Source organism: Nitrosomonas sp. Nm33 (assembly GCF_900107265.1).
GTDB lineage: Bacteria > Pseudomonadota > Gammaproteobacteria > Burkholderiales > Nitrosomonadaceae > Nitrosomonas.
Window position 1 is genome coordinate 1 of record NZ_FNPJ01000007.1, and the last position, 57,671, is coordinate 57,671.

A 57,671-nucleotide genomic window follows, 5' to 3' on the forward strand; every position below is an offset into this window, starting at 1 on the left:
AGTGATCTTGTGTTTTCTCCGATGGCGCACTTGAATGCCTGCTTCTCTCATGAGTTTACGGATTTTGTAACGGCCGATTGGGTGGCCTCGCACAGCTATTAAACCATGTCATGCTGGTATTCCGGATGCCGTTCCACGAGAGGTCTAATCTCTTCGGCTCGCTCAGTCAGCTGTTGCAGAAAGTCGATATCCCTCTGTGACAATAGCTCTCCGCGGTCAACTCTTTCCTTGATTTCAAGGGCTCTTGGAAGCGTCATTTTCGTGAATCTCTCTAAAAGTGCCATCGCGACGCCAAGGTCTTTCTCATTATCGGTCATGTTCTCCTCCTAATAATGGATTTAAAAAGATCACCCTGGTAGTCCTAGCTGGATAACCGTTGCGCCTGAATCATATGAGGCTTTGTTCCAGCCAGTACCCTCACACGAGAGGTACAACACACCTCTTCCATTTTTTACAGTGGAAATGCACACCCTTATGATCAACTGTCATAGCACGCAGCGTCATGCTTACAGGTAGCGCAGCGCTTCTCGCCAGACACTCGCTGGTTCGGGTATATCCGTTCGTGCAATATGTCCCAACAGTACGATCCCCCGTTCCCCCGTTCCTGAAAAAATCTCAGTTAAAACAATTTCCTTTGACGGTACCGTTGATGAATCTTGAATCTTGATTCCCATGGAATCAAGGCGCAGCCGGATCTCACGAGATGCAAACCAGGCTGCAGGATGACTCAAAGTATCGATCACGCTTGCAAGACTCTCTTCCAGACCAAGATTATCGGTATGAAACTGTCCAAGTTCCCTCTCGATTACCTCAATCTCCGCTTCCAAGGCAGCCAAGTCAGGATGCTGCTGCTCATGATCTGTCAGCATGGGATCGAGTCCCCAATTTCCTGCCTTCATGGTATTGAGCTTTTGTTGCAGGAGATACCATTGACGATCTAACTCCCTCCGTTTGCTCCGTTCGCCCGCGATACGCTCCAGAGCCTTTTCGATCAGGAAATCGAAGGCGCGTTTCTTAAGTTCTCGGCGGGTATCCAGCTCATTGCTGGTGGGTCCAAGATAACGATGATTCGAAAAATTAACGGTGACTTGCATCACCTCCCGGCGCAGAGTTTCACCCACAAGTTCTACCCCGAATACTTTATGCTCCTCCATCACCATACTCAGCAGACCGAAAATCTGCTCGGGAAAAGGTCCGGTCAAATCCGTCAGATAATTGCGTACAGTCTTGAAGTTGCCGAAAACTTCGCGCAGGTGGTCGGTCGAAACGAAGAACGCGCGTAAACACGAATCCTGACCAAATGCTCGCGGACTGATTTCTATCGGCGCAGGCAAGGCATCAACAGTAGAAATTACATGATCGATGGTCAGTTCAACGGGTTGATGAAGCCGTTTCCGATATTGCCCGATGGCACGGATACGTCGATCCGTACCATCTACCGCGCGCTCGATAGCTTTCTCGATCAAATCTTCAGGCAAACCTTTGTTCTGCTCGGATGTGCCTGTGAAAAGCGAACTCAGAAAACGCAACATACGTCGCCTGATTATAAAATTGTTGCTGTTTATAGGAAGATTAAACGCCCATTTTTAATAAGTCCTGCTATTCAAATAGATTATTAGAATATGTAAGCTAAAAAAATACGTGCTAACACGTAAGAATAAAAACGTTCCTTTGCTGGGTGAAATACGTTATTCGATTTGTAAATATATTCATGTTATTTAGCGCGGCCTGGATCAAATATTCTAGCTTTTGAGATTGAATTTATGAGGAGATCTTTTTGAAGTGTCGATAGCGACGAATCAGTTGATTGGTTGAACTGTCATGCCCGAGTGCAGGTTCTACCTTACTTTCAAGCTCCGGGATGATGCGCTGAGCCAGCACCTTGCCAAGTTCCACTCCCCACTGGTCGAATGGATTGATTCCCCAAATCGCGCCCTGGGTAAAAACTGAGTGTTCGTAGAGAGCGATAAGCTTGCCAAGTGCCTCCGGTGTGAGTCGCTGGGTAAGAATGGTATTGGACGGACGATTGCCCTCAAAGATCCGGTGTGGTACAAGCCAATCGGGTGTGCCTTCGGCCTTCACTTGTTCAATGGTCTTGCCGAAAGCCAAGGCTTCTGATTGAGCAAAGACGTTCGACAGCAGCATATCGTGATGCCGTCCAAGCGGGTTGAGTGTTTCAATGAAGGCGATGAAATCACAAGGGATAAGATTGGTTCCTTGATGAAGCAATTGGTAAAACGAATGCTGACCGTTGGTTCCCGGTTCGCCCCAATAGATTGGACTCGTGTTATAGGTAACCCGGGATCCATTAAGCGTAATCTGCTTGCCGTTGCTTTCCATCACCAATTGCTGCAGATAGGCAGGGAATCGCTTCAAGTACTGCTCATAGGGCAACACGGCAACAGCCTGGGTACCAAAGAAATCGGTGTACCACAATGTGAGCAAGCCCATCAGTACCGGGAGGTTGTTTTCAAACGGAGCCGTTCGAAAATGCTCGTCCATCTGATGAAAACCATTCAGCATGGCCCGAAAGTTAGCCGGTCCGATGGCCAGCATGGTGGAAAGACCGATTGCTGAAGTCATGGAATAACGTCCACCAACCCAGTCCCAAAATCCGAACATCTGCGCAGTATCGATGCCGAATTTAGCTACTTCCGCTGCGTTCGTCGAGACGGCGACAAAGTGTTTGGCGATAGACTTGGTGTCCCCACCGAAAGCGGCGAGCAGCCACTCTCGAGCCGTATGTGCATTCGTCATCGTCTCAAGCGTCGTAAAAGTCTTGGAAGAAACAATGAAAAGCGTTTCCGCTGGATCGAGATCGTGGACTGCTTCCACAAAATCAGTGCCGTCGATATTCGATACGAAACGGAATGTCATAGCCCGCTCGCTGTAATACTTCAATGCCTCATAGGCCATTACCGGTCCCAGGTCTGAGCCGCCGATACCAATGTTGACGACGTTACGAATACGTTTGCCAGTGTGTCCCTTCCAAACACCGCTCCGCACGCGATCGGAAAAATCAGCCATCTTGTCGAGTACGGCATGTACTTGGGGCACCACGTTCTCACTGTCCACCACGATGGAAGCCTCCTTCGGAGCACGCAGGGCGACGTGCAATACAGCGCGATTCTCAGTGATGTTGATCTTTTCACCGTTGAACATGGCGTCGATCCGTGGACGAAGTCCACTTTCTTCGGCCAGCTGCATGAGTAACTTGAGTGTTTCGTCGGTGACGAGATTCTTCGAGTAATCAAGGAAAAGACCCACCGCCTCAGCCGTCATGTGCTCGCCACGCTGGGGATCATCTGCAAAGAGCGTTCGTAAATGGAGGTGACGAACTTGTTCATAATGAGCTGTCAGCGCTTTCCATGCATTACGTTCGGGGAGGGGTGGAATATTTCCTGTCATATTTGTCATAATGAGAATCTCCTCTAATTTACTTTCTGTATAACGACGCAAATCAAAATGATCGGGTCTATTCGCTCATCCAGGATACGACGGACTCCTTTTGTTCCTTCTTCCAAGAGTTTGGTAGTTCAAGCATCAAATTCACGGGGTGGACAAGCGGTAGAAACACTCGTGCCATTACGCAGTTTTGCTCATCCGTTCTTTGGTAGACTTTGCAGGATGTTCAGCCTGAATGCTCTGCATTAAAGAATTACAATGCGGTACTGACTGCATCGCTCACGATCTGCTGAGCCTCGTTCACAATTGCGTTGAGATGATCTTCACTCTTAAAGCTCTCTGCGTAGATTTTGTAAATGTTCTCAGTGCCGGAAGGACGAGCTGCGAACCAACCATTGTCGGTCACAACCTTAAGACCACCGATGGAAGCGTTATTACCAGGCGCCCTGGTCAACTTCATCCGGATGAGATCGCCCGCAAGTTCTGGGGCTGTAACCGCTTCTGGTGATAGTTTTGCAAGCTTCACCTTCTGCTCGGGTGTCGCAGGCGCGTCGATCCGCGTGTAATGCAGTGTGCCAAATTCAGACTGCAGCTCCTGGTAATGCTCGCCCGGATCCTTGCTCGTGCGAGCAGTGATCTCAGCTGCAAGCAAATCCATGATCAGACCGTCCTTGTCCGTAGTCCACACCGTTCCGTCCTGCCGCAGGAAGCTGGCTCCGGCACTTTCTTCGCCAGCGAAACAGAGCGATCCATTAAGCAAACCGGGAACAAACCACTTGAAGCCTACCGGCGTCTCGCACAGCTGGTAACCCAGCTTATTGACCACTCGATCAATCATGCTGCTACTGACCAGAGTTTTGCCAACAACCACCTGGTCAGACCATTTTCTATGAGTCAGCAAGTAGCGAATCGCTACCGCCAGGTAGTGGTTGGGATTCATCAATCCTGTAGACGGAACGACCACACCATGTCGATCGGCGTCAGGATCGTTGGCAAAGGCGATGCGATACTGATCTTTCAGGTCCAGAAGTCGGGCCATGGCATACGGACTGGAAGGATCCATCCGAATCTTACCGTCATGATCGACTGTCATGAATGAGAATGCTGGATCAATTGTCGGGTTAACGACGGTAATATCCAGCTGATAGACAGCGTTAATAGGCTCCCAATAGGGTTCAGCAGCGCCGCCGAGCGGATCGACGGCCAACTTTAAGCCAGCCGCACGGATAGCGTCCATATCGACAACATTGCGCAGATCTTCGACATAAGGCATCACGAAGTCATCCTGATGCGTCGTGGTTGCCTTGATGGCGGAGGCAAAGGATAGCCGCTTGACACCGATATTCCCTTGGCGCAATAGTTCGTTGGCTCTCTGCTCGACCCATTTTGTTACATCGACGTCAGCAGGGCCGCCATGAGGTGGGTTGTACTTGAAACCGCCATCCTCAGGCGGATTATGCGAAGGCGTGATGACAATACCGTCAGCGAGTTGCTCCTTACGCTCCCGGTTATAAACGAGGATCGCCCGCGAGATAACCGGGGTGGGCGTAACACCGTCGTCTTTCTGGATGATCGTTGTTATGCCGTTGGCTGCCAGTACCTCCAGCGCGGTACGTTGAGCTGGTCCTGACAAGGCGTGCGTATCTTTGCCCATGTAGAGCGGGCCGTTGATACCCTGACCTTGCCGATAGTCACAAATAGCCTGGGTAATCGCCAGAATGTGTGCTTCAGTGAATGATCCGTGCAGTGGTGAACCTCGATGCCCACTAGTACCGAAACTGACTAACTGTGCGCTATCCACCAGGTCAGGCCGGCGCTCGTAATACTCACGCTCAAGTCTCGCCAAATCGATGAGTATCTCTTTTGTAGCCGGTTTACCTGCAGCTGGTGAAATCGTCATAACTCGTCTCCTTTGATAATATTCCGTCTAAAAAAACTGTGCACAAATTATCTTTTATATGCCTATAACATATTTTGCAATCGTAAGGTAACTGGAAAATTTACAATGTATAAAGAAAAGTAAACGCCCTTTTCCATCAGAAATTTAATCGCATAGTATTAAAATTAATTGTCATATGTGTTAATAAATCCAAATTCCATGATTTATTTGGCATAAGATTATTGAATATCCTCCCATTTTTAAAATTTCTATAACGTAATGTTATTAAAACCATCACCTATGGGGCCAGTAAATTTCCTTCTTTCACCGATTGCTCTCCCTTTAGCTGGGGTTCCGGAGCGAGCTGCTCAGCCTCATCGACCCAGCCACCGCCTGTCGCCTTGTAAACGTTTACGAGCTCAGTGTAACGATCAGCCTTCGAGCGTACTGCGGCAAGCTCTACATCGAAGAGCAGGTTCTCTGCGAAGAGTACCTCGAGATAACTCGCGTAACCATTGTCAAATTTGGCCCGAGAGAGGCGAGCATATTCCTTAAGCGCCATGACGCGTTTCGCCTGAGCTTCGGCTTCCTCACGTTTCTTCACTGCTCCAATGAGTGCGTCATTCACTTCACGGAAAGCGTTTAGAATTGTCGCCTGATAAAAAGCAATCGCTTCGCGCTGGACTGCTTCGGCGGTTCTCACCTGCCCCGTGATGGCACCAAAAGTAAAGATCGGTCCTGCCAGCCCGGCAGCGACTGACCAGGTACTGGCTGGTCCCGTGAGGAAGTTGCCGAATGCGGTACTTGCCGAGCCAAGAAGACCCGTGAGCGTGATGGTAGGGAAGTATAACGACCTTGCCACTCCAACATTTGCGTTGGTAGCCACGAGATTCTGTTCCGCCTCCTGAATATCGGGTCGACGCTCAAGCAGCGTTGAAGGCAGATCTGGAGGAATTACCGGAGCAATGAGCTCATCAATAGTGTTGCCACGCGGGATAGAGTCGGGGTTACGGCCGAGTAGGATCGAGATAAGATTTTCCTGTGCAACGATCTGCTGCTCGATACCCGGAATTGTGGCAAGTGCGAGCTGGTATTGCGATTGTATTTGGGAGAACTCCGTCTGTGACACAACACCCCATTGGTAGCGGAGTTCAAAAATTCTCATTGTCTCTGCGTAGTTAGCTGCACTGGCGCGCGCTATCTCAAGCTGGCGATCAAGCGCGCGTAGGCCGATGTAACTTGCCGCAACACTTGTCACGACTGAAAGGATAACGCCCCTGCGGCCTTGCTCGCTCGCTAGTATTTGCGCTCGGGCTGCCTCACTCTGGCGTCGAATGCGTCCGAACAGGTCGATCTGCCATGACGCATTGAGAGCCGCCCGATAAAGCGAAAAGAAAGGGTCGCGACCTGGTGGAAGGACGGCTAACTTTTCCGTAGCGCGGTTTTGGCTAATGCTCGCGTTATAGCCGGTCTGTGGAAAGAATTGTGCACGGGTAGTATTCAACGCACCGATGAACTGATCTACCCGAGCAGCTGCAGCCTGGATATCGCGGTTTTCACTCAACGCCGTTTCGATAAGTGCGTTAAGTGCGGGATCGCCAAACTGGGTCCACCATCCGAAATTTGTAACTTCCGCTGCTTTCGGATAGTCAACTCGCCATTTCTCTGGCATCTCAATTGCCGGGCGTCGATAGTCAGGGCCCACCGCGCATGCACTCAGTAAGGTAACTATGAACAAGGGAAGAATGACGTTGCGCATATTACTTATCCTCCCGTTTTGCTGGCAATCCCTCTTCGGAAACAGGAGCACGAACCGGAGCAGACACAGTCTCAGGTGTACTCTCACTCTCGTCATCATGCCCACCGCTTGCCGCTTTCTTGCTGGCAAACTTTGCACTGAGAGATTCCAGCAACCAGAAGAACAGCGGCACAAAGAAAATTGCAATTAGGGTAGATGCGAGCATTCCGCCGATCACACCGGTACCGATCGCGCGCAGGCTGTTTGCGCCGGGTCCGGTCGCGATTGCGAGCGGCACACAGCCGAGAATAAATGCAAATGATGTCATTACAATCGCACGCAATCTAAGCCCAGCTGCCTCAATAGCTGCCTCTCGGGCTGGCATACCATGACGAACGCGTTCAATGGCAAACTCGCAGATCAGAATTGCGTTTTTTGCAGATAAACCCACCAGCGTCACCAGACCAACCTGAAAATAAACGTCATTTTCCAGCCCGAGAACCCAGGTCAGCAGCAGTGCGCCCAGTACTGCGAAAGGAACTGTGAGCACCACTGCTATGGGAAGCGTCCACTTCTCGAACTGTGCGGCGAGCAGCAAAAACACCACGATCAGGCCAAAGATAAAAGCTGATGAGGAGGTGCCGCCCGCGCCTTTCTCCTCCAGTGCCTGCCCTGCCCAGGAATAAGCAAAGTCACCGGGCAGTGTTTCGTGCGCTACTTCCTCCATCACCCGGATCGCGTCTCCCGAGCTATAGCCTGGAGCCTGGCTGCCAGTAATCTTTACTGCTGGGAAAGCGTTGAAGCGTGTCATCAGTTTCGGTGAAACAACATAGCGGGTTGTAATCAGCGCCGACAGCGGCACGTTAGCGCCACTCGATGAGCGAACGTAGACTTTGCTGAAATCCTCCGGCCTTGCCCGGTAGTCCGCGTCCGCCTGAATAATAACGAACCACACACGGCTGAACAGCGAGAACTGCCCAGCCAATTGGGAGCCGAAATAAGCCTGCATGGTGTTAAAGACATCGGCTACGTGCACACCCAGCACTTCGGCCTTGTTACGGTCGAGATCGACGAAGAGCTGCTGGCTATTTGCGCTGAACGTCGTGTTCACTGCCTGCAATTCTTTGCGCTCACGCGCTTTTGCAAGAAACGCCTTGAGGGCAGCGTCCGTCGCACGCGGATCACCTGATCCGCGGTTCTGGATGTAAAATTCAAAGCCCCCAGTGGTACCCAGGCCTGGGATCGAAGGTGGATTAACAGCGAAGGCCCTACCATCCTTGAGTGCAGCGAATTGTGCATTGAGCCGCTTCAGTGTATCGAACGACAGCAGACTTGCGTCCTTGCGCTCTTCAAAGAGCTTCAACAGACCGAACATGACCGCAGCGTTATTGTCCTGCTGACTGTCAACAAAGCTGTAGCCGTTCACCGTACCAACATCCTGTACTGCGGGATCCCGAAGAATAATCTGCTCCAGTTCCTGACTGAAGCGGCTCGTGACATTCAGACTCGCTGTATCGGAAACCTGGGTAAGCACAAAGAAATAACCCTGGTCCTCATCCGGCACAAAGCTTGCCGGCAGGATGCGAAACATCACCAGAATGCCGATCACCACAGCGCCAAATACGATGAGCGAAACCGGCCATAGTTGTATGACGCGGGCAACCCTGCCCAAAAACCCATGCTGGAGAGACTCAAATCCATTTTCAAATGCCTGAAAGAAACGGTTCTTCTTGCCATGATGCGTCTTGATAATGATTGCAGCCAACGCTGGTGACAATGTCAGCGCCATGATGCCCGAGATCACCATTGAGATGGCGATGGTGATTGCAAACTGCTTGTATAGTAGTCCGGTCATTCCACCGAGAAATGCAACCGGCAGGAACACAGCAAGCAGCACCAGCACGATCGAAATCAGCGCCCCTGCAATCTCTGTCATCGCCTCCTTTGCGGCAGCCAGTGGTGCGAGCCCTTTCTTGGTGATGTTTACCTCAACATTCTCGACCACCACGATGGCATCATCCACCACCAGACCGATTGCCAGGATCATACCGAACATAGTGAGCATGTTGACCGAAAATCCGAACAGATACATGCCGACAAAGGTACCCACGATGGACACCGGTACTGCCAGGATTGGAATCACGGTTGCTCGCAGCGATTGCAGGAAGACAAACACCACTAGAACCACCAGTACTACCGCTTCGAAGAAGGTATGCACCACCTTGTCGATCGAGTAAAGAGTGAACTGGCTGGTATCTAGTACGATCTTATAATCCAGGCCGCTGGGAAATTTCGCTTTCAGCTCCTCCATTTTCTTGCGCACACCCTTCGCGGTTTCAACTGCATTTACACCTGGCTGCTGATAGATGCCGATAGTTGTCGCAGTCTTGCCATTCATGCGGCTTGGCATAGAATAATCCCGTTGGGAAAGTTCGACTCGCCCAATGTCCTTAATGCGGACAATAGCGGCACCCTCTTTTGCAGTACGGACGATGATGTTCTCGAACTCTTCAGGCTTAGTGAGCAATCCCTGTGCTGTCACGACATACTGCTGCTCCACTGAAGGAGGCATCGGTGAAGCGCCGAGCAGGCCGATACCGAAGGTCTGGTTCTGGCTTTGAATTGCTGCACTCACCTCGCTTACTGTGATGCCAAGCTGAGCCATGCGATCAGGTCGTAACCACACACGCATCGCGATATCGGGCAGACCGAATGTCTTCGCACGATTAGCCCCAGGCACGCGCTTTAATTCGTCGAGCACATAAAGGTTGGCGTAGTTGGCAATGTAGGCGGCATCGTAGCGTTCATCCGGCGAATAAACCGATACCACCATCATGATACTAGGTGACTTCTTATCTACCGTGATTCCCTGCTCGACTACCACCTTCGGCAACTGGGACATCGCCTGGCTCAGGCGGTTCTGCACGTTGACCTGATTGATATCCGGATTGCTGCCCTGATTGAACACGACGACGATCTGAACGTTACCGCTCGAGGAACTGGTTGAATAGAAATAGAGCAGATTATCCAATCCATTCAACTGCGCCTCGATGGGTGCTGCCACATTGTTTGCGATCACCTCGGCGGTGGCACCTGGGTAGCGTGCGTCGATCGTGACCTGTGGAGGCGCCATGTCAGGATACTGCTCGATCGGTGAGACAGACATCGACACCGCACCAGCGAGTACGATCAGAATCGAGATGACTGTCGAGAGAATCGGTCGGTCAATAAAAAAGTGGGTGAACATAAAATCGCCCGCCTATTTCTGCGCAGCTGCAGCTGGTTTGGCTACTGCTTTATCATTACCCGCTGCTGGCTCCATAATTTTGACCGACTGACCGGGAACCACCTTGAGCATGCCTTCCACCACAATCCGGTCACCGGTCTGTAGTCCGGTCAAAATCACAATGTCTTTTTCTCCTTCGTAGTCACCCACCACTACCGGCCGCACTTCCGCTGTACCGTCCGGCTTGATCACGTACATGATGTGACCGTTCGAACCCTGCTGCACCGAAAGCTGCGGCACCACGATTGCGTTCGGCCGCAACCCACCCTTCACGTATGCCGTCACGAACATACCTGGACGGAGCTCTCTATTGGGATTTGGCAGCACCGCACGCACCATAAAAGAACCGGTGTCCTGGCTGAACGATGGATCGGTAAAGTTAATTTTTCCTCTTCCCGCAAACGGTTTTCCGTCAGGAAGAACAAGCTCTACGTCGTAATCTTTATTCTTGGGCAGGATAATTAATCCTTTTTGGCTTTCCTCGCGGATGCGTGCCATCTGGTTCTGGGAAACGCTGAACGTAACCCACATCGGGTCAATCGCAGCAACATAGGTGAGGTTAGCGGTTTCTGCCATCGCATTCACAAACGTACCCTCACGCTGGAGTGAGCGGCTTGCAAGACCCGTCACGGGGGAGCGTATAGTGGTATAGCCGAGATTCAGTTCAGCTTCCTTCACTTTCGCATTTGCTGCGAACACTGCCGCTCTTGCTGCGTCGAATTCTCCCTGTGCTCGATCCAGATCAGCCTGTGAAAGCGCGTTCTGTTCAGTGAGCGGTTTCACACGCTTGAGATTGGCATCCGCTGTTCTAAATCTCGCCTGCTGAGCTTGCAATACACCGCGAGCAGCTTCTAACTCAGCCTTGAATGGTTTTTGATCGAGCTGAAACAGCAGTTGCCCTTCTTTCACCAGCTCACCTTCCTGGTAAGCAATGCGGTCGAGAAAACCTGAAACGCGGGCGACGATATCAACTTGGCGCGAGCTTTCGGTTTGTGCCACGAAGTTGGGTGTGTAAGGAATATTCCGAGGAGTGACGGTCATTACAGTCACTTCGGGCGCCGGGCGCTGCTGTGGGGCAGACGTTTCCCTGGAGCAACCAGTTAGAATGGAGATAGTAGCGAAGACAAGGGTAACAGTGAGAACTTGTATGTACATAGATAAACTCCTATAAGCTCCTTGAAGTCGCCATGTGGCGCGGGGGCACTCAAAATAGTGAATGGAAAAAAATACCTCCTTCATTAAATGCTAATGCATAAATAGATTATGCAAATGCGCTAATTAAAAAAATACGTGTGAGCACGTAATATTCAATAAACCTCCGGAATCCAGCGCCGGTCGACCATGGTCGCCAGATCGTCATAAGCGTTCTTCGTGATACGCTTGGGTAGCTTGACTTTCTTGTGTGGTATAGGCTCGTAGGGGATCTGTTTTCAGAAAATGTGCAATTAAATTCAGGCGCGCACGCTTCTTGTCGTCGGAGTGCACGATGTGCCAGGGCGCAAAATCCGTGTCAGTCGCTGCCAGCATTTCATCACGCGCACGCGAATAATCGTACCAGCGCTCACGAGAGGGCAAATCCATCGATGACAGCTTCCACTGACGCACGGGATCATCGATACGCGCGTGGAAACGACGCTCCTGTTCTTCATCACTGACCTCCAGCCAGTACTTGATGAGATAGATGCCATTATCCACGATTTGCTTCTCGATAAACGGACACAGTTCCAGAAAACGGCGATGCTGAGCTTCGGTACAAAAACCCATCACATGTTCGACACCAGCGCGGTTGTACCAACTGCGGTCAAAAATGATGATCTCGCCTGCTGCAGGAAAATGCGCCATATAACGCTGCATATACATCTGCGTTTTCTCACGATCGGAAGGAGCTGGCAAGGCAACAACCCTGAACACGCGTGGACTCACACGTTCAGTGATCGCCTTGATAGTGCCCCCTTTACCAGCTGTGTCGCGCCCCTCAAACACGAGGATAATGCGCTGTCCAGTAGCGATTACCCAATTCTGCACGACGCACAATTCTGCCTGCAGATCGCGCAACAACTTCTCGTAATTCTTACGCTTGAGTTTGGATCTATCCTCATCGCGCGTATTCGTATTCTTCTCTGGAGATTCATGGGTACGCGCCTTTTTCATGATCATCACTCCTTTCATTAATAGTCATCAATTGCCATCATCCGGAACTCCGCCGTGTGCCTCCCGCTCCAGGATAGTCTCGACTGCAGAATGGACGGAAAAGAAAATATTCTCTGCACCAATCTTCTTACCCAGCCCCATTGGTTGACTGTACTTACGCATATACAGTTTCGGTCGGGCAACTACTAGATGTACGCCGCGGCTCTGCAGCTCGGTGATCAGATCATCGATAGCCTGTGTGCCGGTAATGTCCATCTGGCTGATGGATTCAGTATTGAGCACAAACCAGCGTGGTTTGGATTCAGCGTCATCCACCAGAGACAATATTCGTGCCTTGAAGTAATCGGCATTAAAAAACAGCAGCGGAGCATCAAAGCGGTAGATGATCATACCCGGGACCGGTCGTGCATCCTCTGACAAACTGAGATCATTGTAGCCTTCCATCCCTGGAACAATACCCAACAGCGTATCTGCAGGCCGGTAAATCTTAATCAGCACATGCAACAGCGCCAGCAAAATCGCGATCACTACCCCCGGCAGAACGCCAATAATCAGCACTCCTACCATTGTCAATAAGGATAAGCCAAACTCGAAATGATCAATCGTATGCAATCGCCTCATGCCCACCACATCCAGCAAGCCCCATGCAGAAAAAATCAACACCGCAGCCAATGCTGGTACTGGCAAGTGCCCCAGCGGCTGCGTCAAAAACAACACAACTCCAGCAGTGGTCAGTGCAGCAACCACGGATACTAATTGGGTCTTGCCACCACTCGCATCATTGACTGCTGTACGCGAATCAGCACCGGTAATGGCGAATCCACCGCACAGGCCCGATGCTATATTGGCTAAGCCGAATGCACGCATCTCCTGATCGGCATTGATGCCATAACCATTGCGCGCAGCAAAGCTTCGTGCTGTGAGCATGCCGCTGGTGAAGCAAACGATGACCAAACCGATCGCGCTCATAAAAATAGTCTGCACACCCTCATAGCCGAGACCGGGCAGAACAAATGACGGCAGTCCGGACGGTACCTCACCAACCAATTTAACCGCGCGTGTATCCAGTCCTATCAGGAACACTATCAGACTCGCGACCAGCAGTGCGATCAGTGCCGCTGGCGCCCGTGGGGCGTAGCGTCGTGTCAGGATTAGCAGCGCCAGAGTGGCGAGTCCCACGCCCAAGCTGTAACCATGCGTCTTGCCAAGGCGTCCAGCCAGCTCCAGCAGTGATGGTCCGAAATCCCGGTTCACCACCGCGACACCAAACAGCTTGCCCAGTTGTCCGGCGATGATGCTGAGTGCAATACCGTTGAGATAGCCGATCAGAATTGGCCGTGAGAAAAAATTTACGATGAAACCCATGCGCGCCATCCCACCGAAAACCATCAGGAGGCCCGCCATGATCGCCAGCGCAGCTGAAAGCTTCAGGTAATATTCCAGATCACCCCCTGCCATCGGCAGCAGCAGTGCAGCAATCATCGCACAGGTAGCCGCATCCGGCCCGAGCACCAATTGTCGCGATGAGCCAAGCAAGGCATAAACCAGTAATGGCAAGATACTCGCATAGAGACCGACTTCAGGCGGGAAGCCCGCGAGGTTAGCATAGGCGATCGCCGTGGGCACCTGTACCGCAGTGACCGAGAATCCAGCAACCACATCACGTGTTAACCACTCTTTGCGGTACTGGCGCAAATCACGCAGCAGAGGTATCCAGTCACTCAACTTGTCCGCCGCCCTTTCCATGGTTTATCAGCGCCAGCGTATGGCGCGCGATCATCAATTCTTCGTTGGTGGGTATAACCCAGACTGAGACCCTGCTGTCCTCCGCTGACGAGATACACGGACCACCACGCACATTGGCAGCGGCATCGATCGATACACCCAACCAGGCACAAGCTTGCAGGATACGCTCACGGATCACCGGTGAATGCTCGCCAATTCCGGCTGTGAACACTAGGCCATCCACTCCGCCAAGCACCGCTGCAAGGGCTCCGATCTGTTTGACGGTATAATGCACGAAATACTCAACCGCCAATTGCGCGCGTGACTCGTGGCTTTCCAGCAGGATACGCATATCGTTGCTGATGCCGGACAATCCAAGTAAGCCAGATTCCTGGTATAACAGCTTTTCCAGTTCAGCACTCGATAAGCCGCACTGATTGGTGAGATGCAGTAACACCCCTGGATCGAGGGCGCCTGGTCGCGTTCCCATCGGAACCCCATCAAGTGGCGAAAAACCCATGGTCGAATCTACACTCTTGCCTGCTTGCAGTGCGCACAGACTCGCCCCATTGCCGAGATGGGCCACGATCACCCGCCCATCCGCAATCTTGGGCGCGATCTTCGGCAGCATCGTTGCAATGTATTCGTAGGAGAGGCCGTGGAAACCGTAACGCCTTACCCCGGACTCATAATATTCCCAGGGTAACGCATAAAGATCAGCAATCTGCGGGTGGGCGCGGTGAAACGCGGTATCGAAACACGCAACCTGTGGTACCTGCGGTTGCTTTTCACGTATTGCACGTATCGCTGCCAGATTATGTGGCTGATGCAGAGGGGCGAGCGGAATCAATTGCTCCAGCATTGTATGAATCTCTGTATTAACCAGCACAGGACTGGAAAATTGGGTGCCACCATGCACCACGCGATGTCCAACGGCAAGTAGCGACTCATGTTGCAAGTGCTCACGCAGCCAGGTGCCGACAAGCGAAATTGCGTCCCCCACTGTGGCAACTTCCGGAATGGTAAAATCAGATTCAATGAGCATAGCACCTGTACCGTTTCTTGCTTTTAGACATGGACGAGCACCGATACCATCCATCTGTCCGCGCACAACCAGTTGCAAGTTTCCGGCATCATCCACGTGAAACACCGAAAATTTCAGACTGGATGAACCCGCATTGACGACCAGAATAATACTGCTGTTCATGTACGTGCCTCGAGCACAACCACACTGCGTGGCCTAACCGGGCAGGATTCTCCGGTTATTGGCATCTGATTCTCGCGAACAAGGATATCCGCAGGAGCAGATTGGGCAGTGTCGATTGCCAGATGCCAGCATTGGGTACGCAAGGGCGGTAAAGGCGCATCCAAGGACTGGTCCGACATATTCAGCACTACGTGCAGGTCCTCTTCGTCCTCACGCTGACCGGCAATAGTAAAAGCAAGTATTCGCGCCTGTGGATCATACCAGAGCGGCTCGTTGAGCCTTACTCCGTGCCAAGTAATATCCGCGTAATCGCGGCCGGGCATCGGTGCGCCAGTAAAGAAACGATTGCTGGTAAGACTGGGATGGCGCCGGCGCAGCGCAATCAATTCACGGGTATAACGCAGCATGTCGCGGTTACGCTCGGTAAGTCGCCAATCGAACCAGCTTAACTCATTATCCTGACAATAAGCGTTGTTGTCACCATGCTGCGTACGCAGCACTTCGTCGCCGGCTAGCAGCATAGGTACACCACGCGATAGCATGAGAATAGCCAGTAGATTTTTTGCCTGCTGCCAGCGCAGCTTGCATACTGCCGGATCGTCGCTCTCGCCCTCGACACCGCAGTTCCAGCTCATATTGTCGTTGCTGCCATCGCGATTGTCCTCCCCATTGGCCTCGTTATGCTTGCTGTTGTAGCTCACCAGATCGTAGAGGGTAAATCCATCGTGGCAGGTGATGAAATTGATACTGTTGGCCGGCTTACGCTCGTCGTGAGCATAGAGATCGGCACTGCCAGAAATGCGTGCCGCTATTTCACCAATGAGCCCGGGATCACCACGCACAAAGCGACGCATCACATCCCGGTAACGGCCATTCCATTCAGACCAGGCCATGCCAGGAAAAGCGCCAACGTGATATAAGCCAGCTGCATCCCAGGCCTCAGCAATCAACGGAACCTGGGAGAGTATGCGTGAGGACTCAATAGTCCAGGGTAGAGGTGGATTAGCCAGCGGCAAGCCATTGTCTCCGCGTGCAAAAACACTGGCAAGATCAAAGCGAAATCCGTCCACCCCCAGTACCTCCACCCAGTATTCCAGACAATGCACGATGAATGCCGTCACCACCGGATGATTGCAATTCACGGTATTGCCGCAGCCAGTAAAGTCAAGGTAACGGCGTCGGTCAATGGCATCAAGGTGGTAAAAAATATCATTGGCAAGGCCCCGGAAATGGATCACTGGTCCAGTTTCTCCACCCTCCGCCGTGTGGTTGAAAACCACATCGAGCAGTACACAGATATCAGCCGCATGCAAAGCATCGACCAAGTCGCGAAACTCCCGAGTGGCGCGCACTGGATCGATGCAATAGCCAGGATGCGGCGCCCAGAAACTGTGCGTGCTGTAACCCCAATAATTGTGCAGCTCACGAGCTGCAACGCCAGGCTGAATATCCTGTGTGTCAAAGGCCATCACCGGCAGGAGCTCGACGTGAGTCACGCCTAGCGCCTGCAGATAGGGAATCTTCTCCTTGAGCGCAGCAAAAGTGCCAGGGTAAGCTACCCCGGAGGAAGGATGGTGGGTAAAGCCACCCACGTGCAGCTCGTAGATCACCGCCCCTTGCAGGTCGGTCTGCTTGCAGCGCAACGTTGTATCGGTTGAGATCCGAGGGAGCGGTTCGGCAACAATGGCACGTAAGCTTTTCGAGTCGCTATCCTGCTCACTGCAGGCACGCTTGCGATCCCACAGCGTATCGCTCACCGCCTGCGCCCAGGGATCGAGTAATTCTTTGCCAGGGTAGAAACGCCTTCCAGTCGCGGCAGTATCGCTGGGTCCATCCATGCGCCAAGTGTAATGCGTCCCGACTGGCAGCCCCTCGATGAATACATGCCAGAAAAAAAAACTACGGTTATGTTCGGGATCGAGGAGAATTACCTGAAATGGCATTGGACTATCCGCAGCAGCATACAACAGCAGTTCTGCCCGGTCTGCATGTCGACTAAAGATGCAGAAATTCACACCTTCCGCGCTGACAGTAACACCGGATGGAAAGCGACTTCCAGGCCTAATCGTAAAAGGCGGCGAAGTCTTATGGTAAGTCGCCGAGGCCAGGTTGGTTTCGTCTACGTTATTCTCCGCTTGTATGCTCCCTTTATTTTGTGGCTGCATGGCAACCTACCCTATAATTTCACCGTCACGGCTTGTACGTTCCAGATTTCGTCACAATATTCGCGGATAGCGCGGTCAGAGGAGAATTTGCCGCTGCGTGCAGTATTGAGAATGGACATACGTGTCCAATTTTCCTTATCCTGCCATGCAGCACTTACACGCTCCTGGCACGCGACATAGGCGGCGTAATCAGCCAGTACCAGGAACGGATCAGAATAGATCAAGTTATCGACAACAGGACGAAACACTTCGGCATTCCCGTGGGAAAAGTGTCCGCTGTTGATAAGTTCCAGTACTGCGCGCAATTCAGGATTACTGGCAACATAGTCAGCCGGGCGGTACCCTTCACGCTTAATCCGCTCTACCTCCTCGGCGGTAAGGCCAAACAGGAAAAAGTTCTCCGCACCTACCTCCTCGCGTATTTCCACGTTGGCACCGTCGAGTGTACCAATGGTGAGCGCACCGTTGAGCATAAACTTCATGTTGCCGGTACCGGAAGCCTCTTTGCCGGCAGTGGAAATCTGTTCCGACAGATTGGCAGCCGGGTAGATAAGCTGAGCATTCTGGACATTAAAATTGGGTACAAAAGCCACCTTCATGCACATATTCACATCTGGATCGGTGTTGATTGTCTCGGCCACGGCATTGATGAGCTTGATGATACACTTGGCCATGAAATAACCGGGTGCAGCTTTACCACCGAAAATAAAAACGCGCGGTGGAATCTTGAGCCCTGGATTCTCTTTCAGGCGACGGTAGAGCATAACGATATGCAGCACGTTCAAATGTTGGCGCTTGTATTCGTGAATACGCTTAACTTGGATATCGAAAAGCCAACTTGGATCAAGCTCGATTCCGGTATGTGCGCGGATGTAGTCGGCCAAACACTTCTTATTGGCTTCTTTAACCGCACGCCACTCACGTCGGAATGCAACATCATTGGCCTGAGCTTCGAGTTGGCGCAACGGCCCCAGATCTGCTGGCCATTGCTCGCCAAGTGTCTCATTGAGCAAAGCGCGTAATCCTGGGTTAGCGAGTGCCAGAAACCGGCGCGGCGTGACACCGTTGGTTTTGTTGCTGAAGCGTTCTGGCCACATCTCGTAGAAATCCTTTAGCACACTTGCCTTGAGCAAATCAGAGTGCAGTGCGGCGACGCCGTTAATAGCGTGACTGCCGACGGTGGCGAGATGCGCCATGCGCACGCACTTCTCACCCTCTTCACCGATCAAGGACATCCTTGCCACACGCGCATCATCGCCCGGAAAACGTGCACGTACCTCATCAAGAAAACGACGGTTAATTTCGTAGATAATTTCCAAATGTCGCGGCAGCAACGCCTGGAACATCGACAATGGCCAAGTCTCCAAGGCCTCGGGCAACAGCGTGTGGTTAGTGTAGCCGAAGGTTTGCACGGTGATAGCCCAAGCCTTATCCCAGTCCAGTCGCCGTTCATCTACCAGCAGGCGCATCAGTTCGGCTACCCCGATGGACGGATGCGTATCGTTGAGCTGCACAGCATAGCTTTGCGCAAAATTCTCTATCGGCACGCCAGCAAGATCCAAGATGTGAAGCATATCCTGCAGTGAACAGGAAACGAAGAAATATTGCTGGCCCAGGCGCAGACGTTTGCCGATCTGCGGCTCGTCGTTAGGATAAAGCACCTTGGTTACTGTTTCAGAAATCACTTTGTCATCCACCGCCTGGTAGTAATCACCGATGTTGAAAGCCTGGAAGTTGAAAGACTCAACCGCTTCGGCACTCCACAGCCGCAAGGTGTTGCAATTGTTAACATCATAACCCTGGATCGGCGTGTCATAGGCAGTGCCCTTTACCACCCGATACGGCACCCAACGTATACGATCGCTACCCGCTACATCGCGGTAATATTCAGTGTGACCACCCCAATTGACATAGTAAACGACTTCGGGTTTGGCAATCTCCCACGGATTGCCATAGCGCAGCCACTTGTCGGTGATCTCCGTCTGCCAGCCATCATGAATCTCCTGGTCAAAGATGCCGAATTCATAGCGGATACCATAGCCAATGGCTGGACGTTGCAGCGTTGCCAGTGAATCGAGATAGCAGGCAGCGAGCCTTCCCAAGCCGCCATTACCCAGTCCTGGCTCCTCCTCACACTCCAAGACGGTATCGAGATCCTGCCCGAGTTCAGCCAGCGCAGTACGGGCCTCTTGTTCAATATCGAGATTCAGCAGATTATTACCAAGATGCGGCCCCATGAGGAATTCCGCCGAGAGATAGCAGACGACCTTGCGGTTGAGATCAAAAAAGGTCTGGCTGGTATTGACCCAGCGCTGCTGCATGCGATCGCGCACCGCCAGGGCGAGCGCATAGTAATAATCATGCGGTGTCGTAACCACCTGCAAGCGACCCATGGAATAGCGCAGGTGATCGGTTACGGCTTGTTTGAGTGCAGCGGCCTGCATACCAGTGCGGACATCCAACTCTGCAAGACCTTTTGTGGTGACTGGTGCGGCAGTTTTTGCTTGTTTCAGGGGTACTTTGCTGTCCATGATTGTTGGTTCCTCTCAAAATCATTCTGTGCTTTACTCGTTTCCGGTTATTCTCGTTTTGTAGCAAAATTCTTCTCAATAAACATACATCCACTCGGCTACTTCAGGGTCTGATTTCGGTAGTCCTGCTTCCGGCATGTTCGGCTAACCAGTGCGCATAGTGTTCCCGCACAATGGCAATCGCTTCATCGGCGGTATCCACACAGCATGGAATCTTCATATCTTCTACGTTAGCCAATTCGAATCCGGGACGTAACATCATCTGCGTCGCCCAGTCGACCAGTCCTCGCCACATCGGACCAGTAAAAATTAGCGGCGTATCATGCAGATGCCTCACCTGCAATAGCTGCCAAATCATCGTGGATTCGAGCACGGTACCGATGCCGCCCGGCGCCACAATGAAAGTATCGGACAGCAGTACGAAGTGGTGCAAACGAGTGAAGAATGTCTGATGCTCGAAAGCTTCCTCGACGAATGGATTAACCTCTTGTTCAAACGGCAGCTTCACACGGATGCCGATGTTGTGCGCCCGCTCCGGCGCTTTGGCCGCTTCCGCACCTTCGTTGGCGGCCTGCATCAGGCCCGGTCCCCCACCTGTCACAATATCGCAGCCCATAACCGCCAGCGCTTCTGCCATGCGCTTAACCTCTTTATATATCCAGTGTCCAGGTTGAGTGCGCGTCGAGCCGAAAATCGTGACGCGATAGTGCTCGCGCCTGGAAGGGCGCAGACGGGTTAGATTGTTCACCGCCGCCCATAGACCGAAGATCGTCTCAACGAGGATGCGCTTCACCGCTTCCTCATCAGCCAAACTGACAGTTGTCGGACCTGTAATGGATGATGAGGATTGCTTACTCATGTTACTTGGCCTCAATACGGCCATACCCAGTTGGTGAACTCATCCTTGTCGGTACCATGCTCATGCGCATAAGCCAAATTGAGGATGATCTGATTCTTCATCTGCTCTTTCAAATGCGCCGCCTTGGCAGCAAGCCCAGGAACCCGATCAATGACATCGATCACCAGCGTAAAACGGTCGGTCTGATTCAAGATCGCAAGCTCTAGCGGAGTATTGATGTTGCCGCGTTCTTTGTAACCCCGCACGTGCAGATTTTCGTGGTTCTTGAAGCGGTAAGCGAGTTTGTGAATCAACCAAGGATAGCCGTGGAAATTAAAAATCACTGGTTTGTTGGTCGTGAAAAGACTGTCGAATTCCCGGTCGGTTGAGCCGCATGGGTGTTCGGTTATCGGTTGCATTTTGTAGAGATCCACCACGTTGACAAAACGTACTTTCAGATCAGGAAGATGCTCGCGCAACAAAGCAGTCGCCGCCAGTGCCTCCTGGGTAGCCACGTCACCGCAAGATGCCATCACCACATCCGGCTCCACCCCCTCATCGTTGCTGGCACGGCGCCAAATACCGATACCCTTGGCGCAATGCACGATCGCCTCCTCGATGGTGGTGAACTGCAAATGTTTCTGTTTGTCGGCAACAATGACATTGATGCAATCGGTTGAACGCAGACATTGATCTGCAATCACCAGCAAGGTATTGGCGTCAGGCGGCAGATAGATGCGGGTGACACTTGGACTCTTGTTAGTAACCAGATCGATGAAACCGGGATCCTGATGCGAAAAACCGTTGTGATCCTGTCGCCAAACGGTGGAGGATAAGAGTATGTTCTCCGACGCCACTGGAGCGCGCCATGGTACATGGTTTTTGGAGATATCCAGCCATTTGGCGTGCTGATTGAACATGGAATCGATTACGTGGGCGAAAGCTTCGTAGGTATGAAAAAAGCCGTGCCGGCCAGAAAGAAGATAACCTTCCAGCCAGCCAATCAGAGTGTGCTCGGAGAGCATTTCCATCACCCGTCCATCACGGGACAATTCGCCGCCATCGGCATCCTCAGGTAACAAATCCGCCATCCAAACCTTCTTGCTCACCTCATAGATCGACTGCAGGCGGTTAGAGGCCGTCTCATCGGGGCCAAAAACGCGAAAGTTGGTCATGTTGTTGCGCATCACATCACGCAAAAACTCTCCGAGTGGTTTGGTATTCTCATACAGCACCTTGCCGGCCTGTTTGACCTCCACCGCATAGTTGCGGAAATCCGGCAGTTTGAGATCTTTGCGCAGCAGGCCACCGTTGGCATGCAGATTGGCGCTCATGCGTCGCTGCCCCTGTGGGGCGAGCTCACGCAGCTCGGAAATGAGCCGGCCGCTCGCGTCGAACAGTTCTTCTGGCTTGTAACTGCTCAACCAGTCTTCCAGCAGTTTCAAATGCGCTGGATTGGTACGCACATCCGAGAAGGGTACCTGATGCGAGCGCCAGGAACCCTCAGCCTTGTGACCATTGATTTCCTTCGGCCCCGTCCAGCCTTTTGGCGTGCGCAGCACGATCATGGGCCAACTCGGCAACTCAGCCTTGCCGCTCGCGCGCGCCGCTTTCTGGATAGAGCGAATTCCACTAATGACAGTATCGAGCGTCTGCGCCATTGCCTGGTGCATGGAATCGGGATCGTCACCTTCTACAAAATAGGGTGTGTACCCATAGCCGTGGAAAAGCGCCGCCAGTCGATCGTGACTGATGCGTGCGAGGATGGTCGGATTAGCAATTTTGTAGCCATTGAGATTCAAAATTGGCAGTACTGCACCATCGCGGATGGGGTTAATAAACTTGTTCGAATGCCAGGCGGTAGCAAGTGGTCCGGTTTCGGCTTCGCCATCACCCACTACGCAGGCAACGATCAGATCCGGGTTATCCAGACAGGCGCCATAGGCATGAGACAGGCTATAGCCCAGCTCGCCGCCCTCATGAATGGAGCCAGGTGTTTCCGGGGTAACGTGCGAGCCGATTTGACCGGGGAAGGAGAATTGTTTGAAGAACTTGCGCAACCCCTCCGTGTCTTCACTCTTGTCGGGATAAACCTCAGAATAAGTGCCTTCTAGATAGGTAGGTCCGATAACGCCCGGCGCCCCATGTCCAGGTCCGGCCATAAAAATCATGTCAAGGTCGTCACGCTTGATGACTCGATTGAGGTGCAACCAGACGAACGATAGCGCCGGGCTCGCACCCCAATGGCCGAGCAGTCGATGCTTGACATGCTCGATCTTGAGCGGTTCCTTGAGCAGGGGATTGTCACGCAGATAGATCATGCCCACCGAAAGATAGTTGCAGGCGCGCCACCAGGCGTTCATCGCGCGCAACTCTTCTGCACTGAGTGGATTGCTGACAGTTGCAGGTCTTTGTCCGGTGTAGTTCATCGTCAGAACTCCTTTTTTATTTTTATAAAGGGATATAGCACACAGCCTATATAAGTATCCTTGCAAAAAAAATACGTGCGAACACGTAAAAATAGTCTCATTAACAAATACAAACGATCAAAATTCTTCTTTCTTTTGACTCAAATTGCCGAGTCTCCGAAAAACCTGGGGCAGTTCAGAAACTTGCACAGATAATTTATGGTGGAGCTCCATTGGTGTATCTTTGGAAAACTGAGAAGCAGCATAGCCTTCAGATCCTGTGATTGAAACCACGGTATTTATGATCATGCTGGTTTTACAATCCAGGTAGTGTGTGTCGACTTGATTTAAAAGGAGCATAAAGATGAAAAGGGGATTACTGATGGGTGCTTTTTTAATTTCACTTTTTGAGTCTGCCTATGCACTTGAAGTACAGGGACATCGAGGTGCTCGTTGGGTGCGACCAGAAAATACTCTTCCAGCCTTTGAATATGCATTGCAAGTGGGCGTGGATACCTTGGAGTTAGATACGCTTATAACCAAAGATGGACAAGTAGTCGTTCATCATGATCCGATGTTAAATCCTGATATTTGCTTAGATCCTCAAGGAAAGAAAATCACAACCCAAATTCCCATTCGTTCACTGACATTGAAGGAGTTAAAAGCTTATGACTGCGGTTCCTTAGTCAACCCAAGCTTCCCTCAGCAAGTAGCTCAACCCAAAACACCCATTCCAACCCTCAATGAGGTATTTGAAATGGTTAAAAAATCAAAGCTTCCCGCTGCAAAAAAAGTGCATTTCAATATTGAAACAAAAAGTGAAGAGGCTCACCCTGAATACTCGCCTTCGCCCGAGGAATTTGTAAAGCTTGTGCTAGCGGTCGTGAAAAAACATAACCTCATGAGTCGAGTGATTTTGCAATCCTTTGACTTACGCACTTTAAAAGTTGCACGCCAATTAGAACCTAGGCTATCTCTTTCCATTTTGATCGAAGATAGACCTCCAGAAGCAGGTACTCTGGTACAGTTAATGAAAGCCTATCAGGCACAAATTCTTTCGCCAAATTATGAATGGCTGACGGCACAAGATGTTGCAGAGGTCCACAAAATGGGAGCCCGCGTAATTCCATGGACTCCTAACACGGAAGAAGATTGGCAATCAATGATTGAAAAAGGCGTAGATGGCATTATCACTGACAATCCCAAAGAACTTATTGATTTTCTTAAACGATGAATGAACGTGCAATTTAACCGATTACTGCTTCAAACTTATAACATAAGTGCTTGCACGTATTTTCTTAACCGATATATTTCGATAATCTGTTGAAGCGTTATTCATAACAAACCCCCAGGATGAGTAATAGATTTTCCTTTATCGGCAGCAGGAGAAATTCAAAATAACCTGTTAGAGGAAAATTCAATATCAACTAAGGCTGGGGATATATCTATTCCCTCTAAAGCTATAAGAGTGATGATTTCTGAGGAGATAAGCCATGTTTAAACCAATATCCATTCATCTGGTCATCGGTGCCTTCGGTGTTATCTTTGGTAGCTCGGTGCTTGCACAAGACGATGCATTGTTTCAACAAACCCAAGCCGAGTGCCAGAGTATCGCTCAACAGCAAACTGGCTATAATCCCAGCGCTGACCAGCCACAAGTAGGCGGCCGAGCCAGAGGCGCGGCCGCCGGCGCTATGGCAGGTGCCGCAAAGGGTAGAAGCGAAGCTAGTCAACACGGACACGTTTCTGAGAGCGTAACTGAAGAATACACTCGTAGTCAGATGGAAGAAAAAGCAAAGATGGGGGCTGCTGCAGGCGCGGCCAAACAACGCCAAGAGCGTCGTCAGGACAGAAGAGATCAGAATGCTTACAATGAGGCGTTTGCTTCCTGCATGGCCGCTAAAGGGTTCTAGGCAGGAAAATAAAAAACTTGTTCAATCACATTATCTACCATAAATGAGATTCATGTTTCTGGTTGAATGAAAGGGTTTATTTGCACTAGCTAAAGCTTAGCCTGACCTTCCATCTGCGAAGATCAGCTACTGCGATATGTTTCCTGGAGTAAACATGGTGCAAGAAAAAGCCCTCACTCATAATCGTTTGAAGACCCCACGTGCGGCGGCTGTGGCTGGTATTGTATTTTCCGTGTTGTATATCATCAACCTCGTACTCATCCAAATTTCAGCTCCAGCAGATCCGCATGATGCTGGAACTTGGCTGGCGAGTAACTGGAAGTCTATCAATCTGGCACTGTATCTGCAACCGTTCGTAGGCATCGCCTTTTTATGGTTCATCGGCGTGCTGCGAGACCGAATTGGACACTACGAAGACCGCTTTTTTGCCACTGTCTTTCTCGGAAGCGGCCTATTGTTTCTTGCCATGCTGTTTGCTTCGGGCGCAGTGGCGGCAGGCCTTTTATTCAGCTACAGCGCCACACCCGACAAGTTTATCGAATCAGACATCTACACATTTGGTCGCACCGTAGTGCACCAAATCGTCAACGTATATGCGATGAAGATGGCGGGGGTGTTTATGATCTCAACCTGTACCGTCGCCGTCCGTACAAAAATTCTCCCGCGGTGGATTGTGTTTCTTGGCTATGTAATGGCGCTGTTGCTGTTACTGAGCGTCGGGTATTTTAAATGGACGCCGCTGGTATTTCCATTATGGGTGCTGCTGGTCAGCACATATATTTTGCTAACGAATCTCAGGAACAAACCGAACGCGGCTTCTCCAGCGGATAAATCATAACTGCTCCCAAGACGACACTGCGCTGCTTTGCAGTGCAGGCCTACCGAGATAAAGATTCCATATTCAACCAGGCCTGAAACAGCTTATAGCCCAACGTCAACACAATAGCGCCGACGAACAGTCCGACGATACCGGATAACAACATACCACCGATAGCGCCCAGAAAAATCACCACCATGGGCACGCCAACACCACGTCCCAGCAACAACGGCTTTAACACGTTATCCAGCACCATAATTAAAATGTTCCAGATCAGGAATATCATTGCGGTGAGCGTATCACCGGTTGCGAAAACGTAGATAATGGCTGGAACCACAATGAGTCCCACCCCGATCTGCACCACTGCCAAGATCAGGCATAACAACGCCCATATTCCTGCACCGGGCACACCAGCAAAGATAAAACCCACACCTGCCAACAATGCCTGGATGACGGCAACGCCCAATATACCACGGACAACACTGCGAATTGTGGCTTCGGCAAGGTTGGCAAAGTCATCGCCGCGCTCGCCCACCAATCGCCTGGATATACCATGGGCGAGCTGATAACTGCTCTCGGAATGAGCCAGCAAGACACCGGCAATCACGAACGCAGCAACAAATATGATTATCCCCATACCCGCACTGGCAGCGGCGTCGACTAACCAGGCGCCGGCCGCTTTGAGTTGGGGTTGCACTAGCTTCAAAGCCTCAACCAAATTCGTTGAGGCAAGATCCCACATTTTCGCGATGGGTTCACCGATGAGGGGCCAATTCCTGACAGCTTCTGGCGGCGGTGGAATAGCAAACTGCCCATGGAGAAATTGCTCCGCTAGTGTTACGACGTTTTGCACCAGTAATTTCGTCAACATGACGGTAGGTACCATTAACAGCGCCAGCAAAACAGTGATAAGCAGCATTGCTGCGATTACGCGCTGACCGCCAAGTAGATTGACCAGCATGAGATAAAGAGGATGAATTGCCACTGCAATAATGATTCCCCACACCAGCGGGATAATAAACGGCTGCAATATTTGAAAACACCATATCAGCACGATCGCCAGCACACCCAGGCGTATGACCGTTTCCGCCACTTTACTGGACAAATCATCGCGTGGAGGAGGTGTGATATTTGAAGTCATCATGGACTCCTTATGCGTTATTTTGAGCTTGCATGCGATGCGCCGGTTTCACCCTCAGCTAAGGAAAACACCCTAAGGGTATGACGGACTAATCTGATTCTGTACAACCGTTATCGCGTTGTTCGATAATTTCACTCTCCTTGGCAATGGACAGGAAAAATAAACGCTATTTATATTAAGAATAGATTATCGAAATATACTGACTAAAAGAATACGTGTAAGCACGTAAAGCAACCCTTGTTAACAGGCAATCAAAAAATTCTTTCTCGAATCCAAGCTAAGCCATAGGTCAAAAGTTTGGATATATTTCTACCTTTCAGGGATTTGAATCTTTACTTAAGCAAAGGAAAGCTTCATCTTTATCGATTGTTAAGAAAACTAAATATTCTGGAAATACTCAACCATCCTGAAACTGATGGATTAGCATTAACAAACCAGAATTTTGGTTACAGCCAACATGCTTGATGCTATCAAACCATTTTACGAAGGTTAGTCGGCGGAATATGCATAGCTTCGCGGTATTTCGCAACAGTACGGCGCGCAACAATAATTCCCTGCTCTGCCAGAATCTCGGAAATCCGATTATCAGTAAGCGGCCTTTTCTGATCCTCATCTTGTATCAATTGTTTGATTAAGGTACGAATTGCAATAGCAGAGCAGGCCCCGCCGCTGTCAGTTGCAACATGGCTTCCAAAAAAATACTTAAGTTCAAATATGCCGTGTGGTGTATGCATAAACTTTTGTGTGGTAACACGTGACACGGTAGATTCATGCAAATTCAGAGCTTCTGCAATTTCCCGCATGACAAGCGGGCGCATGGCAACTGCGCCATGCTCAAAGAAAGCCTGTTGGTGCTCAACTATCATAGTAGATACTCTAAAAATTGTTTCAGAACGCTGCTGAATATTCTTGAGCATCCACTTGGCCTCATTAAGTTGACTCATCAGCATTTGAGTCGAATCATTTCGATCACGCTTTAATATATCAGCATAAAGTTGATTAATACTGAGACGAGGAATTGATTCAGGATTTAGTTTTGCTAACCATGTTCCCTTAAGTTTAGTCACAATCACGTCAGGGATGACATAACGCGAGACAGTTGAATTGAACGTACTACCTGGCTTGGGATTCAATTGAGTAATAAGTTGCTGCACAGAACGCAGGCAATCATCATCACAATGCAATAACTTCCTAATTTGTTTAAAATCTTTTGAAGCAAGTATCTCAAGATCGTGCTCCACAAGTAAAATTGCCTTCTGACGATAAGGAGTTTCTTCAGGAAGCGCCTGCAGTTGCAAGAGTAAACACTCTTGTAAATTGCGCGCACCTATACCGGGTGGATCCAGTTGTTGCAAATATTTAAGCGCAGTCTGCAAGTCTTCTAGATGAATGTCCAACTCTACTGGCAACATCTCTAATAATTCTTGCAAATCCTGCATAAGATAGCCATCATCATTCAGGCTATCGATTAATATCCCCACGATTTGACGGTCACGCTCGCTGATCTGGCTCAAGCTGATTTGCATAATAAGATGTTCGCGCAGATTGGGAGGATTTATCATCTGTTGTGTAAAATCCCATTCATCTTCGTCACTTTCTCGATGACTGGAAAAGGTTTCATGATCACCCAGCCAATGAGTATCTTCATTTGAAGGTAGAATCAATTCACCTTCATCCTTCTCTGGATGCTGCGCGCTATTCGACTCAACTGACGAACTCGTTATATCTGAGGATAACGAGTTCGAGAAACCTTCTGCAGAAACTTGCTCATAATCAGTTCCATCGCTTAATTCCAGCAGAGGATTATTTTGTACGATACGCTCTATTTCCTGATTTAGCTCAATTGTAGAAAGTTGCAGTAATCTAATTGACTGTTGCAACTGTGGCGTAAGCTTAAGACTGGCAGTTAATTTAAGGTGAAGAGTAGGTTTCATGGTTTTGAGAAAGCAGCGGCCACCTATCTGGCTTCATGAATCGAATACCCATATTTAAAGTCGAAAATGCTCTCCTAGATAAACCTCCCTCACCCGTTCGTCACCTATAATGTCATCGGGTTTACCGCTGGCAAGCACGATTCCTTCACTGATTATATAGGCGCGATCACATATTCCTAATGTTTCTCTCACATTATGATCGGTAATCAACACGCCGATCCCACGCTCCTTGAGAAAGCCAATCACTTTCTGGATATCCATGACCGCGATTGGGTCTACTCCTGCAAAGGGTTCATCCAAAAGAATAAAGCTTGGTTTTGTTGCTAAAGCACGCGCAATTTCTACACGCCGCCGCTCCCCGCCCGATAGGCTAATACCCGAGCTCTCCCGCAAATGACTAATATGCAAATCTTGCAACAGGCGATCCAGTCGTTGCTGAGTTTCAGCAGCATCAAAATTCTGCAACTCCAATACTGCCAGGATATTATCTTCGACCGAGAGGCGTCGAAAAATGGAAGCTTCCTGAGGTAAATAACTCAAGCCAAGGCGCGCCCGCTGATGAATCGGCATTTTGCTCAAGTCACGGTCATCCAAATGGATTTCACCACTGCCTAATGGTATCAGCCCCACTACCATATAAAAACAAGTGGTTTTGCCGGCTCCATTGGGACCGAGCAAACCAACAACCTCGCCACTTCCGATGGAAAAGGACACATCTCGGACTACTGCACGAGATTTATAACTTTTCATTAAATGATCAGCTTTAAGTACGCTCATGATATTTTCCAAGTGATCTATTCCAGTAGCACAAAAAAATTATTCTTCAGCATCTCCTGTTTTGGGCAACTTTCTAGGTTGTATGATCACTCGTACTCTGCTCTCCGAACTCTCTTTAGCTTTTTTCTCCTTGCTACTCATAACCTGAAAGAAATCACGCGTAATATCATAAGAAATATAGTCGCCCTGCACTTCATCCTCTCCTCGCTTTAATCGCGCCTTGTCAAATAACTCGATTTTGTTGGTTTTTTCATTATATTCTACGCGCTGACTCCAACCCTCAACATATTCGTCAACACCATCGCGTTTCTCCCGATAATAGACAAGATTTCCGTAACCGGTCGCATAGCGGAAACCTTTGAGATCCTCTTTCAAGATGGCCTTATCTGCCCGAATGACACGCGTTCCTTGAGTGAAAATAACATTACCCGTAAAGGTGCTTGTGCGAAAATTATCCCTGAGTTTGTAATCTTCAACTGTGGCACTATCTGCTTCTATATGAATCGGTTTGTCACGATCAGCACGTTCTGCCAGAATGGGATTTGAAAATAGTATGCTAAAGAACAAAAAGACGAAAAAAAATACATTCATTTTTTATGATAATTTAGTTGGGCTCGCTACTTCTTATTCGAAGATCGATCAGCACTCTGATGCCTTTTATCCATTCGCGCTTTTACCCTTGATTTCAGATCAATTCGCTCCGTTCGATCATTCAACTCCATTCCTACCGCATTCACGACAGTATTATCCATCCTTGTTATCGTCACCGGTTGGTCTGTTTTTGCAATTTCAGCGTCAGGGATCAGATGTAGAAATTCAGTTTTCATCGTCACCTTATCTGCATCCTTTTCTCTAATGATGATCACGTTCCCCTTGAGATAGATATTATCCTTACCACCGGCAAACTCAGCATAATCAGCGCTTATTCGTACCAACGGTTTATCCGGCTGGATACGGGAAAAATCAACCTGTTCAAAATCGGTCATATCTCCTACCGGATAATGGGTCAACACATCTGCAGAAAAAAGAAGCTGACGTGCTTTATCATGAGCCACTTCGACACCCGAAAGATTTTCAATAATATAGTCAGGTTGATGATTTAAATCGTAATCTTCACGGATTCTTGGATGTTGGATCGTTTGATCCAGCCAGAATGTTAACAACACAAGTATCATCAAAATAGCAATAGGGCCTGGAAGCAAACGACGGATCATCTCACGGCACCATTTTTTTTCTCATGACAATCTCCTATACCCGCTACTAAAGCAGTGGTGAACAAAATAGCGAGAGAATTGCTTGGGAATAACAATCTATATTCGTTAACTACAAAAAGCTTAACTGTTTTATGCACCAAGCTATTTAGTTTTAATCAGCAAATGAATAATCCAAGCGCTTGTAATTTAATTTGGCTGGATAATTATATCAAAGTCACACTCTAATCAACCAAACAGTCAAAAATGCTGTTTTTATTGTTGGCTAGTGTTCTTCAGATAGAAATAAAAACATCAAGGATTCTATCTGGGATTTTTTATGCTTTGTCCTCTTTAGACTTGAATCCCTGCCACAATATGATTATGTTAATACATTTTCCAATCAAATTTTTAAATAACCATGCACACAAATGCCATCGATTTTGAAAACTTTGAATTGTTGCAGGATGAAATCTGTGCACAACGTATTATCGCTGCCAAAGAAAAACTAGGAAAACGTGCTGTTATTCTGGCACACCATTATCAACGAGCCGATGTATATCGGCATGCAGATCTGACGGGAGATTCTTTGAAACTGTCTTATCTCGCCGCGAAAACGGATGCTGACTATCTGGTTTTTTGTGGCGTGCATTTTATGGCAGAAGTTGCAGATATCCTCTCAAGTTCGGAACAGATTGCTATTTTACCTGATCTCTCAGCAGGCTGTTCGATGGCTGATATGGCCAATCTCGCCAAAGTAGAAAGAGCGTGGCATGAACTAGCTGAAATACTTGATCCCGATGAAATGGTCACACCTGTGACTTACATTAATTCGAGCGCTGATTTAAAAGCTTTTTGTGGAGAGCATGGCGGCATAGTTTGTACCTCCAGTAATGCTACTAAAATCCTGCAATGGTCGTTTGCACAGCGCGAAAAAGTGCTATTCTTTCCTGACCAGCATTTAGGACGCTGGAGTGGTTATAAATTGAATCTTCCCCTAGAACAAATGCCCGTATGGGATTTTGATGAACCCATGGGAGGATTGACCGAGGAACAAATCAGAAAAGCCAAGATCTTGTTATGGAAAGGACATTGCTCTGTGCATCAAATGTTCCAACCTCAACATATTCTGCGATTTCGCAATCAATACCCTGAGGGTTTGGTCATTTCGCACCCAGAATGCAGTTTTGAAGTTTGCAAAGCTTCCGATTATGTCGGTTCCACTGAATTCATTATCAATACCATCCGTGAAGCCAAAGCAGGGACACGCTGGTTGGTAGGTACCGAATTGAATCTGGTTGGACGCATTGCTGAAGAATTCAAATCTCAGGGAAAAATCATTCAGTTCATGTCACCTATGGTGTGCATGTGTTCGACCATGGCACGAATTGATCCTCAGCATCTAGCATGGTCACTGGAAAATCTCGCAACAGGTAGTGTAGTCAACCAAATCAAGGTGCCGGCCCATGAAGCAAAGCTTGCCAAATTGACACTTGAAAGAATGCTTGCTGTTTCAAAGTAGTAAGATGGGATATATTCAATGCGTCAGGATTTTGACTTTCTGATTATGCAATTTCTTATAGCTATCTATGATCGATAAACTGCATATTGCTACCTACAATATCCACAAAGGCTTTTCCTATTTCAATCATCGCTTGGTATTGCACGAATTACGCGATCAGCTGCGCTCCCTTGATACTGACATCGTTTTTTTACAAGAAGTGGTTGGAGAGCATAGCAAGCATGCTTCCCGTTTTGAAAACTGGCCAAACAGCTCTCAACATGAGTTTTTGGCAGATTCGGAATGGCAAGATTTTGCTTATGGCAAAAATGCGGTCTACGCCGAAGGTCATCATGGTAATGCCATTCTCAGCCGCTTTCCTATTATAAGTTGGGAAAACGAAGACATTTCATCTCATCGTTTTGAGAACCGTGGCTTACTCCACTGTGAAATCAGTATTCCTGGCTGGAAGGAAAATTTGCACTGTATTTGCGTTCATCTGGGGTTATTCAGGCGCGGCCAGCGCAGGCAACTCGAAGCGATGGAGAAACGTATCAAACAACTCGTTCCACCTCATGCTCCACTTGTGATTGCGGGAGATTTCAATGACTGGCATGGAACAGCCAGCCGCATCCTGATGAAACACCTAAAACTCACCGAGGTTTTTGAACAGACCCATGGTAAAACCGCCCGCAGTTATCCTTCTATTTTCCCATTACTGCGCCTTGATCGCATCTATATCCGTGGCTTTCGGATAAAAAATGTATGTGTGCATCAAAGCCGCCCCTGGTCAAGAATTTCTGATCATGCAGCTTTGTCAGCCAATATCGTCCGTGCATGAAGTTATCCCATTTCATCAAAGGTAACCGGATTACATTGTTACATAATGGTGCGGAATATTTCCCAGCACTGGAAAGCGCGATTGATGCGGCCAGTCAGGAAATTCATCTACAGACTTATATTTTCAAATACGACCTAACAGGCATCAGTATTGCTAACGCGTTAAAGCGTGCCGCCCAGCGTGGAGTCGCCGTTCACCTGTTGATAGACGGTTATGGCTCTCTTGATTTTCCCGAGAAAGCCATTCAGAGCCTGCTTGCTGCAGGTGTTCAAGTTTTGCATTACCGGCAAGAAGTTTTTACTTTTCGGTTCAGGCGCTATCGATTACGCCGCCTGCATCGTAAACTTGCCGTCATCGATGCCCGTATCGCTTTTGTGGGGGGGATCAACATCATCAATGATCATCAGAAACCTGGCGAACCTTTACCCCGTTTTGATTATGCAGTAAAAATAGAAGGACCCTTGCTTACCACCATTCATTCTACAGCCAAACGTTTATGGATGCTGGTTGCCTGGGCGCACTTCAAAAAACGCTGGACTACTCATCTCGAGTTGCAGCCTACGACAAAATCGGTCGGTAACCAGCGTGCAGCATTTGTCATCCGCGACAATCTTCGCCATCGCCGTGACATTGAACGCACTTATCTCAAAGCAATCTCCACTGCCTGCAATGAGATCATTATCGCCAATGCTTACTTTCTTCCTGGCAGAAATTTTCGACGCGCCCTTATCTATGCAGCCCGCAGGGGCGTATCGGTTATCCTACTACTTCAAGGAAAAATTGAGTACCGCATACAATATTATGCGACACGTGCCTTATATGGTAATTTGCTGGATGCTGGCATCAAGATTTATGAATATCAAAAGAGTTTTTTACATGCTAAAGTAGCCGTCATTGATCACTACTGGTCAACGGTCGGTTCTTCCAATATCGATCCCTTGAGTCTGCTAATGGCGCGCGAAGCCAATGTCATAATTCTTGATCAGGCATTTGCAATGGAACTGAGAACTAGTCTGCAACAAGCCATGGAAGACTCTAATCCCGTATCAAAGATATATTGGGGAAAGCAATCCTGGATAAATCGATCCTTAAATTGGATTAGTTATTACATCGTTCGAATTTTGCAGGGAATGCTGGGTTACGGCCAAGAAAGAACGCGTGTCTGAAACTTGTGCGCCAGCACTTGTTATGCAGGTGCCACTAGCTGTCTGTAGAATTGGAATGCAAGATTATTCCTGAGCTGAAACAACCACCCTATTTTGTGTGCTCAAATCTATTCGTCCAATCAGTGGCAATTTAATCGCAATCGGGCTGTGAGAGAAGCCAAATGTCAGCCCAAGAAAATTGATTTCAAATCCCTCAACCTCACTGACAATGACTCCCAATAACCCAAATAAAGACCACTGCCAACCTCTGCCACTGGGGGCGACCGCAGTCATGCTACTTCCAAGATAATCCTTGCCGATTGCCGTAGGGGGTAAATCTAGCGCTAGCTCTGGTACAGCACGCGAGATCCAGGCAGTAAAGGTATTTGAATTTGGGCCTGGCCACATGGTGTACTCCCGCGCATAGGGATAGCTCAACGCTGCTTCTTCAATACGGCTAATCAATACATCCACGCCATCTCCACGCTTCTCAGCCAACAGGATTGGCATGCTACCAAACCAGCGTCTGTCTGGTTGTTGCTGATGAATTGACACGACTGAACCACCTCGGCGCAAATACCAGCCAATGACTTCATAGACTGTGTAAGTTCGGGCAAAGGATGGTTTCACCGCAATCCAGGTATGAACACCGAAATAGCCTCGCCAACCATAAGCACGCGCACCATAAACCTGTATGATCGCTTCCGGAGTTTGTTCAGGATCGGGCGCCAACCCTACAGGTTCGCGACTCGCAGTTTGCCAGCCCGCATTGACATGCTCCGTGACAAAATGAATTCCTAAAGTCGTTGTAAATACCACGAGCAATAAAAGCCTGACGATAGTCATTAATTTCATTTTCATTAAAAAACAAACGGAAAATGCTGTGATTTGTGATAATTGAATCAGTCATCAACACGACTAGACGATATGATTATTAGTGTTGAGTTACGATATCAGATTATTAAAGAAGCATAGAGTTCTGGCAGCGCGCGCTTCCCTTTTTCACATCATTGAGGAATTTCTAATATTGAGTCGTTCCAGTTACTTTCATTGGTCCCTTCCTCGCCACTCTCTGTTATTGATTATTTTCAGTATGTTCACTTTTTTCGCTTGGCCAGGCACTAAATGGAAAAGGTAGCTGCTCACTATTAAAGGTGAGAAAAGTAATGATCTGATAAACATACGTTGCCAAATTCTGACCAAATTTGAGTAGCTGTACATTAGTATTGCCTGACAGCACAATTGAGAAAAACTGAAATATCATGACTAGAATAATCAAAAATTCCATAAAGCCATAGACCAAGATGAACAACAGCATGTAAAGCCCGCGCACCCATGTCTCAGTTTTTTGTAATCGTTGTTTAATCTCATCTTTCATAAAATTTCCTCATAAAAGTATCCAATTTATCCAGTATCCCTATTTTTGTATAGAAACATAAGTGATTCTATCATTGCATCGATTGTGCATTTGCTATAACTCAGAATAATTGATTTACTCATCACGGTTGATCTATTTTCTTGGAAATCAGAATCAGTCTTGGCGTAGCATATCACCTTATTTCGGAAGGACGAGCTAAACCCCGAGCTGGAAGCGCGTTACCAGGCCAATCAACCAGGGAATCGCCCGACAACTGCATTTCAGCCTGACCAGCAAGAAGTCATTGGATGTCGTACTGTCAGTCAACGGCGTACTGATTGTTACACTCGAATTGAAAAACCCGCTCTCCGGCCAGACAGCAGCCAATGCCATCCGCCAATATCGCCACGATCGCGATACGTGAGCTGATTTTTCAGATCACCAAACGTACCTTAGTGCATTTTACGGTGGATACGGAAGAGCACACATGACGACGCGCCGCATGTTATTGCCCAACCAATCAGCCACAGAAAATCCAGGGCAGGTTTTATGGACATCCGGCAGATCGCGATGACCAAGCACGCGCGGGGGCTCTCCGTTACCAGATTTCAGCAGCACAATATCCGTCACCAATCCGCACACATTACGTTCCAGGCTTTTCCATTGCGCGGAGGTAAACTTGTTGGTGCCAACCAGGCAGATGCCAATGGATTTGCTGTTAAACCCTTCAGTATGTGCACCGACTTCGTCGAAGTGCCGGCCAATAGCGACCGCTCCATTGGTATAAATGACGAACTGATAACCAATGGCGGCAAGATCAGGGTTTTGTCTTTGCCGAATTCAGCAGAACGCTTGAATTCGCGCTTGCGGTGCCATTGGTCAATCTCTTCAGCAGAGACATGTTTCCCATTAGGGGTGGCAGAGCAGTGGATGATTATGCTTTTAATTAGTCTAGTCATACCGCCCAGTATCGGGCAGTATGCATGACAGATAAATTAAAGGGGTTTATGTTGTGGTGAGGGCAGTTAGTTAATAGTTATGCTAATCGCTCTTCGTATATGGATTATGTACTATTGAACAAACCAAATAAATAACAAAAACATGGAAATAACAATACATCAGCAAATCTACTATTCCAACAAGGATTTGGTGCCCATCCGTGAGATAGCTGAAGGATTGCTTGCTTTGGAAGCCGTCATAAAACAATCTCCCAAGGTATTGGAATCTTTGTTTCCTGGAACAAAAATAGAGTCTGTAGAAGTATTTATTAATGAATTAAAGTCTGACAGCATATGGGAGAGCTTTGTTATAAAGTTTGTTTTTGGCAGTCAGGATAAATTTGATCAGTTCGTAACCAATCTTCGTGAGAAAGTTGGTATGGATAATATTATGAATAACCCGAACTTGTTTACATCGATTCTTATTACCATGCTTCTAATCGGCGGAGCATATTCGTTAGGAAAGAGTGATAGCGAAGATAAAGTAGAACGCATACCCGTTATAGAAGCAAATAATAATACGATCATCAATATTGGTGCAGGAATGATGGAAATGGATGCTAAAGATTTCAGAACCATTATAGAGGGCGCTATCAAAGATAAGAATCAATTAGCCAGAAATACTATAGATGTTATAAAACCAGCAAAACGAGATCCTGACGCCACTATCACCTTTGATAAAAATGATGATTTGAAAATTACTGCTAATACGATTAAGGCTATGCCTAAACAGCATAAAGAGACCGAACGTGAAGAGCTTATTGAAGATTTTAAAAGTATTTTTATGGAAGTTCGCGCCATCGATCTCGATAGCCAGAAGACTGGCTGGGCAGCAATCATTCCTGATTTAGGCACGAGAAGAATACGTTTGCAGCTTGACCCCACCATAAATTTAGAAGAAGTATTTGAAAAGCGTAGGTTCAATGGAAATGTAACTGTCGTATTCAGATATGATAAATATCATAACAAGATACCTTATCTTGTTTTTCTTCGTGAAATAAATGAGTAAGGGCGAACACAAGATTCGCCCCAAAATTCCATATTTACCAGGTATGTTCCATTTTTTACCAGATAAATTCCATTTCGATTCAGTTTTGTTTCATACTGCTGGCCTGGGTCAATGCCTCCCGTGCGGCCTCGTATTCCTGATTGAGGAAGGCGGTGAGGATGGGAGCATTTCAGCCAGCGTAGGGCGCAATAACCATCGGGCATTGCGCCGAATGAAAGCTTGTATGATGTGATTGATAAAGATTTATAAATGCAGGTTATGTAGATGTGATCCGCGCTTGCAGAAAGAGCGACACCAGGCTTCACGATAACGCTATTATCGTTCTCATGAATCTCCTTTCGATCCATCCCCAGTCGAGTCGCGCGAAACAGCTGCCTCTTCCTGGGAATATGCGCCATTCAATCAATTTTCAGCTCAGAATGGAGGCCAAAATATTTCGACAGAATCTGTAAAATCAGCCCCGGCCGTGTGATTCCTCTCGCTCACTTAAGCTAAAACCGGAGGCATCATCTGAGAGGTTGTGAAAACGAATGTAATGAGTTTCGCCAATAAATCTACTACGCACTCCAATCGCTGTGTTGGACGGTACTCGCTCCTCGCCTATCTCCTTGATATGTGGCTACGCTAAAACTTCGTTTTATCGAAACTCACTTCGTTCGTTTTCGCGTTGCTGTGTTCCATCCGCCTTGCGCTTGGAGTGTTCGCTACGATTTTTTTCGCAACCTCTGATTCCATCGAGTTGCTGATGCTTGAGCCTCTTCCTGAATTACCCTCAAGAGAACAAATTTTAATCATCAACTTCCTGGCTTAACCCGTATTTCTAAGCCCTGCTGCAACGCCATTAATCGTAAGATGGATAGCGCGATGTACTTGCTCTACATCATCACCAGCACGATAACGACGCAACAACTCAATTTGTAAATGGTTAAGCGGGTCTATATAAGGAGTACGAATACGAATGCTGCGCGACAAGGTAGGATTCTCCTGTAGCAACTCTGTATGCCCCGTTATTGCAAATAACCATTTTACGCTACGCTCCCATTCTGCTTGAATGCGCCCAAAGATTTGGGTACGCAATGTCACATCAGTGACTAATTCAGCATAGCGTGAAGCAATCCCCATATCGGTTTTTGCCAATACCATGTCTATATTCGACAACAATGTCTGCAAAAATGGCCACTTTTGATACATTTCCTGCAATAATTTTAACCCTGCTTCCTCTCCTTGCGCTTGCTGAACAAATGCTTCAATCGCCGAGCCAAAACCATACCACCCTGGAAGCATTGTACGATTGAGACTCCAACTGAACACCCATGGAATAGCCCGTAAATCTTCAATTCGATCAGAAGGTTTTCGGGAAGAAGGCCGACTGCCAATATGCAGCCCGGCAATTTCCCGAATCGGAGTTGATTCCTGGAAAAATTGTTTAAAACCTGGCGTTTCATATACCAGATTTCGATAGACTGCAAATGCAGTGGATGAGAGTGTTTCCATTACTTGGTAATACTCTGCAGCATTTTCCCGAATTGCATCAGGACTCATCAATGTCGCTTCAATCGTTGCGGCAACCAGTGTTTCAAGATTGCGGCGTCCTATTTCAGGATCCGTATATTTGCTCGCCACAACCTCTCCCTGTTCGGTCAGCCGTATCTGTCCATTAACACTTTTCGGTGGTTGAGCCATGATCCCCTGGTAGCTAGGCCCTCCACCCCGTCCAACAGTCCCCCCTCGCCCGTGAAACAAACGTAGTTCCACCTTATGCTTGGCAAAAACTTTCGTCAATTGAATTTCAGCTTTGTATATTTCCCAGTTGGAAGTAAGAAAACCACCATCTTTATTACTATCCGAATAACCGAGCATGACTTCCTGCACATTCCCACGAGAATCCAGCAGTTTACGATAGTATGGCAACGAAAATAATTCATCCATGATGATGCTGCAATTGCGCAAATCCTCAATGGTTTCAAACAAAGGAATAATATTCAGGCCCAACTGCGGATTCTCGCCAGCCTGGAGTAGACCAACCTCTTTCAATAATAGCGCGACCTCCAGGATATTAATGACACCTGTTGTCATGGAAATAATGTAATTCGGCAGCGCAGTATGACCAAAACGGCGCTGGATTTCTGCTGCCATTTGCAAAATTCTCAATTCACTTTGTGTTGCTTCGGAGTAGCTCAAATAGGGTGAATGGAGTAGTCGCAAACTACTGATTTCCCGTAACAGCCATTTCATGCGCTCAGTTGCCGACAGCTCGAGATAATTATCCCGATGTGTGCTGCACGCAAATAACTCCGCAATAACCTGTTCATGCACTTTACTATGCTGCCGCATATCGAGTGATGCAAGGTGGAATCCAAATACATCAGCCGCCCGACGTAAATTTCGCAATGCCCCCCGCGCCAGCCAATCTGATTTGTGCTGTTTGAGTGAATTGATCACGATATCAAGTTCATGCACAAACTCTGCGCTATCTGCATAAGGTTCTGTTGGATTAACATGCTGTCGTTGCATCACTGCAAAACCGCGTTGCTGACTTGTTGCAGCCAAACGTGCATAAATGCCGAGAAATGCTCGTCGATACGGTTCATCGACGCGACTAGCGGGAATATCTGGCGAGGCGGCTGCTAATTGTTCAAGTTCATCACTTACTTTGATCAGGCGCTCAGTCAGACTCATGGTCTGGCCAATCTTGCTGACTTCGTCCATATAAAAATCCAACACGAGGGCAGCATGACGCTCTGCTGCATGCAACATGACCTGATGCGTAACAAAAGGGTTTCCATCGCGATCTCCGCCTATCCAGCTTCCAATACGCAAAAAAGATGCGATACGAGGGGCATCTCTACCCAGGTGACGCTCCAGCAAATCCTCAATCTTTGCATAGATATAAGGTATCTGACTCAGGAAGGTATACGTATAATAAATCAGGCCATTTTCGATTTCATCATGAACGGTAAGACGTACCGACCGCAGCATACGGGTTTGCCATAAGATCTGAATGGCAGCACGCAATGCTTCTTCATTGTGACGCAATTCGTTAGGAGTGAGCTGGATGCGATCACGTTCCTGCAGTAAGCGTTGAATAGTCAATTGACAATCGAGTATGCTCCTGCGCTGAACTTCGGTAGGATGAGCCGTCAATACCGGTGATACCATGGCTTTAGCAAAAAAATTACCCAAACTTGTGTTATCTATGCCACTTGCCAGCACACGTTCCAGTGCGAGCGTAACACTGCCAGGTTGAGGTGAAGAGCCTTGACGCAAATGAGCACGTCGCCGACGGTTATGGTGCAGATCTTCCGCAATATTGGAAAGCAGTGAAAAGTAACTAAATGCACGTACAACGGCGATAGTCGCCTTATTGCTTAATCGATTCAAGATCGCGTCAAGCTCTTGTCGCGCCTTGGGATCTTGTTCACGACGAAAGCGAACTGCCGTTTGGCGAATAGTTTCGACCAATTCAAACGTCGCATCCCCCTCCTGCTCCCGCAAAGTATCCCCCAGCATGCGCCCAAGCATACGAATGTCCTCACGTAAAGGCTTATCCTTTTCCTCGCTCATATTATTGTCAGAATAAACGCTTACGACAGCGTCAGAACTCATCTCAATGTATCTCCCATCTACTAAAACTTTGGTTATTCACGCATGCTACAGTCTATATTATGATCGTCCATGCTAAAATGATTCGTGTCTGAAAGTTTTGTAATCTTTTCATATTAAGATCAATGTCAAATTTATTTACCCCCCCTTCTAAAATTACCATTGCTTCACGTGAAAGTCTTCTTGCCATGTGGCAAGCAAATTTTATTCGGGAAAAATTACGTGAATTATACCCGCAAACCGAAATCAACATACTTGGCATGACCACACAAGGCGATCAAATTCTTGATGTCTCTCTTTCAAAAATTGGTGGCAAAGGATTATTCATCAAGGAACTCGAACAAGCTCTGGAAGATGGCCGTGCAGATATTGCCGTTCACTCCATGAAAGATGTGCCGATGAACATGCCATCAGGATTTATGCTGGCTGCTATTGCTGAACGTGAAGATCCCCGTGATGCTTTTGTTTCAAACAAATATACTCACCCTGACGAATTGCCTGCCGGTAGTGTAGTCGGAACCTCTAGTTTAAGGCGCGAGTCTCAGTTACGCGCACGATACCCACATTTGCAAGTTCAATCCTTGCGTGGAAATGTTCAGACCCGCTTGCGGAAACTGGATGAGGGTCAATTTACCGCCATCATTCTAGCAGCAGCCGGACTAAAGCGCTTGGAACTGACTTATCGGATTTCTTCAATACTTGAACCTGAAATAAGCTTACCTGCAGTTGGTCAAGGTGCACTTGGCATAGAATGCCGCAATGATCGAGCTGATTTGGCATTACTGATGCAACCTTTACATCATGTTGAAACAGCATATTGTGTTGAAGCAGAGCGAGCAATGAGTCGCGTATTGGGAGGTAGTTGCCAAGTGCCGCTAGGAGGATTTGCAGAAATCACGGATGATGTACTCACTTTGCGGGGTTTTGTAGCTAATCCCGATGGAACGAACATGATAAGTGATCAATTAAACGGTAAGCCGGAAGCGGGTGTTGCACTTGGTCAGCAATTAGCAGAGAGTCTCAAGAAACAAGGCGCTGATGAAATTTTAGCAGCCTTAGCACAACCCCATGATTGAAGGTGCAGCTTGCCAGAAACGCAAACATTAGCAGGGTTATACGTTTTAGTCACACGCCCGGCACATCAAGCCACTCATCTGGTTAATGAAATCAGGAAGAGGGGTGGCAATCCGGTATTATTTCCTGTTCTGGAGATATCCGACACAAATAATCCTCAGCATCTTCTAAAGGCTATTGACCGTCTCGATGAATTTGATTTGGCAATTTTTGTTAGTCCAAATGCTGTTGATAAAGCAATCCGTCTGATCCAGGCTCATAGAACATTGCCACCAAACCTGAAAATTGCTGTAGTAGGAGAAGGAAGCGCTAATAAGCTCAGACAGTATGGAATAAATGACATTATCGTGCCAACTTGCCGCCATGACAGCGAAGCCTTGCTTGAAATGCCGGAATTACAGCAAGTGCCAGATAAAAACATTGTTATTTTTCGTGGGAATGATGGACGAAGATTATTGGGTGATACCTTGATTCAACGAGGGGCTCGATTAGAATATGTTGAATGCTATCGTCGTGACAAACCTAAAACAGACGCATCCCTACTGTTGGATAGCTGGTCAAATAATGCGTTACACGCCGTTACAGTGACAAGCAGTGAAGGGCTGCATAATTTATTTGACATGATAGGTAAAGTTGGCCAACAATTGCTAAAAAAAACCCCTTTGTTTACTGCGCATGAACGAATCGCTTATGTTGCAAAAGAACTTGGTCTTACAAATATACACGTTACTGCTGCTGGAGATGATGGATTAGTACAAGGATTGCTGGAATATTTTCTATCAATTAAAAATCAAGCATAGCTTCTCGAAAATCATGAATAGAGAGATTAAAACGGCCCCACCAAAATCATCCCACCTGAGTGGTTCGATTCTATTGTTTGTTATTTTTATAACGATCGCTTTCTTGGCATGGCAATGGGCAGATAGGCGAGACTACATCATCGATATTCAGCGATCCATGGCTGGATATTTAACTAACGTTGACTTTCTGGGTAAGAGACCACGCCAGCTTATCGCTGAAGTGCAAGCTGCTATACATGAAACCCAGCAGCGACTGAATAGACTGAATAAACTGCATGCAGAAGTGATTGCCTCTCCCGAGCAACAAGAAGCGCTAGAGAAGCTCTCAAATTTGCTCGAAAAGATTGATGCATTACCTTTAGCGATGGATGCTCATTTAATAAAAGTTAATCTTCCGTTTGAACAGCACGCATTACAAGATAATCGTTGCTATAAACTCATTAATGATATTTGGAGAGATCTTCAGCAATTTATAATTATTCAGAAAATTGATAATCCAGAAATTGAATTGCTATCCCCTTCTCAACGTGAGCTTCTACGAGAAAAGATAAAACTACAATTGTTATTGGCGCAATTTTCCCTTCTTTCTTATGATCAAACAAACTTCCAGACAAATCTGGAAACTGCAACAAAATTGGTCAATCGCCATTATGACAAACAAGCAGAATCTGTTACCGATCTACTTAATCAATTAGATCAAATACATGATTATACAATTGATAAGGCGCTATCAAATGTTTCAGAACGTCTTGATATAGTGCACATTTATCAGCCTAAACGTAATGAGGAGAGTAAATGAAATTGGTGCTCTGGGTGTTAGCTCTATTTGCTACAGCAGTGGCTATTGTGATCGCCGCTCAACATGATAGCGGTTCTGTATTAATGATCGTGCCACCTTATAGGATTGAGCTGACGATTAATATTTTTATCATTTCATTGATTACTGCTTTCTTTATTTTCTATTTGTTAGTCAGGCTGATAGCAAGAGTATTAGGATTAAATAGACAGTTACATCATAAAAAAATTAATGAAACAATGCTTGCTGCTGTGAAAGCGTTTTTTGAGGAGCAATATGATAAAGCCGAGAAAGCTGCAGCGACAGTATTAAAACTAAAAAGCCCTCCTGTTATTAGCGCGATTAACGCAGCTATTGCAGCACGTGCAGCCCATCATCAAGCAAACTATTCACAACGCGACCATTATCTAGACATTTCGGAACAAAAGGCTCCCCAAGAAAAAGCGCTAAGGCTTGTAACTCAAGCAGAACTATTGCTTGAAGAGGGACGTCATGAAGAAGTCTTAAATGCCTTACGATCCCTTTATTCAATTGGTGGGCTACAAAGTACAGCTGTCCTTCAATTGGAATTAAAAGCGCAGCAGATGGCCCAAAATTGGGATGCAGTTCTAGAATTGACGAATATTCTTGAAAAACGCTACCCCATAGATAAGACATTAATTGAACAAATTAAGCATCGTGCTCATTTAGAGAATATTAAGAAACATGCATTGAATTTAGAATTACTTAATAAATACTGGAACAATTTATCTCCAGCAGAAAAACTTGATAGCAGATTAGCTGCAACTGCTGCTCGTGCTTACATGGCATTGAATGAGGTATCAACTGCTCAAAAAATTATTGAACAAAGCATTGATAATAAATTGGATGCCGAACTGATCTCACTTTATGCCAAATGCTTGGATGGCAGTGTAAGCTGGCAAATCCAGCGAGCGGAAGGCTGGCTAAGAAAGCATCCTAACAATGCTGAATTATTACTAACACTTGGAAAATTATGTACTTACTGTGAATTATGGGGTAAAGCGCAGAATTACCTTGAAGCAAGCTTGTCGATTGAGTCAAGCCGTGCCGCTCATCTTGCCTTAGCGCAATTATTCGAAAAGCTAGATAAGCCTGAGTTAGCTGCAGATCATTATCACAAAGGATTAGGGTTCACATTAAAGAAATTGAATATATAAATTTATTCGACAGGATTGCCTGTCGATGGTGAAAATATATCAGAGAAGAAATTTTCAGCCGGCAGATTTCTCAATTGTGTAAAATCTTGATAAGCAGCTTTAATCATAAGCGGTGAGCCACAAGCGTATACTTGGTAGTTTGCTAAATTCTCGAAATCCTCAAGAATTGCTCTATGCACCAATCCAGTCCTACCCGTCCAGTTATCTGTCGGTAGTGCATCCGACAATACTGGAATGAAAGTAAAGTTTTTATGTTGCTGTTCCCATTCTTTTGGTAATTTCTCTAGATAAAGATCTGCCTTCGTGCGCACTCCCCAGTAAAGCGTCATTTTTCTGTTGTACTTATAAATGTTTTCAGTATAAAAAATATGCTCGAGTATGCTTTTTACAGGAGCAAAACCAGTACCGCTAGCAAGAAAAATAATAGGGATATCAACAGAGTTATTGCGCAGGGTAAAAGAACCGAGGGGACCTTCGAAACGAAGGATATCCCTCTCTTTCATATGCGAGAAAACATGCTCCGAAAATACCCCTCCAGGATACTTACGTGCATGAATTTGCAAAAATTCGTCATCATAGGGTGCATTTGCCAACGAAAAACTACGACGCTTTCCATCTTTCAATAGAATATCGATATATTGACCTGGAAGAAATTGTAATCGCTCGTTTGTGGGTAATTTCAAGTAAATGATCATCACATCAGGTGCAACGCGTTCCAGCTTGTGCACGCGACTTGGCATTATCCTGATTTTAATATCCTTAATAGCATCTACTTCACGGCATTCGATAATCAAATCAGATAATGGCTTAGCACAGCAAAACAACGCTAAGCCATGCTGCTTTTCAGTATCTGTAAGCGTTTCTTGATTATATCTGCCATAATCAACAGTACCCTGCATAATTTTTCCCTTACATGCCCCACATGAGCCGTTACGGCAACCGTAAGGAAGCGAGTACCCTTGCCGCAATGCAGCTTCAAGTATCGTTTCGTGAGGTTCTACAGTAAAAATATGATTACTCGGCTTAATAATGATTTGATACGACATTTTCTCGTGAGTAAATGAAAAAACTATTGATAAAATAAGTAATAATGAAAAAAATGCTTTTGATTGTAGGATGTGGTGACATCGCCTTCCGAGTGGCGCCGTTACTGCGTAAACGCTACCGGTTACTAGGTTTATGCAGAAAACCGGAAAATTTCTGCAAATTACGTACCCACAGAATTACACCCATACTCGGTGATCTTGATCAGCCAGACAGTCTCGATAAACTTGCGGGAATGGCACACGCAATACTCCATTTAGCTCCGCCGCCCAGTTATGGTTTAAAAGATTCACGTACTACCCATCTGTTAGCAGCTCTGACTCGGCAGACTTTAGCAAAAAGAAGAATACTACCACAACGGCTAATCTATATCAGTACCAGTGGGGTATATGGTGATTGTAAAGGCGAATGGGTAAGCGAGAACCATCCACTCAATCCAACTAACGAACGTGCATGGCGACGCGTTGATGCAGAAAGACAAATTAGAAATTGGGGGTTACGCAACGATGTGCAAGTTTCCATTATTCGCGTACCTGGAATTTATGCAGCTGATCGCCTGCCTCTTGCACGCCTACGACAAGGTACACCCGTACTTTCAACAGATGAAGACAGTTTCACCAACCATATCCATGCAGATGATCTTGCTCGTATTATTGCTGCAGCACTTCATTATGGAAAATCAGGCAGAATCTACCATGCGAGTGATGATTCACATTTAAAAATGGGCGATTATTTTGATCTGGTGGCCGATCATTTCGGTTTGCCACGCCCACCAAGAATTCCTCGCTTTCAAGCAAATAAATATATATCGCCTAGCTTGATGTCATTCATGAATGAATCGCGCCGTTTAACAAACACTCGCATAAAACGGGAACTACATATCAAATTACTTTACCCTACTGTTACCAGCGGTATCGCTAAGGCAATCCAGCATGAATCTAACGAACATTTATAGAATCTAAGTAAATCGATGATGATTGCCGTTAAATCCCAGGATGGCGTCGATCATTTTTGACGCTATTTTTAATAATATTAGTAAACTCAGCAATCTTAAAATTTTGTGGAATTATCCTAAAAAACCACATTTAGGATTATTAATAATACTGGGATAACAAGGAGTTGGTATGTCGACTGTGGTGGAACGTCCAGATAAGAAAGTCAAAGAAATTAGTTTCTCATGGGAAGGTAAAGACAGATCTGGCAAAGTAGTTAAAGGGGAAATGCGCGCAGCAGGTGCTATCGTTGTCACATCTACCCTGCGCCGTCAAGGTATCCGGGTCACAAAAGTTACCAAAACAAAATCGAAGGGAACAATTAGGGATAAAGACATTACTTTGTTTACGCGTCAACTTGCCACCATGATGAAATCTGGCGTTCCCTTGTTACAAGCCTTTGATATCGTAGGTAAGGGGCATAGTAACCAAGCGGTTGGTAAGTTATTGATGGATATAAAAATGGATATTGAAACTGGGAATAGTCTGGCAAATGCCTTTCGAAAATACCCGCTCTACTTTGATTCCTTGTTTTGTAACCTTGTTGCAGCAGGAGAAGCAGCCGGCATTCTTGACGAGTTGTTAGATCGTTTAGCTACTTATAAGGAAAAAATTCAAGCGATTAAAGGAAAAATCAAATCTGCACTATTCTACCCCATATCAATTATAGTAGTTGCCTTTATCATTACAGCAGTTATTATGATTTTTGTCATTCCTGCCTTCAAAGAATTATTTCAGAATTTTGGAGCTGATCTCCCAGCTGCGACGTTGATAGTCATGGCCATTTCGGATTTCTTTGTCGATTACTGGTGGGCCATTTTTGGCGGAATTGGGCTTAGTCTTTATACTTTCTTTTATGTATGGAAACGTTCAGCTGCTATGCAGCGTGTTATGGACCGGCTTGCATTGAGATTACCTATTTTTGGAGAGGTAATCAGAAAAGCGACTGTTGCACGCTGGTCTCGCACGCTTTCCACCATGTTCGCTGCAGGTGTTCCACTTGTTGAAGCAATGGATTCAGTTGCAGGTGCTGCAGGGAATCACGTTTATTTTGATGCTACTAAAAGAATTCAGATAGAAGTGAGTACAGGGAGTAGTTTAGTAGATGCGATGACGCAGACAAATGTGTTTTCTAACATGGTTCTACAAATGGTAGCTATTGGAGAAGAATCTGGTTCGCTGGATTCCATGTTAAGTAAGATCGCAGATTTTTTTGAAGCAGAGGTGGATAATGCGGTGGAAGCGCTATCAAGCCTAATGGAACCAGTTATCATGGTGGTTCTTGGCACACTCATCGGGGGCATGGTTGTCGCAATGTACTTACCTATCTTCAAAATGGGCCAAGTTGTTGGCTAATTCCTGTTTATAACCAATCTGTTAAATAATACATGACATTAATCGAGTCTTTTCAGAATACATCGACAATTTTCATTGCTTTTAGCACCATTATTGGAGTAATGGTAGGTAGTTTTTTGAATGTAATCATTCATCGACTTCCCAGAATGATGGAACATGCATGGCACCAACAATGTGCTGAATTACGTGGAGAAAATATTCATAATTTACCGGTATTCAATCTTGCAACACCTCGCTCTACTTGCCCTCAGTGTGGACATAGAATTGCCGTACTCGAAAATATTCCTATAATCAGTTATTTATTCCTACGAGGATATTGCTCACAATGCCATACGCGTATTTCCCTTCGCTACCCGATTGTCGAAGGGTTGACAGGTATTATGAGCGGTTTTACTGCATGGCACTTCGGATTTGGCTTGACAGCCCTTGCCGCCTTGCTCTTTATTTGGGCAATGATTGCACTTACCTTCATAGATTTTGATAGGCAATTATTGCCAGATGCTATTACATTACCTTTACTCTGGATCGGGCTTTTATTTAATATGGATAACGGTTTCATTGATATCCGATCAGCTATCATAGGCTCAGTTGCCGGTTACCTTGTTCTGTGGACCATTTATTGGAGTTTCAAACTCACTACTGGAAAAGAAGGGATGGGTTACGGTGATTTCAAGTTACTCGCTGCAATTGGTGCATGGCTAGGCTGGCAGATGTTACCATTAGTTATTCTGTTTTCCTCATTTGTGGGAGGAATAATAGGTATCATGTTGATAATTATTAAGAAACATCAGAGAAACACCACAATTCCGTTTGGCCCCTATCTTGCTGGAGGAGGTCTAATCGCCTTATTCTGGGGGAATAAGATCAACCACGCTTATCTTGGCTTATTCTAATACATGCCTTTGATCATTGGCTTAACCGGAGGGATAGGTTGCGGTAAATCTACTGCTACAAAGTTCTTTGCTGTGCATGGTATTGACATTATCGATACGGATGAAATTGCACACGAATTAACGCTGCCAGAAGGCAAAGCAATGGACGTCATTAAAAAGGCATTTGGTACAAACTTTATTACTAAAGATGGTTCTCTAGACCGGAATAAAATGCGTGAACTGGTGTTTTCAGATCAAATTTTCAAGGATAAACTTGAAGCCATCCTGCATCCGCTTATCTATCATGAAGTAATACGCCGCGTTAGCTTAGCGACCTCTGCTTATATCATCATTGTTGTACCATTACTGTTGGAATCAGAGGTTTTTCAAAAACTAGTCCATCGAATTTTGGTAATCGATTGTACTGAACCATCGCAGATCTCACGTACAATTGCACGCAGCAAACTAGACGAACGAGAAGTACACGCTATCATGGCAACACAAGTTTCACGAAAAGAACGCCTAGAGCAAGCTGATGATATCATTGTCAATGATCAGGACCTTGATCATCTGTATAAGCAAGTTGAAATGCTCCATCTGAAATATCTTGCCTTATCAAGAGACAAATTGAGCAAACCTGCTTAACTAACCTTATTGGTTTTAGCTTAAGAATCAAACTTTCATACAGAAATGATATCTCATAGCGTATGATTCTATTATGTTATTATTACTTTACGTATCATAACTACTACCGTGATTTGCTACGAACACCCCCTCAATGAACGCATTCGCACTTTGTTGCGACTTGAAGATCTATTTAATAAAGTTGATTTCTTTTCAGTATGCGACACATCTATTGAACATCATGCTGCACTTGTCGCGTTATTTGAGATTCTTGATGTAACCGGGCGGGCTGATATTAAATCGGATTTGCTGCAAGAGTTGGAACGACAAAGAAGCATGCTGGAAGGTTTACGCAAGAACCCGGAAATCTCTGAAGAAGCATTAAACCGCATGCTCAATGACATTAAAGTCACATTCAAAGATTTACTTAATATTCCTGGCCGAATAGGTGGACATTTACGTGATAATGAATGGTTAATGAGCATCAAACAACGCCTGAGCATTCCAGGCGGAGCATGTGAATTTGATTTACCGTCCTATCATTATTGGCTAAGTATAGCGTCAGAAGTGCGTCATCATGATTTTAATGAATGGATCACTCCATTATTACCTATACGCAGCAGTTCTAATATCGTATTAAAGCTGCTGAGAAACAGCGGAAGAACTTTTCGCCATACGGCATACCAAGGTTTATTTCAACAGACTGATTCTAGTCATTTAGCACATCTGCTGCGTCTGAAAATCGATAAGGAACTTCCGTGCGTTCCTGAAATCAGTGCTAATAAATATGCACTTAATATCCGTTTTATCCCGTTTGGATCAGATCAGAAAATGGGTGTCTACGAGGAAGATATTGATTTTGAGTTAACTTACTGTAATTTATAGCTATCTAAAGTAATGAAACAAACTATTGTTAATTGCCCTCAATGCGGTGAAACTATAACTTGGAGTACAACAAACCGTTATCGCCCTTTCTGCTCTGAGCGTTGCAAAATGCATGATCTAGCGCAATGGGCAACAGAATCTTATCGTATATCAGAGGCTGAACAGGAAGAGGAGCATGTGACTCTCAACAACAAATCAGATACCTTTAGTTAATTCTGCATTTTTGTAGTCGCGAATAAGCTCAAATTATGACGTTCATTTGTCTACCCAAACATCTCGTAACATGGCGATACCATGCCCACCCTGTTGCAGGGCAATAGCCAAATCCGTCTGAACCAAGCCACCAAGCGCATAGACAGGTAAAGAATAATCACGTATCAATGAAGAAAATTTTTGCCAGCCTAATGTAGTTAATCCGGGATGGCTTACAGTTGGTAAGACGGGTCCTAATACCACAAAATCCACCCCGATGCGCTCTGCCTGATAAAGTTCCTCAGCATTATGACAAGAAGCTCCACACCAATTTACATCAGGGCGGCTAGATAGCGACATTAACTGTGCAGAAGTTAAATGCACACCATCCGCACCCAATTCCCGAGATAGCAAAATATCGCTATTGATGACTACCTTAGCCTCGAAGGTATGCGCGCGCCTGATAATTTCGCTTGCTAACCAGCAAAACCTATCACTTGCCAGCGATTTTTCACGAATCTGCAAAAACTTCAAGCCCTGCTGCAAAGCATGCTCAAGCTTATGTAGCATAGCTTCTTCACCTAACTCTGATGCATTGGTAATCGCATAAATGGGTGGTAAAGCAAGTCCGCGCATCACCGGAAAGTTAGCCGGCAACAAAGGTGTGACTGACAGGTTATCGACCGTTTGCCAGGATAACAGCTGTCTCTCGCGTCCGAATGGTTCTCCATACCAATCAACCACTCGGTAAAAATGCAAACGAACCGTTGCATGCGCATAAGTAAATACCCGTGTAATCCAGGGATAAGCTTGCTTGATCTGGATGCCGAGCTCTTCTTGCAACTCCCGGCCAAGTGCTTGCAAGGCAGATTCACCCGCTTCAATTTTCCCACCAGGAAATTCCCAATAACCAGCATAAGGCTTTCCTTCCGGTCTGCTTGTTAGCAGAAAATGACCATTTGGTCGAATGATGACTGCCGCAGCCACTTCAACAAATGGAATAAATTGAGTCATGAAATTGCTTGCCTACAAATTACAACGAGTTGTTTTGAGAAAGACGATGAAACTTATATTTGCCAGTCCAATCTCGTGCAAATTGCCAAGCTACTCGTCCACTTCGGGAGCCACGCGTAAGCGCCCATCGCAGCGCCTCTTCCCGTGCCAGTGCAGTCATTTTTCTGATACCGTAAAAAGCAAGCCAGTAACGAACAATCTCCAGGTATTGTGCTTGATCAAAAGGATAAAACGAAAGCCATATGCCAAAACGCTCTGACAATGAAATTTTTTCCTCAATAGTCTCATTGGGGTGAATATCTCCGTCGAGATGGCGCGTCTCAAGATTATCCCGCATAGCCTCAGGCATCAGGTGTCGACGATTGGAAGTCGCATAAACAAGCACATTATCAGATGCCATCTCAATTGAGCCATCCAAAACAACTTTTAGTGCTTTATAACCTGGTTCATCGCTTTCAAATGACAAATCATCGCAGTACAAAATAAAACGCTCTGGTCGCTGAAAAACTCGCTCAACAATATCATGCAAATCAATGAGATCATGTTTTTCTACCTCGATTAGCCGCAACCCCTTGTTTGCGTATTTGTTCAACAACGCTTTCACCAAAGAAGATTTTCCGGTACCTCGTGATCCAGTCAATAAAACGTTATTAGCGGGGTAGCCCAGGACAAACTGATACGTATTTTGATCGATCAGCTGCTTTTGTTCATCAATGCCATGTAATGCATCAAGTACGATGTTATGAGGATGGGTAACTGGCTGAAGATATCCAGCATTTGCTTGCTTGCGCCATCGGAATGCTATCGCAGAATCAAGATCGGCATCTCGCTGCTTAGCAGGAAGCACGTTTTCGATACGGATAAGCAGTGCATCTAACCGTTCGTAGAATAAATCAAGCTCATTCATAACAAATCAGCTCCGATAATCTGCATTGATTTTCACATAGTCGTAAGAAAAATCACACGTCCATATTTTAGTTGCAGCTACGCCACGATTTAATACCACTCGCACCGTGATTTCAGATTGCTTCATCACACGCTGACCATCCTCCTCACAATAGCTTTTGGCTCTGCCACCATGTTCTGCAACCAAAACTTCATTCAGGTAAAGCTGAATATTGTTGACATCGAGATCGTCTATGCCAGCGTAACCAATCGCAGCAAGTATCCTCCCTAGATTAGGATCAGATGCAAAGAAAGCCGTCTTGACTAATGGCGAGTGAGCAATTGCATAAGCGACCTGAGAGCATTCTTCCAGCGTGCTTCCTTTTTCCACCTGCACCGTAATAAATTTAGTCGCACCTTCCCCATCTCGTACAATCATCTGAGCCAACCTTACAGCCACCTCCGTAATTGCATTTTGCAGTAAGCTAAACTCCGGGCTTTCCCGATCAATACTCTGCGAGTGATTTGCCTTGCCAGTTGCTATCAATAGCAAAGCATCATTGGTGGAGGTATCACCATCTACCGTAATACGGTTAAAAGAATGATCCGCAACATGGCGCACCATCTCCTGTAACAACGATTGAGATATCTTGGCATCTGTTGCGATATATCCCAACATGGTTGCCATATTCGGATGAATCATGCCCGATCCCTTGGCAATACCCGTTATCGTGATTGTTGTGCCATGGATTTGAATCTGACTGGAAACGCCTTTGGGAACAATATCGGTCGTCATAATCGCTTGTGCGGCAGCAAACCAGTTATCACATTTAAGGTCGCTCACTGTTCGAGGCAAACCCTCAATAATTCTGTCAACTGGTAATGGCTCCATAATGACGCCTGTGGAAAACGGTAATATTTGCTGGGGCTGGCAGCCAAGCAACTTAGCCAGCGCAGTACAAGTCGCCCGTGCATGGGTAATACCTTCTTCTCCCGTACCAGCGTTAGCGTTACCGGTATTAATAACCAATGCACGAATTGAGCTGGCTACAGAGAGATGTGCCTTCGCCACTACGACTGGTGCAGCACAAAAGCGGTTCTTGGTAAAAACACCCGCTACTTTTACATTTTCATCAAGCGCAATAACCAAGAGATCTTTCCGATCAGGTCGTTTGATTTCTGCTTCAGTAATACCCAGAGATACGCCCTGAATCGGTAACAATTGTTGAGGTAACAAGGGAGGAATATTAACCGGCATATAATAAAATTATTAAAAAATACATTATCGTAACTTATCTTCGGCTGGAGGTTTCAACAATCTGAAATCAGGCTATTTGGTACCTTATGCCATACCCGGTAAAATTAAGTAAAATTACTTATAAAAAAGGAGAAGTATGAATTTTGACAAGGAACTCGATGTACGTGGACTAGTTTGTCCATTACCCATACTACGCACCAAAAAATCTCTAACAGATATGACTCACGGACAAATACTGAAAATTGTCGCTACTGATCCCGCTTCTATCATTGATTTTCAAGTCTTTGCCGAACAAACGGGTAACCAACTATTATCTTCAGCTGAAACAAGCGGTGAATTTTTATTTTACTTAAAAAAGAAATAACTCATTTCACCAGATAAATAAGCTGATCCATGGAAAAATAACGATCAATGCCAATAATTAAGAAGGATAAAGAAGACCATTCCACCATTTATGTCAAGAGTTCTCACCGATAAGAGCGTTACCCTACGCGAACAAAATATTCGTAAAATCAAATGGATGCATCAAAAAGAGACTTGAATATTTAATGGTACAATCTAAGCATGCAGCAAATTTCTTCACAAGCTCCAGTTATCTTCTGCAATTCGATTTAATGCCCGGCAACTGTCATACGCTCTATCAGCAGCGACCCACATTGCTTGGAGCCATGAACTATTCTATCGCTCCCCACCCCCACTATTCCATGCAGCATTTCTTTTAAATTGCCAGCGATAGTAATTTCCTCAACTGGATAACATAGCTCACCATTTTCTACCCAGAAACCGGTAGCACCTCGTGAATAATCTCCTGTTACTCCATTCACACCCTGACCGAGTAATTCTGTTACTAACAACCCTTTGTTCATTTTTTTTAGCAAATCAGGAAACGACAGGGGTGTGGAATTTTCCACAATCAGATTATGATTGCCTCCTGCATTACCGGTCGTACACAAACCAAGCTTACGTGCCGAATAGCTACCGAGAAAATACCCTTGCACAATCCCGTTCTCAACCACGTTTCGTTCATGCGTCGCTACGCCTTCATCATCAAACGCACAGCTTGCCAGCCCCTTCTTAATATGAGGCAATTCACGTATTCGAATATCCGGCGAGAATACTTGTTTCCCCAAACTATCCAGCAAGAATGATGATTTACGGTAAAGGCTGGCTCCGCTAACAGCTTGAATAAAATGCCCGATCAGACTCGAGGCAATTGATGCCTCAAATAATACGGGTACTTCACAGGTAGCAATTTTTTTCGCACCCAAACGAGCCACAGCACGCTTTCCCGCTTTTTTGCCCACATCATTGAGGGATTCTAGATCAGCTGCATCACGCGCCACGGTATACCAGTAATCGCGCTGCATAGCATCACGCTCTGTTGCAATTACTGCACAGCTAATACTGTGTCGCGAAAGAGGATATCCTCCCATGAAACCATAACTATTCGCGTATACGAACTGAGAAGAATTAATCGAAACAGTTGCTCCTTCCGAGTTGGTAATGCGCTTATCGATTGCAAATGCCGCTGTTTCGCAACCTTGCGCAAGCTCAATTGCTTGTTCGACTGACAACTCCCACGGATGATACAAATCGAGATCAGGAAACGAAGTTGCCAGCAACTTCGCATCAGCCAATCCTGCACAATCATCTGCGGCGGTATGTCGTGCAATAGAAAGTGCAGCCGCTACCGTATCACCGATGGCTTTTGGGGAGAAATCTGAGGTACTTGCATGACCACGATTTTGACCAATGTATACTGTCACAGACAATCCCTTGTCTCGCGTGTGCTCAATAGTTTCCACAGTACTTTGTCGAACTGTGACATTCAAACCACAACCATCAGATACATTGGCTTCACATGCACTGGCACCCCCTTTCTGGGCGTGGTCCAGAATATCGCGTGCAATCTGCTGAAGTACTCCAAAGGGATAAGAAAAATGTTGAGATGACGAGATATCATTATTCATATAATTAACTTTATGAAAATCAACTCACAATGAAGTCAATATAATCGTTTTAAGGTAAATTTAATAAGATTAGTACTCAAAGAGCGATATGATAACAGCTTCTCGTTATTGCATTACATAGCTAGCCATGCAAAATAACCTAAAACATGATTCTGAAGAGGAATCTCCGCTCAGCAAGACACGCCGCAAACGTGCCATGCACGCATTGCAGGATATCGGCGAGCAGTTGGTTGCGCTTGATCCCCAACAAATAGCTGAGCTTGATTTACCAGAAATACTCAGGGACGCCCTCTTTGAGGCTAAACGTATCACCAAGCATGAAGCACGTCGGCGCCAGCTCCAATATATTGGCAAGCTGATGCGAGAAATTGACGTAGCGCCCATTCAGGAGAAAATTAATGCGAGGCAAAATGCAAGCTTACACCATACTGCATGGTTACATCTTCTGGAGCGATGGCGCGAGCGTCTTCTAGCGGATGAGGCAGCTTTTACTGAATTTGGACAACAATATCCCGACGCTGATTTACAACGTTTGCGAGTACTCGTTCGCAATACTACCAAAGAGAAACTTGCAGGAAAACCTCCTAAAAACTTCCGCGCCCTGTTTCAGGAATTACGCGCGATCATTCCTGAAAAAGTACCTTCAAATTGATCTCAAAAGATAAGCGGGAATAATCGCAGATAATCGATATAAGCTATCTCATTAATCGATAGATTCGCCTATCAGGTAAGCCAGAAACTTTTGGCGTGTTTCTTTGGAAGTGTCCCTGAATAATCGATACAGTGCATGTTGATCAGGGTCCTGTAGATTCATCTCTATCCCCCATAACGGCGCAATGGTCGTGGGTAAATTTGAGTAACGTACGTCAACCAGAAGATCAGGATACTCAGGCTGAATAGCAACAAAACCAGCAGAAAAAACGGTAAAACGAGAAATATCCTTTGCTAAAGTTGAATCCTTAGGCAGTTGATCCAGAAACTGATCGATCGTGAATTTTTTGATGGATTCTCCTGGATAGATGCGAGGTTGCGAAAACAGGCCAACCCGAATCGCATCGACATAGAATTTTCCTTCTGTTTCATAAATTGAACGCCACAATACCAAATTGGCCAAAGTCGGTTTAACCAACAACTGCTCAGCGACATGGCCTCTGGAAGCAACCAGAGCTACA

The 57,671-nt window shown here is 46.7% G+C and carries 52 protein-coding genes (1 of these 52 running past the window's edge); 22 read left to right on the plus strand and 30 right to left on the minus strand.

Annotated elements, in window-relative coordinates:
* The 4 genes from BLV54_RS17160 to pgi form a co-directional block, all read right to left on the minus strand.
* A partial coding sequence (locus BLV54_RS17160) for a hypothetical protein (protein ID WP_371113269.1) occupies positions 1-93 on the minus strand: 93 nt, incomplete at its 3' end.
* Positions 94-98: 5 nt separating this feature from the next.
* Positions 99-317 carry a hypothetical protein gene (locus tag BLV54_RS02570; protein WP_090567338.1) on the minus strand — a complete coding sequence of 73 codons (219 nt, stop codon included), beginning with the start codon at positions 315-317 and terminating at the stop codon, positions 99-101.
* 189 nt (positions 318-506) lie between these two features.
* Positions 507-1,532 carry a hypothetical protein gene (locus tag BLV54_RS02575; RefSeq protein WP_218132294.1) on the minus strand — a complete coding sequence of 342 codons (1,026 nt, stop codon included), beginning with the start codon at positions 1,530-1,532 and terminating at the stop codon, positions 507-509.
* A gap of 229 nt (positions 1,533-1,761) precedes the next feature.
* Positions 1,762-3,417, minus strand: a complete 1,656-nt coding sequence (gene pgi, locus BLV54_RS02580; protein WP_218132295.1) for a glucose-6-phosphate isomerase — start codon at positions 3,415-3,417, stop codon at positions 1,762-1,764.
* A gap of 48 nt (positions 3,418-3,465) precedes the next feature.
* Here pgi and BLV54_RS15395 point away from each other — a divergent pair, with 48 nt between their 5' ends.
* Positions 3,466-3,654, plus strand: coding sequence for a hypothetical protein (locus BLV54_RS15395; protein WP_143032395.1), 189 nt, complete (start codon positions 3,466-3,468; stop codon positions 3,652-3,654).
* Positions 3,655-3,658: 4 nt separating this feature from the next.
* Here the strand turns inward: BLV54_RS15395 and pgm are convergent, their stop codons facing one another.
* From pgm to BLV54_RS02635, 11 genes are all read right to left on the minus strand, one after another.
* On the minus strand, positions 3,659-5,305 hold the full coding sequence (pgm, locus tag BLV54_RS02585) for a phosphoglucomutase (alpha-D-glucose-1,6-bisphosphate-dependent) (protein ID WP_090567346.1): 1,647 nt from the start codon (positions 5,303-5,305) through the stop codon (positions 3,659-3,661).
* 277 nt (positions 5,306-5,582) lie between these two features.
* Positions 5,583-7,043, minus strand: coding sequence for an efflux transporter outer membrane subunit (locus BLV54_RS02590; protein ID WP_090567349.1), 1,461 nt, complete (start codon positions 7,041-7,043; stop codon positions 5,583-5,585).
* Between the two features lies 1 nt (position 7,044).
* On the minus strand, positions 7,045-10,269 hold the full coding sequence (locus BLV54_RS02595) for an efflux RND transporter permease subunit (protein WP_090567352.1): 3,225 nt from the start codon (positions 10,267-10,269) through the stop codon (positions 7,045-7,047).
* A gap of 12 nt (positions 10,270-10,281) precedes the next feature.
* The gene (locus tag BLV54_RS02600; protein WP_090567355.1) at positions 10,282-11,463 is read right to left on the minus strand and encodes an efflux RND transporter periplasmic adaptor subunit; all 1,182 of its coding nucleotides are present in this window, start codon (positions 11,461-11,463) and stop codon (positions 10,282-10,284) included.
* A 201-nt stretch (positions 11,464-11,664) separates the two neighbouring features.
* Positions 11,665-12,459: a polyphosphate kinase 2 gene (gene ppk2, locus BLV54_RS02605; protein WP_218132296.1), complete on the minus strand. Its 795-nt coding sequence runs from the start codon at positions 12,457-12,459 to the stop codon at positions 11,665-11,667.
* Between the two features lie 27 nt (positions 12,460-12,486).
* The gene (locus BLV54_RS02610) at positions 12,487-14,205 is read right to left on the minus strand and encodes a SulP family inorganic anion transporter (protein WP_090567358.1); all 1,719 of its coding nucleotides are present in this window, start codon (positions 14,203-14,205) and stop codon (positions 12,487-12,489) included.
* Entirely contained in the window at positions 14,177-15,391 is a 1,215-nt protein-coding gene (locus BLV54_RS02615; protein ID WP_090567361.1) for an acetate/propionate family kinase, read from the minus strand. The genes BLV54_RS02610 and BLV54_RS02615 overlap by 29 nt, the downstream gene beginning before the upstream one ends.
* Positions 15,388-17,556 carry a glycogen debranching protein GlgX gene (glgX, locus tag BLV54_RS02620; protein WP_090567364.1) on the minus strand — a complete coding sequence of 723 codons (2,169 nt, stop codon included), beginning with the start codon at positions 17,554-17,556 and terminating at the stop codon, positions 15,388-15,390. The genes BLV54_RS02615 and glgX overlap by 4 nt, the downstream gene beginning before the upstream one ends.
* An 11-nt stretch (positions 17,557-17,567) precedes the next feature.
* On the minus strand, positions 17,568-20,087 hold the full coding sequence (locus BLV54_RS02625; protein ID WP_090567367.1) for a glycogen/starch/alpha-glucan phosphorylase: 2,520 nt from the start codon (positions 20,085-20,087) through the stop codon (positions 17,568-17,570).
* 103 nt (positions 20,088-20,190) lie between these two features.
* Positions 20,191-20,946, minus strand: coding sequence for an LOG family protein (locus BLV54_RS02630; RefSeq protein ID WP_090567369.1), 756 nt, complete (start codon positions 20,944-20,946; stop codon positions 20,191-20,193).
* A gap of 11 nt (positions 20,947-20,957) precedes the next feature.
* The gene (locus BLV54_RS02635) at positions 20,958-23,354 is read right to left on the minus strand and encodes a phosphoketolase family protein (RefSeq protein WP_090567373.1); all 2,397 of its coding nucleotides are present in this window, start codon (positions 23,352-23,354) and stop codon (positions 20,958-20,960) included.
* Positions 23,355-23,697: 343 nt separating this feature from the next.
* Here BLV54_RS02635 and BLV54_RS02645 point away from each other — a divergent pair, with 343 nt between their 5' ends.
* From BLV54_RS02645 to BLV54_RS02655, 3 genes are all read left to right on the plus strand, one after another.
* Positions 23,698-24,567: a glycerophosphodiester phosphodiesterase gene (locus tag BLV54_RS02645; RefSeq protein ID WP_090567379.1), complete on the plus strand. Its 870-nt coding sequence runs from the start codon at positions 23,698-23,700 to the stop codon at positions 24,565-24,567.
* 259 nt (positions 24,568-24,826) lie between these two features.
* Positions 24,827-25,246 carry a hypothetical protein gene (locus BLV54_RS02650; RefSeq protein ID WP_090567383.1) on the plus strand — a complete coding sequence of 140 codons (420 nt, stop codon included), beginning with the start codon at positions 24,827-24,829 and terminating at the stop codon, positions 25,244-25,246.
* A 154-nt stretch (positions 25,247-25,400) separates the two neighbouring features.
* A complete protein-coding gene (locus BLV54_RS02655; protein WP_090567386.1) occupies positions 25,401-26,084 on the plus strand; it encodes a hypothetical protein in 684 nt (227 codons plus the stop codon).
* 40 nt (positions 26,085-26,124) lie between these two features.
* Here BLV54_RS02655 and BLV54_RS02660 read toward each other — a convergent pair whose 3' ends face one another.
* The 5 genes from BLV54_RS02660 to lptC all read right to left on the minus strand — a co-directional run bounded on the left by BLV54_RS02660 (position 26,125) and on the right by lptC (position 31,129).
* Positions 26,125-27,207, minus strand: coding sequence for an AI-2E family transporter (locus BLV54_RS02660; RefSeq protein WP_218132297.1), 1,083 nt, complete (start codon positions 27,205-27,207; stop codon positions 26,125-26,127).
* A 467-nt stretch (positions 27,208-27,674) separates the two neighbouring features.
* On the minus strand, positions 27,675-29,138 hold the full coding sequence (locus BLV54_RS02665) for an RNA polymerase factor sigma-54 (protein WP_090567392.1): 1,464 nt from the start codon (positions 29,136-29,138) through the stop codon (positions 27,675-27,677).
* 54 nt (positions 29,139-29,192) lie between these two features.
* Entirely contained in the window at positions 29,193-29,915 is a 723-nt protein-coding gene (gene lptB, locus BLV54_RS02670; RefSeq protein ID WP_090567395.1) for an LPS export ABC transporter ATP-binding protein, read from the minus strand.
* Positions 29,916-29,954: 39 nt separating this feature from the next.
* Positions 29,955-30,506 carry a lipopolysaccharide transport periplasmic protein LptA gene (gene lptA, locus BLV54_RS02675; protein ID WP_090567398.1) on the minus strand — a complete coding sequence of 184 codons (552 nt, stop codon included), beginning with the start codon at positions 30,504-30,506 and terminating at the stop codon, positions 29,955-29,957.
* Between the two features lie 26 nt (positions 30,507-30,532).
* A complete protein-coding gene (gene lptC / locus BLV54_RS02680) occupies positions 30,533-31,129 on the minus strand; it encodes an LPS export ABC transporter periplasmic protein LptC (RefSeq protein ID WP_090567401.1) in 597 nt (198 codons plus the stop codon).
* A gap of 397 nt (positions 31,130-31,526) precedes the next feature.
* Between lptC and nadA the strand changes: the two genes are divergently transcribed.
* The 3 genes from nadA (at position 31,527) to clsB (ending at position 34,613) form a co-directional block, all read left to right on the plus strand.
* On the plus strand, positions 31,527-32,627 hold the full coding sequence (nadA, locus tag BLV54_RS02685) for a quinolinate synthase NadA (RefSeq protein WP_090567404.1): 1,101 nt from the start codon (positions 31,527-31,529) through the stop codon (positions 32,625-32,627).
* A 67-nt stretch (positions 32,628-32,694) separates the two neighbouring features.
* The gene (locus BLV54_RS02690; protein ID WP_090567407.1) at positions 32,695-33,447 is read left to right on the plus strand and encodes an endonuclease/exonuclease/phosphatase family protein; all 753 of its coding nucleotides are present in this window, start codon (positions 32,695-32,697) and stop codon (positions 33,445-33,447) included.
* Positions 33,444-34,613: a cardiolipin synthase ClsB gene (gene clsB, locus BLV54_RS02695; RefSeq protein ID WP_090567409.1), complete on the plus strand. Its 1,170-nt coding sequence runs from the start codon at positions 33,444-33,446 to the stop codon at positions 34,611-34,613. The genes BLV54_RS02690 and clsB overlap by 4 nt, the downstream gene beginning before the upstream one ends.
* Before the next feature lie 63 nt (positions 34,614-34,676).
* Here the strand turns inward: clsB and BLV54_RS02700 are convergent, their stop codons facing one another.
* Both BLV54_RS02700 and BLV54_RS02705 read right to left on the minus strand, forming a co-directional pair.
* Complete coding sequence (locus BLV54_RS02700; RefSeq protein WP_090567412.1) at positions 34,677-35,438, minus strand: DUF3750 domain-containing protein; 762 nt, start codon at positions 35,436-35,438, stop codon at positions 34,677-34,679.
* Between the two features lie 229 nt (positions 35,439-35,667).
* A complete protein-coding gene (locus BLV54_RS02705) occupies positions 35,668-35,970 on the minus strand; it encodes a DUF4389 domain-containing protein (RefSeq protein ID WP_090567415.1) in 303 nt (100 codons plus the stop codon).
* A 253-nt stretch (positions 35,971-36,223) separates the two neighbouring features.
* Between BLV54_RS02705 and BLV54_RS02710 the strand changes: the two genes are divergently transcribed.
* Positions 36,224-36,373 carry a type I restriction endonuclease gene (locus tag BLV54_RS02710; RefSeq protein WP_256329057.1) on the plus strand — a complete coding sequence of 50 codons (150 nt, stop codon included), beginning with the start codon at positions 36,224-36,226 and terminating at the stop codon, positions 36,371-36,373.
* Positions 36,374-36,411: 38 nt separating this feature from the next.
* Here the strand turns inward: BLV54_RS02710 and BLV54_RS16650 are convergent, their stop codons facing one another.
* Entirely contained in the window at positions 36,412-36,789 is a 378-nt protein-coding gene (locus tag BLV54_RS16650) for an N-acetylmuramoyl-L-alanine amidase (RefSeq protein ID WP_339389445.1), read from the minus strand.
* A 261-nt stretch (positions 36,790-37,050) separates the two neighbouring features.
* Between BLV54_RS16650 and BLV54_RS02720 the strand changes: the two genes are divergently transcribed.
* Entirely contained in the window at positions 37,051-37,956 is a 906-nt protein-coding gene (locus tag BLV54_RS02720) for a hypothetical protein (RefSeq protein ID WP_090567418.1), read from the plus strand.
* Entirely contained in the window at positions 37,949-38,188 is a 240-nt protein-coding gene (locus BLV54_RS02725) for a hypothetical protein (protein WP_090567420.1), read from the plus strand. The genes BLV54_RS02720 and BLV54_RS02725 overlap by 8 nt, the downstream gene beginning before the upstream one ends.
* A gap of 575 nt (positions 38,189-38,763) precedes the next feature.
* On the opposite strand, the gene ppc is transcribed toward BLV54_RS02725, so the two are convergent.
* Entirely contained in the window at positions 38,764-41,562 is a 2,799-nt protein-coding gene (ppc, locus tag BLV54_RS02730) for a phosphoenolpyruvate carboxylase (protein ID WP_090567423.1), read from the minus strand.
* Positions 41,563-41,684: 122 nt separating this feature from the next.
* Here ppc and hemC point away from each other — a divergent pair, with 122 nt between their 5' ends.
* From hemC to BLV54_RS02750, 4 genes are read left to right on the plus strand one after another with little or no spacing between them, the layout of a single operon-like run.
* Entirely contained in the window at positions 41,685-42,635 is a 951-nt protein-coding gene (gene hemC / locus BLV54_RS02735; protein ID WP_090567426.1) for a hydroxymethylbilane synthase, read from the plus strand.
* Positions 42,636-42,644: 9 nt separating this feature from the next.
* Positions 42,645-43,433 carry a uroporphyrinogen-III synthase gene (locus BLV54_RS02740; protein ID WP_090567429.1) on the plus strand — a complete coding sequence of 263 codons (789 nt, stop codon included), beginning with the start codon at positions 42,645-42,647 and terminating at the stop codon, positions 43,431-43,433.
* 13 nt (positions 43,434-43,446) lie between these two features.
* Positions 43,447-44,232, plus strand: a complete 786-nt coding sequence (locus BLV54_RS02745) for a uroporphyrinogen-III C-methyltransferase (RefSeq protein ID WP_090567432.1) — start codon at positions 43,447-43,449, stop codon at positions 44,230-44,232.
* Positions 44,229-45,407: a heme biosynthesis HemY N-terminal domain-containing protein gene (locus BLV54_RS02750; RefSeq protein WP_090567435.1), complete on the plus strand. Its 1,179-nt coding sequence runs from the start codon at positions 44,229-44,231 to the stop codon at positions 45,405-45,407. The genes BLV54_RS02745 and BLV54_RS02750 overlap by 4 nt, the downstream gene beginning before the upstream one ends.
* Before the next feature lie 2 nt (positions 45,408-45,409).
* Here the strand turns inward: BLV54_RS02750 and BLV54_RS02755 are convergent, their stop codons facing one another.
* The gene (locus tag BLV54_RS02755; protein WP_090567438.1) at positions 45,410-46,453 is read right to left on the minus strand and encodes a CDP-6-deoxy-delta-3,4-glucoseen reductase; all 1,044 of its coding nucleotides are present in this window, start codon (positions 46,451-46,453) and stop codon (positions 45,410-45,412) included.
* A gap of 44 nt (positions 46,454-46,497) precedes the next feature.
* Here BLV54_RS02755 and BLV54_RS02760 point away from each other — a divergent pair, with 44 nt between their 5' ends.
* From BLV54_RS02760 to BLV54_RS02785, 6 genes are all read left to right on the plus strand, one after another.
* Positions 46,498-47,406: an SDR family oxidoreductase gene (locus BLV54_RS02760; protein ID WP_090567442.1), complete on the plus strand. Its 909-nt coding sequence runs from the start codon at positions 46,498-46,500 to the stop codon at positions 47,404-47,406.
* Between the two features lie 169 nt (positions 47,407-47,575).
* The gene (locus BLV54_RS02765; RefSeq protein ID WP_090567445.1) at positions 47,576-48,799 is read left to right on the plus strand and encodes a type II secretion system F family protein; all 1,224 of its coding nucleotides are present in this window, start codon (positions 47,576-47,578) and stop codon (positions 48,797-48,799) included.
* Between the two features lie 32 nt (positions 48,800-48,831).
* Positions 48,832-49,692: a prepilin peptidase gene (locus BLV54_RS02770; RefSeq protein ID WP_090567448.1), complete on the plus strand. Its 861-nt coding sequence runs from the start codon at positions 48,832-48,834 to the stop codon at positions 49,690-49,692.
* 3 nt (positions 49,693-49,695) lie between these two features.
* On the plus strand, positions 49,696-50,316 hold the full coding sequence (gene coaE / locus BLV54_RS02775; protein WP_090567451.1) for a dephospho-CoA kinase: 621 nt from the start codon (positions 49,696-49,698) through the stop codon (positions 50,314-50,316).
* Positions 50,317-50,424: 108 nt separating this feature from the next.
* Positions 50,425-51,180, plus strand: coding sequence for a cell division protein ZapD (gene zapD / locus BLV54_RS02780; RefSeq protein WP_090567455.1), 756 nt, complete (start codon positions 50,425-50,427; stop codon positions 51,178-51,180).
* A gap of 12 nt (positions 51,181-51,192) precedes the next feature.
* Complete coding sequence (locus BLV54_RS02785; protein ID WP_090567457.1) at positions 51,193-51,393, plus strand: DNA gyrase inhibitor YacG; 201 nt, start codon at positions 51,193-51,195, stop codon at positions 51,391-51,393.
* Positions 51,394-51,435: 42 nt separating this feature from the next.
* Here BLV54_RS02785 and BLV54_RS02790 read toward each other — a convergent pair whose 3' ends face one another.
* Genes BLV54_RS02790 through argJ form a run of 3 tightly spaced genes read right to left on the minus strand, consistent with a single transcriptional unit; the run spans position 51,436 to position 54,529 of the window.
* Positions 51,436-52,386, minus strand: coding sequence for a Nudix family hydrolase (locus BLV54_RS02790; protein ID WP_090567460.1), 951 nt, complete (start codon positions 52,384-52,386; stop codon positions 51,436-51,438).
* A 19-nt stretch (positions 52,387-52,405) separates the two neighbouring features.
* Entirely contained in the window at positions 52,406-53,293 is an 888-nt protein-coding gene (locus BLV54_RS02795) for an ATP-binding protein (RefSeq protein WP_090567463.1), read from the minus strand.
* A 6-nt stretch (positions 53,294-53,299) separates the two neighbouring features.
* Entirely contained in the window at positions 53,300-54,529 is a 1,230-nt protein-coding gene (gene argJ, locus BLV54_RS02800; RefSeq protein ID WP_090567466.1) for a bifunctional glutamate N-acetyltransferase/amino-acid acetyltransferase ArgJ, read from the minus strand.
* Between the two features lie 136 nt (positions 54,530-54,665).
* Between argJ and BLV54_RS02805 the strand changes: the two genes are divergently transcribed.
* Positions 54,666-54,893 (plus strand): sulfurtransferase TusA family protein, encoded by a 228-nt coding sequence (locus BLV54_RS02805; protein ID WP_090567469.1) that lies wholly within the window; start codon positions 54,666-54,668, stop codon positions 54,891-54,893.
* Between the two features lie 247 nt (positions 54,894-55,140).
* Here the strand turns inward: BLV54_RS02805 and pmbA are convergent, their stop codons facing one another.
* Positions 55,141-56,499, minus strand: coding sequence for a metalloprotease PmbA (pmbA, locus tag BLV54_RS02810; RefSeq protein ID WP_090567472.1), 1,359 nt, complete (start codon positions 56,497-56,499; stop codon positions 55,141-55,143).
* A 127-nt stretch (positions 56,500-56,626) separates the two neighbouring features.
* Between pmbA and yjgA the strand changes: the two genes are divergently transcribed.
* Positions 56,627-57,151 (plus strand): ribosome biogenesis factor YjgA, encoded by a 525-nt coding sequence (gene yjgA / locus BLV54_RS02815; protein ID WP_090567474.1) that lies wholly within the window; start codon positions 56,627-56,629, stop codon positions 57,149-57,151.
* Between the two features lie 51 nt (positions 57,152-57,202).
* Here yjgA and BLV54_RS02820 read toward each other — a convergent pair whose 3' ends face one another.
* Positions 57,203-57,671, minus strand: partial view of a metal-dependent hydrolase gene (locus BLV54_RS02820; RefSeq protein ID WP_090567477.1) — the 3' portion only. The gene runs 539 nt beyond the window's last position; 469 of the gene's 1,008 nt are visible here — the last part of the coding sequence; its start codon lies off the right edge, out of view; the stop codon is at positions 57,203-57,205.

Bases quoted from the DNA above. Each gene is read 5' to 3' on its own strand.
- BLV54_RS02570 (WP_090567338.1), bottom strand. From the start codon at position 317: ATGACCGATAATGAGAAAGACCTTGGCGTCGCGATGGCACTTTTAGAG.
- BLV54_RS02575 (WP_218132294.1), bottom strand. From the start codon at position 1,532: ATGTTGCGTTTTCTGAGTTCGCTTTTCACAGGCACATCCGAGCAGAAC.
- pgi (WP_218132295.1), bottom strand. From the start codon at position 3,417: ATGACAAATATGACAGGAAATATTCCACCCCTCCCCGAACGTAATGCA.
- BLV54_RS15395 (WP_143032395.1), top strand. From the start codon at position 3,466: ATGATCGGGTCTATTCGCTCATCCAGGATACGACGGACTCCTTTTGTT.
- pgm (WP_090567346.1), bottom strand. From the start codon at position 5,305: ATGACGATTTCACCAGCTGCAGGTAAACCGGCTACAAAAGAGATACTC.
- BLV54_RS02590 (WP_090567349.1), bottom strand. From the start codon at position 7,043: ATGCGCAACGTCATTCTTCCCTTGTTCATAGTTACCTTACTGAGTGCA.
- BLV54_RS02595 (WP_090567352.1), bottom strand. From the start codon at position 10,269: ATGTTCACCCACTTTTTTATTGACCGACCGATTCTCTCGACAGTCATC.
- BLV54_RS02600 (WP_090567355.1), bottom strand. From the start codon at position 11,463: ATGTACATACAAGTTCTCACTGTTACCCTTGTCTTCGCTACTATCTCC.
- ppk2 (WP_218132296.1), bottom strand. From the start codon at position 12,459: ATGAAAAAGGCGCGTACCCATGAATCTCCAGAGAAGAATACGAATACG.
- BLV54_RS02610 (WP_090567358.1), bottom strand. From the start codon at position 14,205: ATGGAAAGGGCGGCGGACAAGTTGAGTGACTGGATACCTCTGCTGCGT.
- BLV54_RS02615 (WP_090567361.1), bottom strand. From the start codon at position 15,391: ATGAACAGCAGTATTATTCTGGTCGTCAATGCGGGTTCATCCAGTCTG.
- glgX (WP_090567364.1), bottom strand. From the start codon at position 17,556: ATGCAGCCACAAAATAAAGGGAGCATACAAGCGGAGAATAACGTAGAC.
- BLV54_RS02625 (WP_090567367.1), bottom strand. From the start codon at position 20,087: ATGGACAGCAAAGTACCCCTGAAACAAGCAAAAACTGCCGCACCAGTC.
- BLV54_RS02630 (WP_090567369.1), bottom strand. From the start codon at position 20,946: ATGAGTAAGCAATCCTCATCATCCATTACAGGTCCGACAACTGTCAGT.
- BLV54_RS02635 (WP_090567373.1), bottom strand. From the start codon at position 23,354: ATGAACTACACCGGACAAAGACCTGCAACTGTCAGCAATCCACTCAGT.
- BLV54_RS02645 (WP_090567379.1), top strand. From the start codon at position 23,698: ATGAAAAGGGGATTACTGATGGGTGCTTTTTTAATTTCACTTTTTGAG.
- BLV54_RS02650 (WP_090567383.1), top strand. From the start codon at position 24,827: ATGTTTAAACCAATATCCATTCATCTGGTCATCGGTGCCTTCGGTGTT.
- BLV54_RS02655 (WP_090567386.1), top strand. From the start codon at position 25,401: ATGGTGCAAGAAAAAGCCCTCACTCATAATCGTTTGAAGACCCCACGT.
- BLV54_RS02660 (WP_218132297.1), bottom strand. From the start codon at position 27,207: ATGATGACTTCAAATATCACACCTCCTCCACGCGATGATTTGTCCAGT.
- BLV54_RS02665 (WP_090567392.1), bottom strand. From the start codon at position 29,138: ATGAAACCTACTCTTCACCTTAAATTAACTGCCAGTCTTAAGCTTACG.
- lptB (WP_090567395.1), bottom strand. From the start codon at position 29,915: ATGAGCGTACTTAAAGCTGATCATTTAATGAAAAGTTATAAATCTCGT.
- lptA (WP_090567398.1), bottom strand. From the start codon at position 30,506: ATGAATGTATTTTTTTTCGTCTTTTTGTTCTTTAGCATACTATTTTCA.
- lptC (WP_090567401.1), bottom strand. From the start codon at position 31,129: ATGATCCGTCGTTTGCTTCCAGGCCCTATTGCTATTTTGATGATACTT.
- nadA (WP_090567404.1), top strand. From the start codon at position 31,527: ATGCACACAAATGCCATCGATTTTGAAAACTTTGAATTGTTGCAGGAT.
- BLV54_RS02690 (WP_090567407.1), top strand. From the start codon at position 32,695: ATGATCGATAAACTGCATATTGCTACCTACAATATCCACAAAGGCTTT.
- clsB (WP_090567409.1), top strand. From the start codon at position 33,444: ATGAAGTTATCCCATTTCATCAAAGGTAACCGGATTACATTGTTACAT.
- BLV54_RS02700 (WP_090567412.1), bottom strand. From the start codon at position 35,438: ATGACTATCGTCAGGCTTTTATTGCTCGTGGTATTTACAACGACTTTA.
- BLV54_RS02705 (WP_090567415.1), bottom strand. From the start codon at position 35,970: ATGAAAGATGAGATTAAACAACGATTACAAAAAACTGAGACATGGGTG.
- BLV54_RS02720 (WP_090567418.1), top strand. From the start codon at position 37,051: ATGGAAATAACAATACATCAGCAAATCTACTATTCCAACAAGGATTTG.
- BLV54_RS02725 (WP_090567420.1), top strand. From the start codon at position 37,949: ATGAGTAAGGGCGAACACAAGATTCGCCCCAAAATTCCATATTTACCA.
- ppc (WP_090567423.1), bottom strand. From the start codon at position 41,562: ATGAGTTCTGACGCTGTCGTAAGCGTTTATTCTGACAATAATATGAGC.
- hemC (WP_090567426.1), top strand. From the start codon at position 41,685: ATGTCAAATTTATTTACCCCCCCTTCTAAAATTACCATTGCTTCACGT.
- BLV54_RS02745 (WP_090567432.1), top strand. From the start codon at position 43,447: ATGAATAGAGAGATTAAAACGGCCCCACCAAAATCATCCCACCTGAGT.
- BLV54_RS02750 (WP_090567435.1), top strand. From the start codon at position 44,229: ATGAAATTGGTGCTCTGGGTGTTAGCTCTATTTGCTACAGCAGTGGCT.
- BLV54_RS02755 (WP_090567438.1), bottom strand. From the start codon at position 46,453: ATGTCGTATCAAATCATTATTAAGCCGAGTAATCATATTTTTACTGTA.
- BLV54_RS02760 (WP_090567442.1), top strand. From the start codon at position 46,498: ATGAAAAAAATGCTTTTGATTGTAGGATGTGGTGACATCGCCTTCCGA.
- BLV54_RS02765 (WP_090567445.1), top strand. From the start codon at position 47,576: ATGTCGACTGTGGTGGAACGTCCAGATAAGAAAGTCAAAGAAATTAGT.
- BLV54_RS02770 (WP_090567448.1), top strand. From the start codon at position 48,832: ATGACATTAATCGAGTCTTTTCAGAATACATCGACAATTTTCATTGCT.
- coaE (WP_090567451.1), top strand. From the start codon at position 49,696: ATGCCTTTGATCATTGGCTTAACCGGAGGGATAGGTTGCGGTAAATCT.
- BLV54_RS02785 (WP_090567457.1), top strand. From the start codon at position 51,193: ATGAAACAAACTATTGTTAATTGCCCTCAATGCGGTGAAACTATAACT.
- BLV54_RS02790 (WP_090567460.1), bottom strand. From the start codon at position 52,386: ATGACTCAATTTATTCCATTTGTTGAAGTGGCTGCGGCAGTCATCATT.
- BLV54_RS02795 (WP_090567463.1), bottom strand. From the start codon at position 53,293: ATGAATGAGCTTGATTTATTCTACGAACGGTTAGATGCACTGCTTATC.
- argJ (WP_090567466.1), bottom strand. From the start codon at position 54,529: ATGCCGGTTAATATTCCTCCCTTGTTACCTCAACAATTGTTACCGATT.
- BLV54_RS02805 (WP_090567469.1), top strand. From the start codon at position 54,666: ATGAATTTTGACAAGGAACTCGATGTACGTGGACTAGTTTGTCCATTA.
- pmbA (WP_090567472.1), bottom strand. From the start codon at position 56,499: ATGAATAATGATATCTCGTCATCTCAACATTTTTCTTATCCCTTTGGA.
- yjgA (WP_090567474.1), top strand. From the start codon at position 56,627: ATGCAAAATAACCTAAAACATGATTCTGAAGAGGAATCTCCGCTCAGC.